The organism is Lentzea waywayandensis (assembly GCF_900115955.1).
GTDB lineage: Bacteria > Actinomycetota > Actinomycetes > Mycobacteriales > Pseudonocardiaceae > Lentzea > Lentzea waywayandensis.
On record NZ_FOYL01000011.1, the window covers coordinates 164,580 to 219,682 of the forward strand.

Below are 55,103 nucleotides of genomic sequence, written 5' to 3' on the forward strand. Positions count from 1 at the left end.
TGTGGAAGCTCGACGGGTTGGCCGAGGCGGATGTGCGGCGGCCGTTGGTGGCGTCGGGGACGAATCTGCTGGGGTTGGTGAAGCATCTGACGTTGTCGGAGTCGCGGTATTTCGGTGAGGTGTTCGGGCGGCCGTTTCCTGAGCCGATGCCTCGGTGGGACGACTTGGCGGCGCGTGGGTTGGACATGCGGGCGGCCGAGTCGGAGTCGCGTGAGGAGATCGTTGCGCGTTATCGGCGTGTGTGGGTGCATTCGGACGCGACGATCTCTGCGCTTGCGGTGGACTCCCCTGGTCATGTGCCGTGGTGGCCGCGTCCGAATGTGATGTTGTTCAACGTGCTGGTGCATGTGCTGACGGAGACCGCGCGGCATGCGGGGCATGCTGACATCTTGCGGGAGCAGCTCGACGGCGCGATCGGTGAGGGGCGTTGAGGCAGACTCCCCCGCATGCGTTTTGCGATTTATGTGCCTTGTTATGGCGAGACCTATGGCGATCCGGCGGTGTTGTGTTCGTTGGCCGTTGAGGCCGAGGCTGCCGGGTGGGACGGGTTCTTCATGTGGGATCACCTGGTGGCGGAGCCGTTGGTGGCTGATCCGTGGGTGACGTTGGGTGCGGTGGCGGCGCGGACGTCGCGGATCGTGTTGGGGCCGATGATCACGCCTGTCCCCCGGCGTCGTCCGTGGAAGCTGGCTGTGGAGGCGTCTACTTTGCAGCGGTTGTCGGGTGGGCGGTTGGTGCTCGGGGTGGGGATGGGTGTGCCTCGGGATTACACGTCGTTCGGTGAGGTGTCGGATGCGCGGTCGCGTGCGGCGCGGTTGACCGAGGGTGTGGAGTTGGTGCAGGAGTTGCTCTCGGGTGAGCCGGTGGAGCATCGGGGTGCTGTGTTCGAGGCGTCCGGGGTGCGGTTCGCGGCGGTGGACGTGCCGGTGTGGACGTCGGGGATCTGGCCGCGGAAGGTGCCGTTCTTGGCGGCGGCGCGGGCGTCGGGGTTGTTTCCGATCATTCTGGACGGGTCTGGTGGGTTCGCGGTGGCGTCGCCCGAGCAGGCGGCGTTGATGAAGGCTGAGTTCGTGGCGGCGGGTGGGCCTGCTGACGGGGATCTGGCGATCTGGGGTGGTGGGGCGCGGCCGTCGGTGGCGCAGGTGTCGGAGTTCGCGGACGCTGGGGCGACGTGGTTGTTGCTGGATGGGTGGAAGGCGTCGCTCGGGGAGCTGCGTTCGTACATTTCTGCTGGTCCGCCGCGTTAGAACGATCTTGTCGGGGGTGCTTGCCACACTGAGGGGCATGCGTTACGCGATCTATGTGCCTTCGTTCGGTTCGTCGCTCGGTGATCCGTCGGTGCTGGTGTCGCTCGCTGTGGCCGCGGAGGAAGCCGGGTGGGACGGCTTCTTTCTGTGGGATCACGTGGTGGTGCCGGGTGAGCCCGTGGTGGCGGATGTCTGGGTGACGTTGGGGGCGGTGGCGGCGCGGACGTCGAGGCTTCGGCTGGGGCCGTTGGTGACGTCGCTGGGGCGTCGGCGGCCGTGGAAGGTGGCGTTGGAGGCGTCGACTCTGCAGCGGTTGTCCGGTGGGCGGCTGGTGCTCGGGGTGGGTGCGGGTGTGCCGCAGGACTACTCCCCCTTCGGCGAGCGTGCGTCGCGTGCTGGGGCGATGTCGGAGGGGGTGGAGTTGTTGCGGGCGTTGTTGTCGGGTGCCGAGGTCGAGCATCGGGGTGCGTTGTTCGAGGTGTCGGGTGTGCGGTTCGCGCCGGTGGAGGTGCCGATCTGGGTCGGCGGGAACTGGCCGAGGTCGGCGCCGTTCCGTGCGGCAGAGCATGCGGCGGGTGTGGTGCCGGCGACGTTCGGTCCGGACGGCTTGGTGGTGCTCTCCCCCGAGGATGCCGCTCGCTTGAAGGCGGATTTCGTGGCGTCGGGCGGGTCGGCTGAGGGGGATGTCGTGCTGTGGGGTGGCGGCGTGTTGCCGGAGGAGGTGAAGGAGTTCGAGGACGCGGGTGTGACGTGGATGCTGACCGACGGCGGCGCGCGGGAACTTGACGAGTTGCGGGCGTTCGTGGCGGCCGGTCCTGTCGGGTCAGGCGTGTAGGCCTCGGAGCAGGGTTTCGAGGTAGCGGCGTGCGGTGGGGAGCCGGTCGGCCGGGTTCGCGCCGTGCACGTAGGTGGCGTAGGAGATGCCGCACATGAGCGGGACGAGGTCGTCGTCGCGCACGTCGGGGCGGACGGTTCCGGCGTCGCGGGCGCGGGCGAGCAGTTTGGCTCCGGTGGCGAGGATCTGCGCTTTGAGTTCGGTGGTGCGCGTCAGGACGTCTTCGGCGGTGGCGGCGACCTTGACGAGTGCGGCGTCGGTGACCTGGCCTTCGACGAGCCTGGTGAGGTAGTCGGCGAAGGCCTGCCACGGGTCGTCGTGGGTGAGGGCTTGTTCGCCGTGGCCGGCGAGGGCTTCGAGGCAGGGCGTGGCGACGGTCTCGAGGAGCGCTTCGGTGGTCGGGAAGTGCCGGTAGACCGTGCCGACGCCCAGTCCCGCGCGGCGGGCGACGTCGTTGAGTTGCAGCGGGGTGCCTTCGTCGACGAGTTCTCTGGCGACGGTGAGGATGTGCTCCCAGTTGCGGGCGGCGTCCTTTCGCTGCGGGGTCATGCCTCCAGCTTAATTGGATACGCCATCCGGAACGTGGATGAGTGGTGCGTGCCTCTCGCTGAGCCTGCGCACGGCCTGTTGGACGCGTGGGTCGGTGGCCGCGCGGTTCGGTGACACGGCGGTGGCGTGCCGTCCGATCACGGTGCCCGAGGTGAGTGTCTCGTCGGTTGCCGCCATGATCGAGGGCCGGGCTGCGACGGACGCGGGCCCGGAGGTGGCCCGTTCGAAGGTGCGCCGGACCAAGGGCCACAGCAGTCGCAGGCCGGGTGACACGATCTTGGGTGTGCGCATGGTGCCGTCGGTCATGTCGGTGGCCGCGCCGCCGGGGTCGGCGGCGAGTACCGCGACCTTCGTCTGTCGCTGGGCGAGGTCGAGGGTGTAGGCGAGGTTCGCGAGCTTGGCGCGTCCGTACCAGTGGAAGCCGTAGTAGCCGCCGGGCGGCTCGACCTCGTCGAAGATCTTCTTGGCGACCGTCACGGAACCGGAGGTCACGTTCACGACCCGGCCGGTCAGCACCGGGAGCAGCAGTTCGGTGAGCAGGTAGGGCGAGAGGTGGTTGACGACGAACGAGGCTTCGACGCCGTCGAGTTCGGTGTGGTCGGCGAACATCGCGCCGACGTTGTTGACCAGTACGTCCAGTTCCCCTTCGGCGGCGATCCGGGTGGCGAGCGCTCGTACCTCGTCGAGTGAGGCGAGGTCGGCCTGCAGGAATCGCGCGGGCTCCCCTCCCCCGGTGTTGATCCTCTCGACGGCTCGTGTCCCGCGTTCGGCGTTGCGCCCGACAACGGTGACGGCGAACCCCGCCCGCGTGAGCCCCAGCGCCGTCTCCAGTCCGATACCGCCGGTCCCCGCGGTGACCAGTGCCCTGCGTGTCATGACACTCCTCAATCCGGATAGCTGATCCGCTTAAGGTCGACGCTAGCACACATACGGATGAGCTATCCGTTTCGCGGTGGGTGAGAATGCGGCCGTGGATCTTGGGGTGATCGGCCAGGCGGCGGGCATGTTCGCGGTGACCAACGTCGACGACCTGGTGCTCCTGGCGCTGTTCTTCGCGCGGGCGAAGTCGGCCTGGCAGGTCGTGACGGCCCAGTACCTGGGCTTCACCGCCATCCTGGCGACAGCCGTGGTCGGCGCCCTGGGTGCTTCCCTGCTCCCCGGCCAGTTCCGCCCGTGGCTGGGCCTGATCCCCCTGGCCCTGGGCCTCAAAGCCGCCTGGTCCCTGTGGCGCGGCTCCGACGACGAGGACGAACCCGACGCCGCTCCCGGCATCCTGGCGATGGCCGGCGTGACCCTGGCGAACGGCGGCGACAACATCGGCGTCTACGTGCCTGTCTTCGCCGTGGCGGACTCGCTGTGGGTCTACGTCGTGGTGTTCCTGCTGCTGGTCGGCGTGTGGTGCCTGGCCGGCAGGTTCCTGGCGTCGCGTCAGGTGGTGGCGCGGGCTCTCGCGAAGTGGGGCCACATCGCCCTGCCGATCGTGCTGATCGCGATTGGTCTTTTGGTGTTGTTCTCGGGCTGACCGTCCCGCCCGTCAGGTAGACATTTCGGGTGCGAAAGACCTACAGCTACAACGAGGCCGTCAAGATCCTCGGCGGCCGCGACCACCCGGTCATCGCCGCCATGGACAAGGTCCTGGGCGGCGCGCTTCTGGTCGGCTCGCTGGGGCTGTGGGAGGTGCTCGACCTCTTCGACGCCAAGCCGGACTTCATCCGCCTGAGCAACGAGCTGATCTCCAAGATCTCCGCGAAGCACCGGGGCGTGAGCCGTTACACCCGCACGCAGCAGCTGCACGCCGCGCACGCCGTCCTGGTGATGACCGCGTTCTTCGAGGCGTTCGAGGAACAGCAGGTCCGCGTGCCGCTGACCCTCGCGGACCGCGACCTGGTGGCGGAGTTCAACCCGTGGACCCGCGATCTTCCGCTGCCGTCCGCCGGCCGCCCGTACGAGGAGAATCTGTGGGGCCTGCGAGCGGTCTACCACGATCTCGGCCGCGTGTTGTCCGATGCGCTGACAGGGCTGGTGGCCTGGGACGCACTCGATGAGACCGGGCGCGATCGACTCCAGCACACGGCCAGGCTCGTTGTCCCGGCCCGGGCGCTCGAGAAGTACCAGGAACTTCTAGGACAGCTCGCCGCCGAGTATCCCGAGATCCGGTTCTGGTGCGCGATCGAGGACGGCCGGTCGGTGCGCAAGGCGCTGGTCCGGCTCGAAGACGTGCTGCGCGAGACCACCGCCGACCTGGTGCCCGAGTTGCGGCTGGCCGAGTTGGCCGGCGCCTATCGCGGCGCGCTGTCGCGGCCGTTGGTGAAAGCGGCCGAGGTGCCTGAGGGGGTGCGCATCCCGAGTTTGGCCGACGCCTACGTCGATCCGCGGTTTCAGGTGGTGATCGGCACGGAGCAGGGTGCGTCACCCTCGCTGCTCGCGTGGTGGGACGACGTGGCGGTCCACGATGATCTCCACGCCTACCTGGTGGGTTACCTGACCTCGCCGGAGGCGTTGTCCGCCCCGCTGCTCGTCCTCGGTGATCCGGGGTCGGGCAAGTCCGTGCTGACCGAGATGCTCGCGGCCAGGCTGCCGGCTTCGGACTTCGCGGTGGTGCGGGTGGAGCTGCGCGGCACTCCGGTGGACGCCGACCTGAAGCGGCAGATCGAGCACGGTCTTCACACGCTGTTGCACGAGCCGGTGAGCTGGGCCGAGTTCTCGCGCAAGGCCGGTGGGGCGCTGCCCGTGGTGGTGCTGGACGGGTTCGACGAGCTGCTGCAGTCGACCGGCGTGAGCCAGTCGCGGTACCTGACCGTGATCGCCGAGTTCCAGCAGACGCTCATCGGGATGGGCAGGCCCGCGGTGTTCGTGGTGACCAGCCGGATCAGTGTGTGCGCCGGGCTCGAGTTACCCCCTGGCACGCATGTCGTGCGGTTGCTGCCGTTCTCCGAGGACCAGGTGCGGGGGTGGCTGGACGTGTGGAACGCGGTCAACACGCCGTTGCCCGCGCAGACCGTGCTGCAGTACCCCGATCTCGCGTCGCAACCCCTTCTGTTGCTGATGCTGGCGCTCTACGACGCGGTGGACAGTTCGTTCCAGCGTGATCACCTGAGCATGAGCCAGGGCCAGTTGTACGAGCGGCTGCTTGCCCGGTTCGCACGACGTGAGGTGACCAAGGACGAGACCGACCGGTCGGATGCCGATCTGGACGATGACGTCGAGTTCGAGCTCGAGCGCCTGTCGGTGGTGGCGCTGGGGATGTTCAACCGCGGCGCGCAGTGGGTCGCCGAGCACCAGGTCACGTCTGATCTGGCTCAGCTGCTCGATCTCGGTTCCCCGGAGCGACGCACGGGTACCCGCACCCCTCTCTCGGCCGGCGAGACGGTGCTGGGGCGGTTCTTCTTCGTGCAGAAGACGGAGGCGGTACGAGAGGACAAGACCAAGCTCCGGACCTACGAGTTCCTGCACGCGACGTTCGGTGAGTACCTGGTGGCGCGTTTCGTCTGGGCCAGGCTGCTGGAGCTGCGCGAGGAAGATCGGGCGCGGTCCAAGCGGAAGTCCGCGGCGGACGACTCCGAGCTCTACTCGGTGCTGTCCTGTGCGGCGTTGACGACGAGCAAGCCGGTGCTGGACTTCCTGCGGGAGTTCGCGCAGACGTCCGACCGGCACGGCCTGGCGGATCTGGTGGTGCGGCTGCTCGGGGCGCGCGACGAGACGCGGAGGTCACGGGGTGGCTATGCGCCGGTGCCGTTGCCGGACTCGGTGCGAGACGCCAAGTACCTGCTGAACCTCGTCGTGCTCGTGCTGGTCCTGCGGGTGTCCTGCCACGCCGACGAGCTGGGGCTGACCCTGGACGACTGGCGGCGGCTGACGCTGTTCTGGAAGTCCCGCCTGTCAGCGGCCGAGTGGGGCAGCGTGGTGACCTGGTTCTGGGTGAAGCGCGATACCGACCGGCATTTCGCGGTGAGCCTGAGCAACCGCAGCCCGGAGAGGCCGGCGGACTGGCTGCTGATGGCGGAACCGTACGTCACCTTGGACGAGGTCAGCGTGACCTTGCGGGACGCGGTCACGCCACTGGCGTCGTCGCAGAACATCGAGGTGACCGCGGCGTTGATCGAACTGGCGGCGACACCGGTCGAGAACTGCGTTCCGGCGCTGCGGCGGCTCGCCGAGGCCGACACGGCCATGGAGCTGATCGTGATCGAGGGTGGCACCCGGCTTGGTCGCGGAGCCGACGATCTGGCGATCTTCGACCTGATGCCGGGGGCGGGGGCCGGGTGGCACGACGTCGCGTGTCTGGAGGCCTGGCTGAGGTTGTCCGAGCAGGGCTTTCGATTCGAGGACGCCCAGGCGGCCGTCTTGGAGGACTATCTCGCCAACCGTGAGCTCCAGGAGGTCTTCCAGCGCAGGCCCGATCTGGTCAAGCGGGCCAGAGCGGCGGCCGCTGAGCAGGGTTTTGAATGGCAGCCGCCAGAGTCTCCGCAATCGCCGCCAGCTCCTTCTCACTGAGGTCGCGCTCCCCCACCCGCCGCAGCAACTCACTGCGCGAACACACCACGATCGCGCCAGGACGTCCCCCGAGATCGGCGGCGGCCACGATCTCCGTCGCCCCGTCCTGCAGGACCAGGATCGGGTCGGGCGTCTCGGTGTAGAGCAGGTGCTCGATGTCCCGTCCGGTGATGGCCATGGTCAGTCTTGTACGGCGCGGGCGTAGCGGGCCGCAAGAGAGCGAACGTGTGCGACCAGCTCCGGTGGTGAGGTGACGTCGAAGTCGAAGCCGAGCATGCCGATCCACACGGCGAGCGTTTCGACGGAGTCGGAGCCGGTCACGAGGACGCACGACTCCGAATCGACCGCTTCGACGGTGCCGATGGCGGCGTTGATGCGGGCGGCGACGGCGTCGGCCGGGGCGTGGACGAGGACGCGGGCCTGGAAGCGCCAGGCGGCTTGGGTGACGCGGGAGGCGACGTAGGTGGTGGCGTCGAGGTCTCGTGGGGTGAAGCGCGGGCCGAAAGGGGGTTGGGGTGGGGTGATGCGGTCGACGCGGAAGCTGCGCCAGTCCTGTTTGTCGGCGTCCCAGGCCACGAGGTACCAGCGGCGGCCCCAGTTGACCAGGCGGTGGGGTTCCACGCGGCGGCGGGTGGGGGTGCCGTCGTGGGCGTTGTAGTCGAAGCGGAGGGTGTCGCTGTCGCGGCAGGCGGCGGCCAGGACCGTCAGCAGTTCCGGGTCCAGGGCGGGGGCCGGTGAGTCGCGGGGAACGGATTCGATCTGTTCCAGGGCGGAGACGCGGTGGCGCAGGCGCGAGGGCAGGACCTGTTCCAGCTTGAGCAACGCGCGCAGGGAGACCTCTTCCAGGCCCGTGACGGCGTTGGTGCGCAGGGCGGCCGCTACGGCCACGGCCTCGTTGTCGTCGAGCAGCAGGGGCGGGAGTTCGGCGCCGGCGCCGAGGCGGTAGCCGCCGAACGAACCCGTGGTGGCGTTGACCGGGTAGCCGAGCTCGCGCAGGCGGTCGACGTCGCGGCGGACGGTGCGGGGGCTGATCCGCAGCTCGTCGGCCAGTTCGCTGCCCTGCCAGTCGCGGCGTGACTGCAACAGGGCCAGCAGGCGCAGCAAGCGCGCCGAGGTTTCCAACATGGACCGACACTTTAGGACAGAGGCTGGCCGCAAGCATCGTTAGCCTCGGGTTATGACGGAGATCAGGGAATTCCACATCGCGATCGACGACGCCGACATCGACGAGTTGCGGCTTCGTCTGACGCGCACGCGGTGGACCGACCAGGTGCCGGGGGCCGGTTCGCTCTACGGGGACGACGTCGCGGACGTCAAGGAGATGGCGCGGTACTGGGCCGGGGAGTTCGACTGGCGGGCCGTGGAGGCCAGGCTCAACTCCTTCCCGCAGTTCGTCACCGAGATCGACGGCACGAACGTTCACTTCCTGCACGTCACGAGCCCGAACCCGGACGCGTTGCCGATCATGCTGATCCACGGCTGGCCCGGCTCGGTCATGGAGTTCGTGGACGTCATCGAGCACCTGCGCGAGGACCACCACCTGGTCATCCCCTCGATCCCCGGCTTCGGGTTCTCCGGGCCGACCACCGAGACCGGCTGGCACTCCGGGCGGATCGCGAAGGCGTTCGCGGAGCTGATGGCACGGCTGGGCTACCAGCGCTACGGGGTGCACGGCAACGACGCGGGGGCGATCATCGCGCCGCAACTGGGGCAGGTCGACCCCGCGCACGTGGTCGGCGTGCACGTGACGCAGATCTTCTCCTTCCCCTCGGGTGACCCGGCCGAGATGGAGGGCCTGACCGAGGACGACTACCGCCGCCTCGGGGTGCTGCAGAACTTCTGGGAGACCATGTCCGGGTACGCGAAGCTTCAGCAGGCGCGGCCGCAGAACGTGGCGTTCGCGCTCGCGGACTCCCCCGTCGGTCAGCTCGCCTGGACGATGCAGCTGATGGGCGAACCGGCGGTCACGAAGGACTTCCTGCTCGCGAACGTGGCGATCTACTGGTTCACCGCCACCGCGGGGTCGAGTGCGCGGCTGTACTTCGAGGACGCGCACCGCGAGGACCAGCCGGCCGAGCCGACGACGGTACCGATGGGCGTCGCGATCTTCCCCGACGACTTCCAGACCATCCGCCGCTTCGCCGAGCGCGATCACCACAACCTGGTGCACTGGTCGGAGTTCGAGCGGGGCGGGCACTACTCCGGACACGACTCGCCGGAACTGCTGGCGGGCGACCTGAAGGTGTTCTTCGCCAAGATGTAGTGGTGCCGCAGTGGGTGGAAGCAGGGATCTGGGGACTGGCAGGCGGCGGTGCGCTCGTGGCGGGCGCGCTCGTCGCCTGGTTCCTGCGCGTGCCCCGCGACGTCGTGGCCGTGGTGATGGCGTTCGGCGCGGGCGTGCTGACCGCGGCGGCGGCGTTCGAGCTGATGGACGAGGCGGAGAAGACCGGCGGCCTGCTCGCCACCTCGGCCGGGTTCCTCGGCGGCGCGGTCGGCTACGTGCTGGCGAACCTGCTGCTCGCCCGGCACGGGGCGCGGCATCGCAAGCGCAGCAGCAACCAGCCGACCGAGACCGACCAGGCCGGTAGCGGCACCGCGATCGCCGTGGGCGCGCTGCTCGACGGCATTCCCGAGTCGGTCGTGCTGGGCGTGTCCCTGCTCAGTGGCGGCGGGGTCGGGGTGGCGATGCTCGCGGCGGTGGTCATCTCCAACGTCCCCGAGGGGCTCTCCAGCGTCGCCGGCATGAGGCAGGCCGGCCGCGGACCCCGCTACGTGTTCGGGGTGTGGGGTGCGATCGCGGTCGCGAGCGGGCTGTCCGCGGCGCTGGGCAACCTGCTGCTCGACGGCGCGTCACCGCAGCTCATCGCCGTGATCACGGCCGTCGCGGCGGGAGCGATCCTGGCGATGATCGCGGACACCATGATCCCCGAGGCCTTTGCACGCGCCCGCCTGTACACCGGACTGTGCACCACCGCCGGGTTCCTCACGGCGTTCGTGGTGGAACGGCTGGGTTAACCGGCTGGCGCGCGGCCAGGGGTGGCGGTAGGAGTGCAGGCATGGGTGTTCCGCTGGTGGACTTGTCCGGATGGTTCGACGGCACGCGCCGTGCCGAGGTGGCGGGCCGCGTCGACGCGGCGCTGCGCGAGTCGGGGTTCCTGCTGATCACCGGGCACGGCGTCCCGGACGAGCTGCGCGCCCGGACCCGATCCCTGACCAGGGAGTTCTTCGCCCTGCCCACCCCCGACAAGCAGCCCTACGCGGTGCGCACGGGCGGACGGGGCTGGTTGCCGCCCGACGTGCAGGCGACCGGACGCGCGGACGGGGCGATGGCGCCGCCGGACCTGAAGGAGACGCTGGCGTTCGGCTCGGACGACCCCGCGGGCGGCGACCCGTTCTTCTTCCGTCCCAACGTCTTCCCCGCCCAGGTGCCGGGTCTCGAGGCGGCCGTGACCGACTACGTGGCGCGGATGCGGGCGCTGTCCGACGAGCTGCTGACGATCTTCGCGGTCGCCCTGGGCGAACCCGGGACCCGGTTCACCCAGTACACCGGCAACGCCTCGTACACGCTCAACGTCAACCACTACCCGCCGCTGCGGCAGGTCGGGCCCGCCGGGCCGGGGCAGTTCCGCATCGGCGAGCACACCGACTTCGGCACCGTCACGATCCTGGACCGCCAGCACGGCGTGGGCGGCCTGCAGGTCCGCACGCTCGACGGGGTGTGGGAGAACGCGCCGTTCGACCCGGCCGCCTTCACCGTCAACATCGGCGACCTGATGGCCCGCTGGACCTCCGACCGGTGGCGCTCCACCCCGCACCGCGTCCTGCCACCCGACGCCTCCGCGCCCGACGAGGACCTGGTGTCGTTGATCTTCTTCTACAACACCGACCACGACGCGCGGATCGTGTCACTCGACGGCCGCCACCCCGAGGTGGTGGGCGGCGAGTACCTGAGGGCCAAGCTCCAGGCCATCTCCGTCGGATAGCCGGCCCGGCCAGGAGCACCCGCGGCAGATGCGCCTCGACGTCATGGTCACCGACCCCGCCGAGTCCGAACCGCACGTGCCGGCACTGGGCGCCGCGCTGCTCGAAGGCGCACCGAAGAGCATCGGGTTCCGCGTCTGCACCGGCCCCGCCGGGCACCCGTTCTGCCTGGTCACCGACTAGGCGCGCCAGACCGTGGCGCTGCGGGTCTCGGTGCTCTCCAGCGTCAACGGCACCGGCACCTCGTAGCGGGCCTGCGCGGTGAACCGGTCGTGTGGCAGGTGCGCGCGGTCCGGGTCCCCGAGCAGCACCAGCGCGCCGCGCGCGGCGGCCCTGGCCAGGAACGGCAGCACCAGCGCGGTGATCTCCGCGTCGTAGAACACGTCACCGGCCAGCACCACGTCGGCGCCGTGGGCGTCGCTGTCGAGCTGGTCACCGCCCAGCGTGCTCACCGTGACGACGTTCGCGACGGCGTTGAGCTCCACGGCCGCCAGCGCCAGGGGGTCGATGTCGTTGGCGGTCACCGAGTCCGCCCCGGCCAGCGCCGCGGCGATCGCGACCAGGCCGGAACCCGAGGCGAGGTCGAACACCTTCTTGTCGCGCACCAGCCCGGAGTTGTCGAGCAGGTGCCGGGCCAGGGCCTGGCCACCCGCCCACGGGAACGCCCAGAACGGCGGCTGGTCGTGGTGGGTGAGCTCCCACAGGTCCATCGCCTCGGCCGCGCTGTGCAGCAGCACCTCGGGCACCAGCGGCACCGGGGCCAGCGTCGTGTTGGCGAGCACGAAGTCGGTGAGCGTGGGCGCGGACATGACGGAGAAGCTTAGGGGCAGCGTGAACACCGCCCGCAGAGGCGAAAGGCCACACCTTCACGGCGGCTCACATGCCGCCGGCCACCCGCAGGATCGTGCCCGTCGTGTACGAGGCCTCGTCCGAGAGCAGCCACGCGATGGCGTTCGCGATCTCCTCGGCCTCGCCGGGGCGGCCCAGCGGGATCCGGGAGGCGACGCGGTCGGGCCGGTCGGGCCGGCCGGAGAGCCGGTGGATGTCCGTGCGGATCGTGCCGGGCTGCACGCAGTTGACCCGGATCCCGCGCGGCGCGAGCTCCTTGCCCAGACCGATCGTGAGCGCGTCGACGGCGGCCTTGGTGGCGGCGTAGTGCACGTACTCCCCCGGACTGCCCAGCGTCGCCGCCCCCGAGGACACGTTCACGATCGAACCGCTGCTCATCCGCCGCGCCGCCTCCCGTGCGACGAAGAACGCGCCGATGACGTTGACGTCGACCACGCGGCGCAGGTCCTCGGTGCGCAGCTCGGCCAGCGGACCGGACGCCGAGGTGATGCCCGCGTTGTTGACCACGCCGGTGACGTCGTCGCCGGCCGCGTCGAACAGGCGCGCCACGTCGTCCTCGTCGGCGGTGTCGGCCCGCACGGCGAGCACGCCGAGTTCCTCCTCCAGCGCCCGTGCCTCGCCGGCGGCCTGGCGGTAGCTGATCACGACCCGGTGCCCGTCGCGCACGAGCTTGCGCGCGGTCGCGGCACCGATACCCCGGCTTCCCCCGGTGATCACCGTTGTCATACCGCCCACCCTAACCCCGTATACTCGGCGCCGGATATACGGGAGCGGATATGACGTTCAAGCGCACGAACCCCCTGGCCCTCGCGGTGCTGGCGCTGCTGTCGGAGCGGCCCATGCACCCCTACGAGATGGCGCAGACCATGCGGGAACGCCACCAGGAGGAGGTCATCAAGCTCAACTACGGCTCGCTCTACACCGTCGTGGAGACGCTGACCCGCCACGAGCTGATCACCGCCTCGGCCGTGCAGAAGGCCGGCAACCGGCCCGAACGCACCGTCTACGCCGTCACCGGCGCGGGCACCGCCGAGCTGCACGACTGGCTGCGCTCACTGATCGCCGAGCCGGCCAGGGAGTACCCGCGCTTCGAGGCCGGGATCTCGATGGTCGGCCTGCTGCCCCCGTCCGACGCGCTGGAGGTCGTGCGGCGACGTGAGGCCGCCGTGACCGAGCAGCTCACCGCACTGGCCGTGCTGCTGGAGAAGCTCGCGGGCATGGGACTGCCGCAGCTCGCGTGGATCGAGCTCGACTACCGGATGGCCATGCTGCGCGCCGAACGCGCCTGGCTGTCCTGGTTCGCCACCGCCACCGGCGAGGGCACCGTCGGCGGGTACGACAGCTGGGAGGACAGACACCGATGAGACTGCTCTTCGAAGTGACCGGCGTGGTGCACGCGCCGTTGGAGGACGTGCGCGCACGGATGTTCGCCGACGTCGGCGAGTCCGGGTCGCATCGGCTCGTGGACCGCGACCAGGGCGTGATCGCCTACTGGGGCGACTGGTGGTACCGCGGCGAGGACTCGCTGCACCCCCATCCGGAGGGCGCGCTGGTGCGGCACCGCGTCTACAACATCGCCAGGCAGGGCAACTGGGCGCCCTACCTGGCGAACAAGCTGTTCCTCGGCTACCGCGCCAGGCTCGAAGCGTCGATGCGCGAGCGAGTGCGGCAGCTCGAGGGCTAAAGCCGGCCAGTATCAGAGTTGGCCGAAGCGCACGACGGCGACGAACACCGCGAGCGCGCACAGCACGAGGTTGACCGGCACCGTGGCGCCTTCGCCGCGCCTGATGTGCGTGATCGCGGCACCCACCTGCACGAGCGCGAGTCCGAGGGCCGCGATCGGGGTGAGGACGGGCGCGATGCCGGTCAGCCAGGGCAGCACCAGCCCGATCGCGCCCGCGATCTCGACCGCGCCGATGCCCTTGACCTGCCCGTCGGTGAAGTCACCGACCCAGGACATGCGCGGCTCGGCCAGCAGGTCCTGTTTGGCCTTGACCAGCTTGGTGAAGCCCGCCAGGAGATAGAGGGCCGCCAGCACTCCCGAGACGATCCACACCGCGAGGTTCATGAACGAAACCTAGACCCCGCTCCGTGGAACAACCACTGATGTTCAAGGTCACACAGTTTAAGTAAGGGTGTCCTTAGTCATCACCCGAACGGCCGTATAGAGTGTGCAGATGAGGTGCTCGATACTCTCCGACTTCGCGGGCGAACCGCTGGCCGGCACGGCCGCGACCGCGACGGCGTGGCTGTGCCTGGAACAGCCGGGCCCCTGGGGCCGCGACGCCCTGCTGGAGAGCCACCTCGACCCCGAACTGGGCGCCGAACTCCAGCGCCGCGCCGCCGGCACGGGCGTGCGCATCCTGCTGATCCGCCGCCCCGGCAGGCACGCCGACACCCACACCCCCGCGACCCGGCGCCTGTACCTGGCCTCGACCAAGCCCGGCGCCTCCTGGCTGGAACAGACCGACCTGACCGCCCCCGAGGAAGCCCTCGAACTCGACTTCGAGGCCCTGGGCGCGGGCCGCTCCACCGCCTTCGGCACCCCGGTGGCCGACCCGTTGCTGCTGATCTGCACGAACAGCAAACGCGACGTCTGCTGCGCCCTGTACGGCCGCCCGATCGCCACCGCGCTGAACCTGTGGGAGTGCACCCACACCGGCGGCCACCGCTTCGCGCCCACCGGCGTGCTGCTGCCCACCGGTCACCTGTACGGACGAATCGACCACCAGCTGGCCCACCGCGTCGTCACCGAGGGCATCGTCGCCGACCGCTGCCGGGGCCGCTCCTGCTTCACCCCGCGGGGTCAGGTGGCCGAGGTCGCCGTCCGCGAGCAGATCGGCGAGACCCGCGACGTGCTCACCGTCGTCGCCGAGACCTCCGGCTCCGCGACCGTGCGGCACGACGACGGCCGGGAGTGGCGGGTCGCGCTGACCGAGCAGCCCGTGCCGCCGCGGCCGGCCAGTTGCGGGAAGTCGCCGGACATCGCGATCGCGCTGGTGGCCACGGCGATCGACGAGCTGGTGAAGGTCTGCCGCTAGGCGGTTTCGCGCTGATCACGCGCCACGGCGGCCGGCGAGCTGGTGCAGGTCTGCCGCTAGCGTTGATCGAGTGCCCCGGCTGATCCACCTCAACGGCCCCACCGGCGTCGGCAAGTCCACGCTCGCCGCCCACCCGAAGACCCTCAACCTCGACGCCGACGAGATCGTCCGGCTCGTCGGCGGCTGGCGCGAGGACTTCCACGGCGCGGTCGGCCTGGTCCGCCCGCTCGCGCTCACCATGGCCGCCACCCACCTCGCCTCGGGCAACGACGTGGTGATGCCGCAGCTGATCATGCGCCACACCGAACGCGACAGGTTCGCCGGCGCGGCCGCCTCCGCGGGCGCGGACTACCTGGAGTTCGTCCTGCTCGCCCCACCCGAGACCGCGATCCGCCGCTACCGCGACCGCGAACACCACATCGACCACGTGGTGGGGGCGCTGGGCGGCGACACCGTCATCCGGCACAGCCACGACCGCGTCACCGCCTACCTCACCCCCGCCACGACGGTCATCGACGCCGCGGGCGAGCCCGGCGAGACCTACGCAAAACTGATCGACGCGCTGGCCGGGCAACTAAATTGATCGAATGAGCACCCTGCGCAGCACGCACCCCGTCGACACCGGCCGAAGACGCGTCCTGGGCCGCGTCACGCTGATCATCGCGCTGGTGAGCGCCGCCCTGCTGACCCTGATGTTCGTGATCGACCTCGGCGGCGCCCAGTACGGGCTGATCTTCGCCGCCTTCCCCTTCCTCATCACCGCACCGGCCTCGGTGGTCCTGCTGCGCAAGGCGCGCAGACCCGAGGTGATCGAGCTGCACGAGGACGGCATCGCGCACGTCCTCGGCGGCGTACGGCGGTCCTGGGCGTGGGACGAGGTGCGGGCGATCGACGTCGCCGAACGCGGCGAGTACTCCTACACCGGCTCCGACGTCGACTGCACCGTCCGGTTCGCCGACGGCACCCTGCTGCACTTCAACGGCCTCACCGAGAACAGCCGCGCGATCATCGGCGCCCTCGGTACCCACTGCCTCGACGCGACCCGTGAGCCGGTGCACAAGAAGCACAAGGCCCGGGCGGCGGCGATTCTGGGGACCATCACGCTGGTGGGTGGCGGGGTCGCCACCTGGGCGGTCCTCACCGTCCCGACGACAGCGGAGGGCGGGGACCAGTTCGGGCTGGCCATGCTCGCCGTGGCGTGCACGGTGCCGGCGGTGATCAGCCTGATTCTGCTGATCTCCGTTCTGGTGACCGGCCGCCGTTAGGCACGGTCGCGGAGAACACGCCGATCCCCAGCGCGTACGGGTCGTTGAGGCCGACGGTCTCGAGGGTCTCGGTCGGCAGGGCGAGCAGGGAGATCGCGACGCCCAGGAAGTAGGCGTCGAGCAGGCCCGTGTCGCGGACCGTGGACGGCAGGCCCGCCGCCTGTTGCAGGGCGGCGCCGGCCTCGGCGTTCGCGAGGACCATGCCCGAGAGCGCCTCCCGCACGCCGGGGCGGCGGACGGCCTCCAGGTAGAGCTCGACCATCGCGAGCATCTGCGTCGGGTCGTCGGCGACCGCGCGGCGCAGCAGGGCCGGGTAGAGCTCGGCGACGTCGGTGGCGGTGATGTCGGCCGGGGTGGTCTCGCGCAGGCGTTGCACGGCGGCGCGGTGCAGTGAGGTCATGCGGGCGGCGCACGCGGTGAGGATGGACTCGCGGGTCGGGAAGTAGTTCTTGGTGGTGCCGATGGGGACGCCGGCCTCGCGGTCGATCGCGCGGTGGGTCAGGCCCCGGCCGCCTTCCACCGCGAGGATCTGGATCGCGGTGTCGCACAGAAGATCACGACGGCTCACGGTCCGGGACACTAGCAAGATCACCACGGCTGTGGTGAATCGGGGCGAACGTGCTGGTCCCGGCGGTCGCGGTGACGACGCCGCGTTCGACGACGAGGAACAGGCCGCAGACGCAGCGGACGTAGGCGACCGCGGCGTGCGAGGACAGGACGGAAGTGCAGGGCCAGTGGCAGGCGGGGCAGGTGGCGATCATGAGCCAAGCCTGATGTCATGGTCTAGTGCATTTCAACCCTTACGGCGGGGCGGCCGCCGAGCTCGCCGCGAAGCTGGTCAACGCCGATCCGGCGGATCGGCTGCTCGACGTGCTGAAAGCCTCCGACTACAAGCCCCTGGGCTCGCTCGACGCGCGGCAGGAACGTGACGTACGAGACTGGGTCGAACGGCTGCGGCAGGTGTTCCGCGAGCCGACCGTGGAGCTGCTCAACGAACTGCTGGCCCGGTCCTCGACCACGCACTACATCTCCACCCACGACGGACGCGCCCCGCACCTGCACTACGCCCGCGAGGACGCGCCGACCGACGTGCGCCTCAAGGCGTACACGGCGGCGGGCATGGCGGCGTTGTTCTGCGAGGACGCGCAGCGCATCGGCTGGTGCGGCCGGGAGGGCTGCGACACGGTGTTCGTCGACACCAGCCGCAACGGCAGGAGGCGGTTCTGCTCGACCAAGTGCGCGAACCGCGTCGCGGTCGCGAACCACAGGAGTCGTCAGTCGGCGTGAGTCGTCAGTTGTCGTGTTTCGGCTGATGCTTGAGACGTTGGCTCCACCTGATGCTTGACACCGCTGGTCAAAGGTTCGATCACCTCGATATCGCCGTGCGAGGTGGAGGGCCTGGGCCTGATGCTGGTGGAGCTCAGTGTGGTCGAACAGCGCTATCACGCGGTGATGGAAGTCCTGGCAGGCGTGCCCGTCACCGAAGTCGCAGGCAGGTACCGGGTCTCGCGGCAATCCGTGCACACCTGGGTCACGCGGTATCGATCTGGAGGTCTCGCGGGCCTGGCGGACCGGTCGCACCGGCCCAAGACCTGCCCGCACCAGGTCGAGAGCGAGATCGAGGCCCTGATCTGCGAGTTCCGGCGCCCCCATCCGTCCTGGGGACCACGGCGGCTCGTGCACGAACTCGAGCACGACGCGCAGCTACTCATCGCTCACGCTTCCGGAAACCACTGTCCGTCGCCATCGTCGATCCGGGTTGTGGTGACGCCGTTTCCGGCGCGGAAGTACCAAATCGGAATCGGTGAGATCAGAAACGTGGAATCGTCAGGACAATCGACCATTTGGACATGGCTCGTACCGAGCTTGCCCGCGGGCCCGCCGGTCAGGTACTGATACTTGTCAGGACCGTTGCCTTGTTATTCGCTTTCGGTGGACTCGCGGTCCTGCGCTGATTCGATGACCAGCGGTGCCGAAGTCTCGGCGGCGGCGATCTGGTTGAACTGGACGATCGTGCGGTCCAGCTGCTTTGCCAGGCCGGGGATCGTGTTGGGCGGGAAGTAGACGTCGGCACCGGCGTTCAGGAGGCGGCGGACCGGACCCTCGTAGACGACCCCGAGCTCCCTGTCCTCGACCTCCGCGATGACCACCCGCGCCTTCGGGAACATCTGCCGGAGGCTTCCGATCAGCTGCGGGCTGAGCGGCGGGATCAGCAGCACTTCGGCGCTCGCGGGGGCCGAGTACATGTCCAGCACGATGTAGTTGGAGCCGAGCTGCGCCGACAGCGTCGATCTCGCGGACGACGACAGCGTCATGGCGGTGGCCACGACGGTCACGTCGTCGTAGGTCCCCGACGGGTTTTCGTCGGAATTCGGAGTTTCGACGCGGAATGTTCCGCTCGCCTCGGAAATCTTCGCGATCGGCACACCGTCCTTGACGACGAAAAGATCCTCACCCGGAGGAAGGGCCTCGATCGCCGCTATGACGGCTTCCGGAAACCGGGTGGAATCGATCCACCGCGGAGTTTGTTCTCCCCACATGACACCCGATTCTTGCAGTACCGGCGCACTGATCGCCGTGCGGCCTCCTTTCCGGGCAGGAGAGGACGTCCGTTCCGCGGGAGAATGGGAGGTCACCGGTCACGGGCGGTTCAGCTGGGCTCCGTCCCGCAGGTACGTGAGGGTGGCGAGCACCCGGCGGTTGCGGTCGTCGCCGGGGGGCGAAGCCCAGCTTGGCGAAGATGTTGCCGACGTGCCTGTTCACGGCGGCCTCGGAGACGACGAGGTTCTCAGCGATGCCGGCCTGATGGCAGCGCTCGACCACGCCGACCGCACCCTGCTCCGGTCGATCCCGAGCCCGCTCACGACCAGGTCCGTCGCCTATCTCCGCAGCGCCCGACCAGCCGGGCCGCCACCCATCCCACCAGCGGCAACACCGGTCACGGTCGAGCGGATCGTCTCCAGCAGCGGCGGCATCATGATCGCCCGCCAACGCGTCCAAGTCGGCCGCAACCACGCCCGCAACGCGCTGGCAGTGACGATCGACGAGACCACCATCCAGGTCCACGACGGACCCCACCTACTGGTCACAGCGCCCCGCACGACCACCCTCGTGATCACGCACAAGCGCGCCCAGCACCACTAGATTGGCTAGGTCCGATGTCAAGGATCACGTGAAGCCGAATCGTCAACCATCACCTGAAGCCCGACAGCGTGAGTCGTCAGTCGGCGTGAATGCGGTGCCCGAACCGGGTCTTGTCGAACGACGACTCGCCCCCGAACGCGGCGTCCACGAAGTCCTCCCTGCCCCGGAACCACGCGCCCGCGAACGACGAGGCACCGGCGAACCAGGCGCGGCGGAACACCGCCCGCCCACCGAACCGCACCCGCGAGCAGTCCAGCTCCGAACCGAACCGCGCGCAGGTGAAGTCCGCACGGCCCGAGAACCGCACCCCGCTGAGCACCGCCGGGCCGGCGACGTGGATGTGCGAGAACTCGCCGTTGCCGCACACCGTCGAGCCGCGCAGGCCCAGGCCGCGGGCGAACACCGACTGCGTGAACAGCACGTGCCGGCCGAAGAACGCGCCGCGCGCCTGGAACGCGCCGAGGAACGTCGACTGGTCGAACCGCGCGTCACCGAGGAACCGGGTGCCGTCGAACCGGGCGTCGCGCAGCCGGCACTGCGACAGGTCGAAGTCGACCAGCGTGGTGTGCCGCAGGTCCACGTCACTGCCCAGCCAGAACCCGGGACCGGGCCGCAGGCGCGCGGCCAGCGAGGCCTGGAGCACCTTGCGCCACCGCTGGTCGGCCTCGGTACCCGGCCACGGCAGCTCCCGCAGCGCCTCGCACAGCACGTCCAGCGCGGGCTGCCGGTTCTGCGGGCTGCTCTCCCCGTGCTCGACCCAGTCCCGCAGCCCGCCCAGGCGCACGTCGGGCTCGGTGGCGAGCAGCCGGGCGCGGATGTCCCGCAGCGGCGTCAGGCTCTCCGGCGCCGGACCCGGCGGCAGCCGACGCCTGCCCCACGTCACCGCCGCGACGGTCAGAACACCGGAGGTCGCTGTGAGCCAGCGCGAGAGAAGGGACATGACTCGATGATGTGACCTGGGTCATCGCCCCGGACAGTGGCGGAGTTCAACCCGCTGTTCAACGCTCAGCCCACCGGCCGTGACAGCCGGTGGGCATCAGGGGCGTCTCAGTCGATCACGTTGAACAGCCGCCGCGGCCAGTAGTTGTCGGTCTGGGAGAGCCCGTAGCGCAGGACGCGGTAGGTCGTGCCGTGGACGCTGCGCTGCTCGTAGGCGTGGTAGGCGGTCCGGTAGGGGTCGGCCCACTTCTCGAAGATGACGACGTGACGGCCGTCGGCGGTGCTGCCGGTGGTGTTGACGATGATGTCGCCCCACCGCAGCTCGGCCAGGGAGATCGGCTTGGAGTGCAGGCGGTCGGCGAGGTCGGTGGTGATCTTGCCGGGCTGGTCGAGCTTCGCGGCCATCGACACGTAGCCGGAGCAGTCCTGGCGGTAGCCCTCGAACCTCGACTGCTGGCTGTAGGGCACCGGGCCGTGATCGGGACCGGCGGTCAGCCACGCCCTGGCCCGGCTGATCAGGTCGGCGCGGGTGACGTCCGGGTAGGCGTGCGCGGGCAACGACGACACCAGGGTCGTGCTCACGGCGACGAGGACCGCGGCGGCCATCGCGAGGACTCTCATGCGTGCTACTCCCATTCCGTAGATCACCTGTGGGCGCTTAGGGTCGGTTCATGGAGCTGACGGAGCTGTGTTTCGCCGGGGCGGCCAGGCAGGCGCACGCCGTGCGCTCCGGCGAGGTGAGCGCGCGTGACCTCATCGCCGAGCACCTGCGGCGCATCGAGCGGATCGATCCGCGGCTCAACGCGTTCCGGCTGGTCTTCGCCGAGCAGGCCCTGGCGGAGGCCGAGAGGGCCGACGAACGCAAGGCAGCGGGTGAGGACCTGCCGCTGCTGGGCGTGCCGATCGCGGTCAAGGAGGACATCGCGCTGCGAGGTCTGCCCACGACCAAGGGCACGAACGCCGCCCGCACCCCGCAGCCGGCCGACTCCGCGATCGTCACGAGGCTGCGCGAGGCCGGGGCGGTGATCATCGGCCGCACCCGCATGCCGGAGCTGGGTCTGTGGCCCTACACCGAGAGCTCCTGGGCGGGGCCGACGCGCAACCCGTGGTCGCTGACGCATTCCCCCGGTGGCTCCAGCGGTGGTTCGGCCGCGGCGGTGGCGGCGGGGCTGGCGGGGGCCGCGATCGGCACCGACGGCGCCGGGTCCATCCGCATCCCCTCCGCGGTGACGGGGTTGTTCGGGCTCAAGCCCCAGCGCGGCCGCGTCTCGCTGTCGCCGGAACCGGAGATGTGGGGTGGTCTCGTCGTGGCGGGGCCGATCACCCGCACGGTGGCGGACTGGGCGTTGGTCGCCGACCAGATCCACGGCGCCATGCCCGGTGACGCGCACGTCGCCCACCCGCCGCGCACGAGCTTCACGCAGGCCGCGCGCACCGATCCGGGCCGGCTGCGGATCGGGGTGTCGCTGCGGCCGTGGGGTCCGGGCATCGGCGTCGCCGACGAGGTCCGCGACGCCGTGCAGGACACCGCCGCGCTGCTCACCGACCTCGGCCACGACGTGGTGCGCCTGGACCCGCCGATGCGTGACGTCACCGCCTCCACCCAGTTCGCCGCCCGCTACCTGCACAACGCCTACCTCGCGCGCACCGGCATGGAGTTCCCCGACCTCGTCGAGGCCCGCACCCGCGCGGTCGGTGAGCTGGGCCGCCGCGTCCCGCGCGCCGCCGTGCGCTGGGCGGCCAAGGACGACGCGACGCTCACGGCGTACGCGAACCGGGTGTTCACCTCGGTGGACGTGCTGCTGACCCCGGCGCTGACCCGGCCGCCGATCCGCGTGGGCGAGTGGGACGGCCGCAACGTCGTCACGGCGCTGCTCGCGGCGTCGCACTACACGACGTTCCTGCCGTTGTGGAACATCGTCGGCAACCCGGCCGCCTCGGTGCCCGCCGGCCGCACGTCGGCGGGCCTGCCGCTCGCGGTGCAGCTCGTGGGCCGCCAGCACGACGAGTGCACGTTGCTGTCGGTGTCCGCCCAGCTGGAGCGTGCCCGGCCGTGGGCGGACCGGATCCCCTCCGGCCTCGATCATGCGAAATAGGATAGTACGAGACCGGACTATCCGAATCGGTATCGGTCAGAATCCGCGCGTGGACAACTCGTCGAGCAGTTCCCGGTCCGCCACATGCCGCGACTTGATGTGGTCCAGGTAGTCGGCGAACGCGTCGGGCTGCAGGCCGCGTAGTTGCTCGAGCCATTCGACGACCAGGTCCTGCTCCTCGATGCCGCGCCGGGCGAGCTCGACCTCGACGACCCGCCGGTAGACCTCGACCGCGAGCCGGCTGCCGTCCTGCACGAGGTGGTGCACCAGCTCCGCGCGCAACGGCGGCCACTCGTCGGTGTGCACGACCAGCGCGCGGATCTTGAGGTAGACGTCGAGGTTCGGGCGGGCGAAGAACGCCTCCTTGCACACCTCCACCGCTCGTTGCGGGGTGCCCCGGCGCAGGTGTTCCTCCACGGCGAGGTCGATCAGCCGCAGTGCCGCGCCTCGCCCGCCCACGGCCCGCAGCCCGCGTTCGACCCATTCCAGGGCATCGCCGGAACGGCCGTTGTCGCGCAGCACGGTCGCGACCTGAAGGTAGTGCCAGCCCGAGGACAGGTCCTTGGACAGCACGAGCAGCTGCAGGTCGACGTCCTCGGTGTACTCGGCGAGCTCTTCCATGACGCGCAGCAACGCCCAGCGGGCGCGGTCGTAGCGGCCGGTCTCACCGAACCCGATCACCGCCAGGGGTTCGAACAACGCCACCGCCCGTTCCCGATAGCGGGCGAGGCCGTCGTCGTCGAGCGCGTCGGCGTAGGCGGCGAGGCTGACGTCCGGCGCGTCGGGGTGCTGCAGCTGCAGGTCGAGCAGCCAGTCGGCCAGGCGCAGCGGGTCGGGCCGCGTCTGGGCGCAGGCAAGCGCGTGGGTGGTCAGGACGCGATGGGCCAGTTCGGCGAGCTCGACGCGGTGCCGTCTGCTGCCGGCGACACCGTCGGCGAGCTGGGTGACGATCCGCTCGATCAACGGGACCAGCTCGGGGCCGGGATCGGTGACCAGCAGCGACTGCAGTTCGACGGACACGGCGGTGAGTGCCTGCCACCGCGCGGGCCAGCCGGTGCCCTCGTCGTCGGCCTCGGAGAGCGCGGAGGCCACGGTGGCGGGCAACGAGTCCATCACAACATCATTCACGCGTCACCCGGTCGAGTGCCACCGATGTCGCCCTAACGGATTTAAGGTTCACCCTGGGTCGCCAAACGCCTACAGCTCGGCCAGCTTCCGGGTCAGCACGGCACGTTCACGCTCGTTTCCGCAGAGACGAATGGCCTGCTCCAGCTCGGTGCGGGCCTCCTCGACCCGCCCGAGTCGACGCAGTAACTCTCCGCGCACGCCCGGTAGCTGGTGCGAGTCCTTGAACGCGTCGGCCAAGGCGAGGGAGTCCACGATCGGCAGGGCGGCGGCGGGTCCCTGGGCCATCGACACGGCGACCGCGCGGTTGAGGTCGACGACCGGGGACGGCGCGAGACTGCCCAGCCCCTCGTACAGGGCGACGATGCGGCCCCAGTTCGTCTCCTCGACCGAGGACGCCAGCGCGTGGCACTCGGCGATCGCGGCCTGAAGCCCGTAGTAGCCGTAGCCGCGACCGGCGTCGGTGGCCTTGGCCAGCGCGGCCCGGCCCCGCGCGATGGCGGAGCGGTCCCAGCGGCGCCGGTCCTGCTCCTCGAGCAGCACGGTCTCGCCGTCGGGACCGCGGCGGGCCGGGAACCGGGCGGCGGTCAGCTCCAGCAGGGCCAGCAGGCTGTGGACCTCGGGCTCCTCGGGCATGAGCCGCGAGAGGATCCGCGCGAGCCGTTGCGCCTCCCCGGCCAGGTCGAAGCGGATGACCTCGTCACCGGAGCTGGCCGAGGAGCCCTCGGTGAAGATCAGGTAGACCACGCTCAGAACTTGGGCCAGGCGCGCGGGACGTTCGTCGACGGGCGGGACCTCGAACGGGACGCCGGCCGCGCCGAGGGTCTTCTTGGCGCGCGTGATGCGGGCCTGCACGGTCGCCGTGGGCACCAGGAACGCCCGCGCGATCTCGTCGCTGGTCAGACCGCCGATCACGCGCAACGTCAGTGCCACCCCGGACTCGCGCGAGAGCACCGGGTGGCACGAGGTGAACATCAGGGCGAGGGTGTCGTCGTCGATCTGGTCCGGGTCCCACAGCACGTCGTCCGGTGCCGGGCCGGGCTCGGCGCCGGTGAGCGCGCCGCCTTCGGGCAGGTGGTGGGCCATCGCGGCGTACTTCTCGTCGCGGGCGCTGCGGCGCCGGAACGCGTCGATCGCGCGCCGCCGTCCGACGGTGAGCAGCCAGCCCGCCGGGTTGTTCGGCACGCCCTCGCGCGGCCAGGTCACCAGCGCTTCGGCCAGTGCCTCCTGCGCGAGGTCCTCGGCCAGCGCGAAGTCGCCGGTGTAGCGGGTGAGCGCACCGATGATCCTCGCGGAGTCGATGCGCCACACCGCGGCCACGGCCTTGCGTCCGGTGGGGTCGCTCATGAGGCCAGATCAAACCAAACGTGCGATCAGAGCTGGCCGGTGGACTCGCGCCACGCCCGTTCCTTCTTGATCCACTCGTTGTCCTGCGGGAACTCGTCGATCGTGGGGACGCGGCGGATCTCGGTCTTGAACCCGGCGGCGGTCATCGGGGTGCGCTTGGCCCACTCGACCGCGTCCGCGATGGTGGGGACGTTGATCAGGTAGAAGCCGTTGAACAGCTCCTTGGTCTCGCCGTACGGGCCGTCGGTGACGACGGGCGGTTCGGAGGAGAAGTCGACGACCACGCCTTCCTCGGCGGGAGCGAGGCCCTCGGCGGCGATCAGCACGCCGGCCTCGATGAGCTCCTCGTTGAACTTGCCGACCGTCTCGAGCATCTGGTCGAAGTCGATCTCGCCGAGGTTGGCCCAGGCCTCGTCGGAGGTCGCTCGCCAGATCAGCATGAACTTCATGATGTGCTCTCCCAGTGGGTTGGTGCGGGTCCGTTGTGGACCCTTTCACGCCAAGGTCGAACGGGCCGGGCGTTCGATCGACACGCTCCCCGGATTTTCTTGAACTTTTCTGTTTGCGCTGGTGAAACGACTGAGCGGCCCACCCCGGTGATCGGGATGGGCCGCTCGGTGTGTCGGTTTCGCTCAGACCTGCTCGTCGGGCTGGTGCAGTGAACGCGGCTGGTCGTTCTCGAAGTCGGACCCGGCCAGTTCCGGCAGCGGCGAGGAACGGGTGACCGGACGCGGCATGCCGCTGAGCGGACCGGGCACCTCCTGACGCGCCACCGCCTCCGCGGCGGCGACGGCCTCGGCGACCTTCGGGTCGGACTTGAGGTCGAACCAGGCGGCGACCGACTCGTCCTCGTCCTCCGGACGCGCCGTCTCACCCTCGTCGGTGGCCGGGGGCTCGTAGCGGAACACGCCGTCGTCACCGGGCGCGCCGAGCATGCGGGCGAACCCTTCGAGTGCCTTGCCGTAGTCGGACGGGATCATCCAGACCTTGTTCGCGTCGCCCTGAGCCATCTGCGGCAACGTCTGCAGGTACTGGTACGCCAGCACCTCCGGCGTGGGCTTGCCCGCCTTGATCGCGGCGAACACCTTCTCGATGGCCTTGGCCTGGCCCTGCGCCTGAAGGTAGCGGGCCGCGCGCTCACCCTGTGCCCGCAGGATCTGCGACTGCCGCTCACCCTCCGCGGACAGGATCGCGGCCTGCTTGCCGCCCTCGGCGGCGAGGATCTGCGACTGCTTCTGGCCCTCGGCCGTCTTGATCGACGACTCCCGCTGGCCCTCGGCGGTGAGGATCATGGCGCGCTTCTCGCGGTCGGCGCGCATCTGCTTCTCCATCGAGTCCTGAATGGACGGAGGAGGGTCGATGGACTTGAGCTCGACGCGGGCCACGCGCAGGCCCCAGCGGCCGGTCGCCTCGTCGAGGACGCCGCGCAGCTGACCGTTGATGTGGTCACGCGAGGTCAGCGTCTCCTCCAGGCTCATGCCACCGACGAGGTTGCGCAGCGTGGTGATGGTGAGCTGCTCGACGCCGACGATGTAGTTGGAGATCTCGTACACCGCGGAGCGCGGTTCGGTGACCTGGAAGTACACGACGGTGTCGATGGACACCGTGAGGTTGTCCTGGGTGATCACCGGCTGCGGGGGGAACGACACGACCTGCTCGCGCAGGTCGATGCGGGCCCGCACCTTGTCGATGAACGGCACGATGATGTTCAGGCCGGGTGCCGCGGTGTTGCGGTAGCGGCCGAGGCGTTCGATGACGGCGGCCTGCGCCTGCGGGATGACCAGCACCGACTTGACGGCGATGGTCAGCACGAAGATCGCGATTACGGCCACGACCACAGCGGTGATCGGGTCCAACTCGGTTCACACCCTCCTGCGGGCGCTCACACCGCGGCTATCACCACGGCGACGGCGCCCGAGATCTCGACAACGGTGACGGCTTCTCCTGCTTCGACCACGGACCCGTCGAGGGTGCGCGCGCTCCAGGTGTCGCCGCCGATCTTCACCTGCCCGCCGTGCTCGTCCACCTTCGACAACGCGATGGCCCTGCCGCCCAGCAGCGCCTCGTGGTGCATCCTGATCCCCGAGCCGAGCTGCAGCCGCTTCTTGAGCAGCGGCCGGGCCCCGACGATCAGGCCCACCGACGAGGCCGCGAAGACGAGCACGCTCACCAGGTCGGCGGCACCCAGTGCGGACACGCCTGCCGCGGCCAGCGCGGCGGCGCCGAGCATGACCAGCACGAAGTCACCGGAGAGAACCTCGGCGACGACGAGCAGTATCCCGACGATCAGCCAGATCAGCGCGGCCATGAGCCCATACATACACCAACGGGGAGCGCCCGGCTCCAAGATTCACCGTGCTGGGCCCCGGACCGTGACGAAATCGATCATCCGGCGGTGTCGAAACCGCGTCCGGCCGTTCGTGCAGGAGGTGACTTCGACTTCCCCAGGGGGCAGTGATGCGTTCGATCTCAGCGACGATGTTCGTGACTCTCGACGGTGTGGTGCAGGGTTTCGGCCGCCCGGACGAGGACACCCGCGGCGGTTTCGGCCACGGCGGGTGGGGTGCGCGCTACAACGACGAGGTGCTGGCCGCCGAGATGGGCAAGGGCATGGCGGCGTCCGGGGCGATGCTGTTCGGGCGCCGCACGTGGCAGGATTTCATCGGCGTGTGGGCGTCGGCGACGGACGGCAACCCGTTCACCGCGCACATGAACGCGGCCCGCAAGTACGTGGTGTCGTCCGGTCTTGCCGATGCGGACGCGTGGGAGAACTCGGTGCTGCTGCGGTCGCTCGACGACGTCGCGGCGCTCGACGCTGACCTGTCGATCATCGGCAGCGCGGCGCTGGTGCGGTCGTTGCACGCGGCCGGTTTGATCGACCGGTACACGCTGGTGATCCACCCGGTGACGCTGGGCGGCGGCGCGCGGCTGTTCGACGGGCCGGCGCCGTTGACGGAGTTCGAGCTGACCGGCAGCGTCGCGACTCCGAAGGGCGTGATCGTCGCGCACTACACGCGGGTCAGTCCTGGGCGACGGTGACGAAGTCGATGAGCCGTTCGACGGCGCCGAGCAGGTCGGACTCGATGTCGCGGTAGCTGCTCACGGAGTTCAGGACCCGCTGCCAGCCTTCCCAGGTCTCGCCCCAGCCCAGCTGTGCGCAGACACCGGTCTTCCAGTCGACGCCGCGCGGGATCTGCGGCCAGGCCTTGATCTTGACGGCCGCCGGTTTCACGGCCTGCCAGATGTCGACGTAGGGGTGGCCGGTGACCAGCACGTTGTCGTCGCGGATCTGGTCGACGACGCGTTGTTCCTTGGAGTTCGCGACGAGGTGGTCGACCAGGACGCCGAGGCGGCGGTGGGGCGCGGTGCCGAACTCGGCGATGCGTTGCGGGAGTTCATCGACGCCGTGCAGGGGTTCCACGACGATGCCTTCGACGCGCAGGTCGTGGCCCCAGACGCGTTCGACGAGCTCGGCGTCGTGCTTGCCCTCGACCCAGATGCGGCTGGCCTTGGCGGTCTGCGCGCGCAGACCTTCGACCTTGACCGAGCCGGACGCGGTGATCTTCGGCTTCTGCGGTTGCGGCATGGGTTTGACGAGGGTGACGGGCTTGCCGTCGACGAGGAAGCCCGCGGGGTGCAGCGGGAACAGCCGGTGCCGGCCGTGGCGGTCCTCCAGGACGACCTGGCCGTACTCGAACTTCACGACGGCTCCGCAGAAGCCGCTGGCGGGGTCCTCGACGACGAGGCCGGGTTCGGCCGCGATCTCGGGGACCTTCTTGCGCTTCGGGGTCGACAGGATGTCGCGGCCGTAGTCGTGGGAACGCACGGGCTCAGACCCTAGCCGTAGAAGGGTTTGAAAGCGGTGAGCCACTCGTGGACGCGGTCGAGGTCGACGTCGGCGCCGTGCAGGTCGTAGCCGCCGTGCACGAAGTCCATCCAGTCGACGGCCGGGTCGCCGACGCAGGCACGCGGGTCGATCGCGACCGGGCCGTGGGGGCCTTGCAGGACGTTGCCGGGGTGCATGTCGCCGTGCAGCAGCACGGGTTTGACGTTGTCCTCGGCGAGTTTGCGGGCGCGGTGGTGCTCGGTGGCGTAGTAGGTGCCGGTGCGGCGGGTGAGCAGGGTTTCGAAGAGGAAGTCGACGCGGGCTTTGAGCGGCGGGAAGCCTGTCGTGCTTGCCTCGTGCAGGTGCGGGACGACCTTGGCCGGGTCGGTCGCCGCGGTGCCGGGCCGGATCGCCTGGAGCAGGAGCGCGCCGCGGGCGAGGTCGGCGTCGAGCAGGTCGACCATGGCGGGCGTGTCGGACCAGGCGGCGAGTGCTCTGGCCTCGTGCGCGGCGATGTCGTGCTCCGGGGTGAGCTTGAGGACCGCGTTGGTGCACAGGAACGTCGTGCCGGTGCCGCCGGGCATGTGGTGCACGAGGGTGAGGCCCCAGCGGGCGGTGAGCGTGGCGACCAGGTCGGGCAGCGCGTCGACCCACCCGGTCACGCCGGTGCCGAAACGTCGGATTAGCCGGGTTCTGGCGGCTTCATCGATCACTCAACTCAGATTAGCGAGTTCGCTCCCGATTGGCGGCGGAACTGGTAGTCGGCCAGCGCCGGGCGCCACAACCCGTTGGCGTCGAAGCACGTCGAGAGCAACCGCAGATCGGCGCCGTCCCCGGCGATGGCGACCTTGCCGTCGACGACCCACCGGTTGACAGGCAGCAGCGGCACGGGCCATCCGGCCACGACGAGCCGGTCGCACACCAGCCGTTGCAGCCGTCCGCCGTCGTTGTCGACGATGACCGCGGGCGTGTCCAGGTCGAGGTCGCGGACCGTGGCGTGCGGGTAGCGCCGGACCCCGACGTCGGCCAGCGTCGCGGCGCCGGGTCCGATCAGGTGAACGGGCCCGAACCGCCGTGCGAGGCACGCGGCCGCCCACGCGCCGAGTTCGGCGGCGCCCACCACGACGATCCGTTCGAAATAGGTCATGTCACCCGAGTCCCGCATTCACAATTCGAATGTTCACGCAGGTCAGAACGCCTTCAGAAGATAGGGGCACGATCATCCGCGCGTCAAACCCCCGCGCTATCTCAATTGGGACATGTCAATGGGCAAGGAATAGATGGCGGATGACCACCACCGTCAGTAGGTGACGGTGATCGTGCGGTCCGGCCCGTTGACCTCGATCGTGCCGCCCACCGGGATGATGACCTGCGGGTCGGTGTGCCCGAGGTCGACGTCGAACACGATCATCGTGTCGGGCGCGTACTGCGCGAAGGCCTTGAGGACCGCCTCCCGCTGCTGCGCGGTGTGGGTGGCGCGGTCGGTGTCCTGATCGGTGAAGAACCAGGCCTTGGCCCGCCCTACCAAGACGGCAGCGAATCGCCGCAGCAGGCCGCGTTCACCCATGTTGCGCAGGATCCGGTAGACCTCGGTCGCGGACGGCATCTCCTCACTGGTTTCGAAGAACAGCACGGTGCCGTCGTAGTGCTCGGGGGCGTTGATCTCGCGGCCGGCCATCATCAGCCACGACAGGATCTCCAGGTTCCCGCCCCACGACCGGCCTTTGACCGTCGTGTGCGGCTGGTGCCAGATCCAGCCGCCGCTGGGTTCGAGCTCCGGTTCCGTGTCGAACGTCGCGGGGTCTTCCCAGGGGCTGTCCTTGTCGCCGTAGGCGGTGGACTCCGTGAGCCGGTACTCCCCCGGCGTGAACAGCGCGGCTTTGAGCGAGTCGGCGGTGGCCGGGTGCATGGCGCCGGGCCGGCCGAACTGGACCATGACGCTGCCGCCGTAGAAGCCGACCAGGCCGCGGTTCGTGAGCCACGTCAGCAGGTTGGTGTTGTCGCTGTGGCCGAAGAACGGCTTGGGGTTGGCCTTGATCAGGTCTTCGTCCAGGTGCGGCAGGACGGTGATCTGGTCGTCGCCGCCGATCGTGGCGATGACCGCCTTGATGGACGGGTCGGCGAACGCGGCGTGCAGGTCGGCGGCACGTTCCTGTGGGGTGGAGCCGAGCTTGCGGGTCGCGGGGTACTCGACCGGGACCAGGCCGAACTCCGTCTTCAGGCGGTGCAGGCCCAGTTCGTGGGGCAGGGGGAACAGGCCCGGCAGGCCCGCGGCCGGGGAGACGATCGCCACTCGGTCGCCGGGCTGGGGCTTGGGCGGGTTGATCAACGACATGGTGGCTGAGCGTAGTAACGCGTGGGGGCGGGGGTGCGACCTTTACCGGTGCCTGGCGCCGATCACCGTGGAGATCACACATGACGCACGCCCGTGGCGACCGTATCGAGGTCGTGCTGCTGACGTCGTCGGAAGCCGCCTACGACGAGTTGCTCGGGTTCCTCTCCGAGACGCGGCGGATCACCGACCCCGACGGTGCTCGCTTCGAGACGGGCATGGTCTTCGGTACCGACGTCCGAGTCGTGATCGGCCTCAGTGGTCTGGGAAAACAGAGGTTCAAGGAACTCGTCACGCGTGCGCGCTCCCTGTTCCGGCCGACGGCGGTGCTCTTCGTGGCCTCCGCCGCGTCGGTGGAGGGGCCTGTGGACGGGGTGGTCGTTGCCCTGAGCGTCTACGACGGGGATCGCCACGTCTTCGTGTCCCCGCTCCTTGTGCGGGCGCATGAACTGGCCCGAACCTCGTGGTGGGAACAGCTGCCTGGCAATCCTCTGTCCCAGCGACCGACCGAGCTCTACTTCGGGGAGACGTTCAGCGACTACGCCGGCCCACGGCCGACGTCAGCGGACTCGTCAGACCCTGCACGCCCGGTCGTCAGTGATCGCGGCGAGGCCGCCGCGCTCATTCTGGCCGAGCCGCAGGGTGTGGTGATCTACGGCATCGGCGGCGCGGAGGTCTCCGCTGTCCGGTTCGCGATGACCTTGGCCGTCAGCCTTGACCGCTCAGAGGTTGTGGTGCGGCAGCTCAAGACGATGGGGCACGGTGACCGAGTCGCTCGCACCGACCTTCTGGCTCGGCGGGCGTTCGTCGAGTCGCTGGCCGAGCTTCTGGCGCACTCGGCTCCGCCTGACGATGACCAGGACCTGGCCGGGCCGACGGTGATCGCCATCGAAGGCGCCTGGGGCTCCGGCAAGAGCACACTCATGACCATGACCCGCGGACAGCTCGATTCCGCGGGACTGATCAAAGCCCAGCAGAATGCATGGAAGAGGTTCGTGGGGCGGTGGCGGCAGCGCAAGGTGCGCGCGTGGGACGCCGATTTCACGTTGAGCGGCTGGTTCACGCAGTCGAAGCGCGAGGACGTCGCCGCTCCTCGGGTGCTGACGGCCATGTTCAACCCGTGGAGCTATCAGACCGGGGAACACGTCTGGGCCGGGTTGAACGACTGCATCGTCAGCACGGGCGCGCCGGTGATCGCGACCAACTCGAGTTCGTCGTTGCAGCGGTTCTGGTTCGCGCACAACGTGGAGCAACTGGACCGCAGCCATGTTCAGCGGACGCTGCGCAAGCGGATCGTCTCGCCGCTGTTGCGGCTGGGTGTGTTCGCGTTGCCGGTGCCGTTGCTGGCTCAGCTGGTGCGCGCTCCGGATCCGTTTCGGGTGTTCGGGTTCGACGTGGCGCCGGTGGATCTGGCGCTGTGGGTCGTCGGACTGTTGCTGGGCATCGGTCTGCTGCACTCCGCGACGCGCTATGTGTGCCGTGCGGCCGACACGTTGTTGCCGGCGGAGTTGTTCGGGCCGTCGGGGGCGATGGGTTCCTACTCGACGTCGGTCGGAACGGACGATCCGTTGCGCGATCCGCAGCGGCGTGCCCGCAAGGGCCAGTTGCACAGTGCGCAGGAGGACGTGCACCGGCTGATCCGTGAACTCGGTGAGCAAGGCACGCAGCTGGTGGTGTTCATCGACGACCTGGACCGGTGCTCGCCCAGGACGACCGCCGACGTGTTCGAGGCGATCAACGGGTTCCTGAGCGGGTCGTTCCCGACGATCCGGTTCGTGCTGGGCATCGACGCGGCGGCGACGGCGGCTCACCTGGACGCCGCCTACTCGGCGCTGGTGGTGGCGGACGCCGGGCGGGACTCGGCTGATCCCAGTCCGGGGTGGACGTTCCTGCGCAAGCTCATCCAGCTGCCGTTGCCGTTGCCGCGGGTGGCGCAGACGCAGGTGGAGCCTCTGCTCACGGGGCTGCTCGGTACGCCGGGTGAGCAGCCGGTCATCTTGCCGGAGGAGCTGGAACGGCTGGAGCCGTTCGTGCCCGCCCAGGCTGAGGCCGAGGTCGCCGAGAAGGTCGAGGTCGTTCCCACGGCACCGGCGGTCCTGGTGCTGGAGCACGACGAGCAGGTGAAGGAACGGTTCGCGGAACGGCTTCGGGCCCAGCCGGATCTGTCGGTGCGGGAGGCGAAGCGGATCGTCACCGTGTGGATGTTCTACGTCCGCGTCCTGGACCGGATCAGCCCGGAGGAGGGACCGGCCGCGGTGCGCAGGGCGTGCCATCTGGTGTTGCTGGCGGAGATCGTCGCGCGCTGGCCTGCCTCGCAGCGGTCATTGCACCGGCGGATCGAGGGCGTGCACGGGCTCAGAGCACTGGCCGAGGCCGTGGACGACAACGTGCGGTGGGAGATCGAGGTCCAGAAGTACGAGCTGACCGGCGACAGGCACAAGTCATTTCGTAAGGGTGTGCAGAAGATCCTCGAAGACTACGACGGCGCGGAGATCGCGACGCTGGCCGAGCAGCTGACCTAGAACGCGGGCCAGGGGATGGCGGGCCAGTCGCCGGACGGTTCGGGGTAGACGCCGGCGGCGAGGAGCTTGTCGACGCGCTCCCCCACGGCGCGGACCTCGGCGCGGGTCAGGTGGTCGTGCAGTGTCTCGCCCAGCGTGCCGTCCAGTTCGGATCTCAGGCGGCGCAACGTGTCCAGGACGTGGTCCGGGAGGGGTTCGCGGGCCCAGCCCCACAGGACGGTGCGGAGTTTGGGTTCGGTGTGCAGGCAGATGCCGTGGTCCACGCCGTAGACGGCGCCGTCGTGGGCGTGCAGGACGTGGCCGCCTTTGCGGTCGGCGTTGTTGACGACCACGTCGAAGGCGGCCATCTCGGCGATGCGCGGGTGGTCGGCGTGGACCAGCACCGCCGGGTCGCCGAAGCGGTCGTGGGCGTGGAAGACGGGGATCCAGCCGGGTTTGACGTCGTCGACGCTGATGATGTCGACGAGTTCGTCTTCCTCGCGGGTCTCGATCCAGAGCTGGACCATGCCGCTGCCGAACGGGCCTGGGCGCAGCACGGTGGGCGGTACGACGCCGAAGGACGCGGCGGAGATGAGGTAGGTGGCCACCTCGCGGCCGGCGAGTGTGCCGTCGGGGAAGTCCCAGAGCGGCCGTTCGCCTCGCACGGGTTTGTAGACGCATTGGGCGTCGACGCCGTCCAACGAGATCTTGCAGAACAAGGTGGCGTTGGAGGCGTCGACGAGGCGTCCTTCTACCTCGATGCGGCCGTGTTCGAGCAACCGCAGGGCCGCGGAGGTGTCCACGTCAGTCTTCTTCGGTGCGGCGGTACCCGTTTTGCCGCGGGCAGATGTGGCCGTCCGCGTCGAGCGGTTCGGCGCACAGGGGGCAGGGTTTGCGGCCGGCGTTGATGACGCGGTCGGCGCGTTCGGCGAAGGCGCGGGCGGCGGACGGTGACAGGAAGACCCGCACGGCGTCGGGGCCTTCCTCGGTGTCGTCGAGCACGACGGCCTCGTCGACCTCCTCCTCGGAGATCGCGAGGAGCTCGATGACGACCGCCTTGGACTCGGCGTCCCAGCCGAGGCCCATGGTGCCGACCCGGAACTCCTCCTCGACGGGCACGTCGAGGGGCTGGGTGTCGAGGTCGTCGGGCGGCGCTTCGTCGGGGACGTCGGCGCCGAAGCGGCGGTGCACCTCCTCGAGCAACGAGCCGATGCGTTCGGCGAGGACCTGGACCTGCTGCTTTTCCAGGGCGACGCTGATCAACCTGCTCTGCTCTGAGGCCTGCAGGTAGAAGGTGCGGTCGCCGGGCTGCCCGACGGTTCCTGCGATGAAACGGTCGGGTGCGCGGAATACGTGAATGACACGAGCCATGGCAGATACGACCCTAGGCCACGCGGAGATCGTCGGCAGGTCCTCCCCCACCAAACACTCCGCGTATAGGGTCGGGCTGTGGTGAAGATCGCTTCGTACGGGACCTGGACCTCGCCGATCACGGCCGGCGACACCTCCAAACCGGGGGGTGGGTTCCAGTGGGCCGACCTGCACGGTGAGCAGGTGTGGTGGGCGGAGAGCCGAGCGGCTCAGGGCGGCAGAGTGGCGTTGGTGCGGGACGGCGTCGAGGTGCTGCCCGCGCCGTGGAACGCCCGCAACCGGGTGCACGAGTACGGCGGCCGGCCGTTCGTGGTGCTCGAGCAGGACAGGGTGGCGTTCACGCACTGGAACGACCAGCGCGTGTACGTGTTCAACCCCGACGCTCCCGAGCCCACGCCGTTGACGCCCGCGCCGGAACGGCATCACGGGGTGCGGTACTCCGATCTGTCTGCGGGCCCGGACGGCGAGGTGTGGTGCGTGCGGGAGACCGTCACGGGCGAGGCGCGCACCGACGTGCGCCGCGACCTGGTGGCGATCACCCGCTCAGGTGAGATCCGGGTTCTCGGTGCCTCGCACCACTTCATGACCGGCCCGAAGATCAGCCCCGACGGCACCAGGTTCGCGTGGATCGGCTGGGACCACCCGCAGATGCCGTGGGACGGCACCGAACTGTGCGTCGCCGAGGTCGGCTCCTCCGAGCACCAGGTCGTGGCGGGCTCGCGGACCGAGGCGGTGTGCCAGTTCGAGTGGGAGGGCGACTCCCTGCTGGCGCTGACCGACCCGGACGGCTGGTGGAACCTGTTCCGCGTCTCCCCCGACGGCACGCGCAAGAACCTGGCGCCGTGCGAGGAGGAGCTGGGCGGTCCAATGTGGAGGCTGGGCAACCGCTGGTTCGCGACGCTGTCGCCGGGCCGGTACCTGGTGGTGCGGTCGGGGCAGCTGGCGGTGCTCGACGAGCGTTCCGCGACGGTCACGGACGTGCAGACCGATCTGCCGACGTGGGTGCCGGACCTGTCGGTGCGCGACGGTGTGGTGATCTGCGCGGCGGCCGGGCCGACGTCGGACTTCGCCGTGGTGCGCCTGGATCTGTCCAACGGCGAGCTCACCTATCTGACGGGCGCGGAGACTGTGCCGTCCTCGGAGTCGGCGTATCTGCCGGTGCCAGTGGAGCGGATGTTCGGCGAGATCCCCGCGTACGTGTACGCGCCGTCGAACCCGGACTTCGCGGGGCCTGAGGGTGAACTGCCGCCGTACGTGGTGCACGTGCACGGCGGGCCCACGGGGCGTGCGTTGCCGAAGCTCGACACGGACATCGCGTACTTCACCAGCCGTGGCATCGGTGTGGTGGCGGTGAACTACGGCGGTTCCACCGGCTACGGGCGGGCGTTCCGGGAACGGCTGCGGGAGCAGTGGGGTGTCGTGGACGTGGAGGACTGCGCGTTCGTGGCCCAGCAGCTCGCGAAGGAGGGCACGGCGGACCCGCAGCGTCTCGGGATCCGGGGTGGTTCGGCGGGCGGCTGGACGTCGGCGGCGTCGCTGACCTCCACCGACGTCTACCGGTGCGGCATGGTGGCGTTCCCGATCCTGGACCTGGCGGGGTGGACGTCGGAGGGCGGCGAGACGCACGACTTCGAGTCGCGCTACGTCGAGGGCCTGGTCGGCACGCTGCCGGAGGCCGCGGACCGCTATCGGGACCGCTCACCGTCGACGAAGGCCCGGTCGGTGTCGGGGCCGGTGCTGTTGTTGCAGGGCCTGGAGGACGAGATCTGCCCGCCGGAGCAGGCGGACCGGTTCGCCGCGGATCTGGCCGGGTCGGGGATCCCGCACGCGTACATCACGTTCGAGGGTGAGCAGCACGGCTTCCGGATGGCGCAGAACATCAAGACGGCGCTGGAGGCGGAGCTGTCGTTCTACGGACAGGCGTTCGGGTTCGTCCCGCCCGGTGTGCCGGTGCTGGAACTGTCCGAGTGAGTCTGCTGTCCGCCGGGGATCGGGTCGCGCTGGTGTCACCGGCCGGCCCGGCCCTGGCTTCGAAGATCGACGCGGGCGCCGCGGTGCTGCGGTCGTGGGGCCTGCAGGTCACGACGCCGGTCGTGCAGCCGTGGACGTTGCCGTATCTGGCCGGGTCGGACGAGGCGCGGGCAGCCGAGTTCGTGGCGGCATGGCGGTCGGACGTGGCGGCGGTGTTCTGCGTGCGCGGCGGGTACGGGTGTCTGCGCATGACCGACCTCGTGCCGTGGAAGGACTTGCCTGCTCGGGTGTTCGTGGGCTCGTCGGACGTGACGGTGCTGCACGCCGAGCTGAACGCGGTCGGTCAGCCGACGGTGTTCGGGCCGATGCCGGGCACCGCTGATTTCGTCGGCGATCCGCTGGCCCAGCAACGGCTGCGTGAGCTGCTCTTCGAGGGCACGCGGTCGTGGACGACGGGAACGCCCGTGGTGCCGGGTACGGCACGGGGGGTGCTCACGGGCGGCAACGCGGCGTTGCTGGCGGCGTCGGTGGGCGGGCCCCGCTGGGAGCCGCCTGCCGCGGGGGCGATCGCGTTGCTGGAGGACATCGGCGAGGAGGCGTATCGGCTGGACCGGATCCTGACGCAGCTGCTGCGGGCGGGCTGGTTCGAGCCGGTGTCGGGGATCGTGCTGGGGTCGTGGACGGACTGCGGTGACGTGTCGGCGGTGCTGGCCGATCGCCTGTCGGGGCTGGGTGTGCCGATCTTGGGTGACGCCGGGTTCGGGCACTGCGCGGGGTCGTGGTCGTTGCCGCTGGGTGTGCGGGCGGAGCTGGACGCGGGCGCGGGGACGTTGACGCTGGTGTGAGCGGGAGTCACCCGGTGGGCCGCGGCCGTCCGGGTGACGCCAGGTAGGCTTCCGGCCGCCATGAGACCCCAGCCTCAGTGGGCGGCGTTAGACGTCTACGCGTCCAACTCCGACCTCTACGCCGATCCCCGACTGGTGGAACGGGTGGATTACCGGCGTCGCTTCAAGCGGCACCGGCCCCGTACGCAGTCGGTCGTCCTCGCCCCGCACGGCGGCGGTATCGAGGTCGGAACGTCCGAGTTGTGCCTCGCGATCGCGGGTTTCCACCCCGGAACACGCGTGCCGATCGGCCAGACGCACGACTACTGGATGTTCGAGGGCCTGCGCACGGCCTCCAACGACGAGTTGCACGTGACGTCGTCGAACTGCGACGACCGCGTGGCGCGCACGCTGGTGTCGGGCGCGTCGCACGCGCTGGGCCTGCACGGCTGCACGGCGGCCGCGGCGGGGCTGGAGGACCACGACCGGGCGGTGCTCGTCGGCGGGCGGGACGCGTTGCTGCGCCTGGAGCTGCTGACGCGGCTGCGGCGGGCCGGCTTCCACACGATCGACGCGGTGGACCACCCGATCCTGGGCGGCTTCGACCGGGCGAACATCGCGAACCGGACCCGCTCGCGGCAGGGCGCGCAGCTGGAGCTGACGACTCCGCTGCGCACGGCGATGTTCGAGGAGAACTCGCGGTCGGACCGGCGGCACACGACGACCGAGGTGTTCTGGGACTTCGTGCACGCCTGCCGTGCGGCCGTGACGGCGCGTGAGGCCCTCAACAACTAGCGTCGAACGCGTGCGCCTCACGTCGGTCACCGTCGGTACGTCACAGCCTCGCGAGCTCGCCGGGTTCTACGCCCGGCTGCTCGGCGCGTCCGTGGGGCGGTGCAGGACGACTGGGCCCAGGTGCGGGTGCTGATCGATCTGGACGGGCACCCGTTCTGCCTGTTCCTGGGCTAGACGCGCTGGGCGAGCAGCCGGCCGGGCCACGTGCCGTTGCGGGCGGTGAAGGTGGCGATCGGGGTGAAGCCCTGCTTCTCGTAGTAGGCGACGAGGCGGTGGTCGTCGCCGTCGTAGCAGTCGACGCGCAGCAGGCCGAGTCCGGCGGCACGGGCTTCGGCTCGGGCGTGGGCCAGCAGGGTGGCGCCGACCCCGCGGCCGGCGTAGGCGCGTGCGATGACCAGCAGCGACACGTAGTGCTCGGGTTCGGGGGCGGGCGGCACGTAGTCGGGCGGCGTGGTGGAGGTGATGATCACCCCGGCCACCACGCCCCCGCTGGCTGTCTCGGCGCGGTCTGCCCCGTCGACCCCGTATGCCCCGTCGACCCCGTATGCCTCGTCGACCTCGTCGACCTCGTCGGCGACGGCCAGCCACACGGTGCCGGTGGTGGCGAGGCGGGTGAATCGTTCGACGGCGGCCGGGGCACCGGACCAGTGGTCGGTTCCCCACTGTCCGGTGCGGCCCTGCGAGGCGAGCCAGTCCTGCGCGTCATCGAGCATCGCCATGATCGCCGGCACGTCGGCCGGTCCGCCTCGCGTGACATCCATGCGTCTACAGGTACTTCTTGAGCTCCCGCTTGGCCAGCGACATGCGGTGGACCTCGTCGGGGCCGTCCGCGAGGCGCAGGGTGCGGGTGGCGGCCCAGAGTTCGGCGAGCGGGAAGTCCTGGCTGACGCCGGCGCCGCCGTGGGCCTGGATGGCCTTGTCGAGGACCCATTCGGTCATCGACGGGGTGCCGATCTTGATGGCCTGGATCTCGGTGTGGGCGCCCTTGTTGCCGACGGTGTCCATCAGCCACGCGGTCTTGAGGACCAGGAGCCGGGCCTGTTCGATGCGCACGCGGGACTCGGCGATCCATTCGTGCACGACGCCCTGGGTGGCGATGGGCTTGCCGAACGCGATGCGCGAGGAGGCGCGGCGGCACATGAGTTCGAGGGCGCGTTCGGCCATGCCGATCAGGCGCATGCAGTGGTGGATGCGGCCGGGGCCCAGGCGGGCCTGGGCGATGGCGAAGCCTTCTCCCTCGCCGGAGATGAGGTTCGAGGCGGGGACGCGGACGTCGACGAACTCGATCTCGGCGTGGCCGCCGTGGGCGTGGTCGCCGTAGCCGAAGACGTGCATGGCGCGTTTGACGGTGACGCCGGCGGCGTCGCGCGGGACGAGGATCATGGCCTGCTGGCGGTGACGTTCGGCGCCGGGGTCGGTCTTGCCCATGACGATGAAGATCGCGCAGTTCGGGTTCATCGCGCCCGAGGACCACCACTTGCGGCCGTTGATGACGTAGTCGTCGCCGTCGCGTTCGATGCGGGTGGCGATGTTGGTGGCGTCGGAGGAGGCGACCTCGGGTTCGGTCATGCAGAACGCGGAGCGGATCTCGCCGTCGAGCAGGGGCTGAAGCCACTGCTTCTTCTGCTCGTCGGTGCCGAACATGGCCAGTACTTCCATGTTGCCGGTGTCCGGGGCGGCGCAGTTGAGCGCTTCGGGGGCGAGGTGGGGGCTGCGGCCGGTGATCTCGGCGAGCGGCGCGTACTGGAGGTTCGTCAGGCCCGCGCCGTGTTCGGGGTCGGGCAGGAAGAGGTTCCACAGGCCCTGGCGGCGGGCTTCTGCTTTGAGCTCTTCGAGGATGGGCTGGCGTTCCCACGGGTCGGCGGCGTCGTGCAGCTGCTGTTCGAGGACCGCTTCGGCCGGGTAGACGTGTTCGTCCATGAACGCGAGGAGCTTGGTGCGCAGTTCCTCGGTCTTGGCGTCGTAGGCGAAGTCCATTAGAGCTCCTTGTGGGCGGCGGCGAGTCCCTGCCGCACGAGGGGAACGGTGAACGCGCCGAGCTTTTCGAAGCCGGCGCCGACGGTCTTGCCACTGGCGAAGCGGAAGTGGATGCCTTCGACGATGACGGCGAGCTTGAAGTAGCCGAAGGCGATGTACCAGCCCAGGCCGGAGGTGTCGGTGCCGGTGCGGGCGGTGTAGCGGGCGACGAGCTCGTCGGCGCTCAGGAACCCGGGCAGGGAGGGGACGCTGCCGGTGATCGGGTCGTTGTCCACGCCGAGGCCGGCCCAGTAGACGTAGAGCAGGCCGAGGTCGGCGAGGGGGTCGCCGAGGGTGGCCATCTCCCAGTCCAGGACGGCGCTGATCGCCAGGGGGTCCTGGGTGACCAGCGCGTTGTCGAGGCGGTAGTCGCCGTGGATGATCGCGGCGCGCGGGGAGTCGGGGACGGTGTCGGCGAGTTTGTCGCGCAGTTCCTCGATGCCGGGCAGGTCGCGGCTGCGGGAGGCGTCGAGTTGCTTGCCCCATCGCTTGACCTGCCGTGCGAGGAACCCCTCGGGGCGGCCGAAGTCCTCCAGTCCCACGGAGGCGGGGTCGACGGAGTGCAGGTCGGCGAGCACGTCGACGAGGCGTTCCGACAGGGTGCGGGCCATGTCCGGGGTGATCCACGGGCACTGTGAGCGTTCGCGCAGGGCGGCGCCGGGCATCTCTTCCATGAGGTAGAACGGCGCGCCGATGACGGAGGTGTCCTCGACGAGCCTGTGCGCGCCGGGCACGGGAACGTTCGTATCAGCGAGTGCGGAGATGACGCGGAACTCGCGGGCCATGTCGTGGGCCGTGGCGAGCACGTGCCCGAGCGGCGGGCGGCGCAGCACCCAGGTCTGCGTGCCGTCGCTGACGCGGTAGGTGAGGTTGGAGCGGCCGCCGCGGAACAGCTCGCCGGTCAGCGGGCCCGTGCCCAGGTGTGCGGCCAGTGCCCGTAGGTCGAGGCCGGGAAGGTCGGTCACAGGTTCACTCCGAGGGTGGCGAGGTGGGCGCGGGTGCTCTCAGCGCTCGTGTGGCGGAACGCGTGCATGCCGACGGACTGGGCGGATTCGACGTTGATCGGCGCGTCGTCGAAGAACACCGCGCGCCCGGCGTGGACACCGACCCGCTGCAGGGTGTGGTGGTAGATGCGCTCGTCGGGTTTGCGCAGGCCGATGCGGCCGCTGATCACGACGGTGTCGAACAGCTCGATCAGCAGGTCCTTCGGGTAGCCCTCGCCCCAGCTGTTGGACAGCAGCGCGGTGTGCAGGCCGGCGGCGCGGGCCTTGCGGACGAGCTCGACCATCGCGGGGTCGGGCGTCGCGCCGCCGAACATGCGCCCCAGCAGCCCGTTCTCGTCGATCTTGGCGCCGGTGGTGGTGATCAGCTCGGCGGCCAGCAGCCGTTCGAACTCGGGCACCGTCAGCTCGCCGGTCTCCAGGCGGAACACGGGGTTGTCCGGGAGCGCCTCGCGGCTGAGCCATTCGCGCATGATGCGGCCGTAGACGTCGCGGTCGATGGCCTCGGCGTGCAGCCAGGCGCCGACGAACTCGGGCACGGAGACCGTCAGGACGCCGCCCCAGTCGAAGATCAGCGCGTCGACCAGTGGCTGTTGCGGAAGCGTTGTGTCACCCACGACTCGGAGGGTACCGACCGGTCGGTATGTCGGCAACCGGTGATCGGGGACAGCGACTTTCGGCGGATGGGACAAGTCCTCTTTATGCGGTTCCCGGGCCCCTCGGACCTCGATACGTTCGAGTCCGAAGGGGGTCGGACAACTCATGGCACGAACACTGACGGTGGCCCTGGCCACCGCGATGACGCTCGCCCTCACCCAGGTCCCCGCCGCCCAGGCGGACAGCGGACCGGTCGTGAGGACCGACAAGGGTGCTGTGCGGGGCAAGGTGACCGAGACGGTGCGGACGTTCGGGAGCATCCCGTTCGCCGCCGCCCCGACCGGTGAGAACCGGTGGCGCGATCCGCGGCCGGTGACACCGTGGCCCGGGGTGCGGGACGCGACGACACCCGCGCCGGTGTGCGCACAGACGCCGCAACTGGGCGAACCCGGCTCGGACGTCGAGGACTGCCTGTACCTGAACGTCACGACACCGGCGAGGAACTCGCCGAGGCCGCGGCCGGTGATGGTGTGGATCCACGGTGGTGGGTTCATCAGCGGCAGCGCTTCGGGATATGACGCGCGGTGGCTCGCGACGAGCAACGACGCCGTGGTCGTGACGGTGAACTACCGGCTGGGGGTGTTCGGATACTTCGGATACCCCGGACTCACCGGGTCGGGTGCGTTCGGGCTGGCGGATCAGCAGGCGGCGCTGCGGTGGGTGCAGCGCAACATCCGCGCCTTCGGCGGCAACGCCCGTGACGTCACGGTGCTCGGTGAGTCGGCGGGTGGGCTGAGTGTGTGCGCTCAGCTGGCCTCGCCGGGCGCGGCGGGGTTGTTCGGCAAGGCGGTCATCCAGTCGGGGCCGTGCGGGCTGAGCGTGCCGGATCCGGCGGTACCGGGCGGGCTGCAGACGTTCTGGAAACCGCGCGAGGAGGTCGAGAAGCAGGGCGCCGGCCTGCGGCTGGGCTGCTCGGACCTGGCCTGCCTGCGCGCGTTGCCGGTGTCGAGGCTGCTGCAGGTGCACGGCGAGTTCGCGCAGCCGGCGTTCCACACGCGAGTGCTGCCGATCGATCCGCACAGCGCCCAGGACACCGGCCGCATGCATCGGGTGCCGACGCTGGTGGGGTCGACGCACGACGAGATGACCCTGTACGCGGGGCTGCTCTATCCCGAGCGGATTCCGGACGACGGGTTCGCGGCCAAGGCCGCGCAGGTGTTCGGCGAGCAGCTGGGCGCCCAGGTCGTGGCCCGGTACCCGGTCAACGGCAACGCAGACGCGCGGGACGAGCTGGCGGCGGCGCTGACGGACCGGTCGTGGTCGTGCCCGACGCACGAGACGCGACAGCGGCTGAGCCGGCGGATGCCGGTGGCGGGGTACGAGTTCGCGGATCGGAACGTGCCGATGTTCTTTCCCGGCATGCCGCCGTTTCCTGGCGGCTACCAGGCGTTTCACGCCTCCGAGTTGCCGTTGCTGTTCGACTTCGGGGTGCCGTTGACGGCGGGTCAGCGGGAGCTGTCGGACTACATGGTCTCGGCGTGGGGCCGGTTCGCGCGCACCGGTGATCCGGGCTGGCGGGCCGAGGTGCAGTCGCTGGCCGCCGGCGCGGTCGGGCCGGCGGACTTCTCGAAGGACCACAAGTGCGAGTTCTGGGAGGCGTTGTGAGAACGATGCTGTCGGCGGTCGTGGCCGCCGTGATGACGTGTGCGGTGCTGGTGAGTCCTGCCGTCGCGGACGGTGGCGCGGTGGTGCGCACGGACAAGGGTGCCGTGCGGGGCAAGGTGACCGAGGCCGTGCGGACGTTCGGGAACATTCCGTTCGCCGCCGCCCCGGTGGGTGCGAACCGGTGGCGGGATCCGCAGCCCGCCGCGCCGTGGCAGGGCGTGCGGGACGCGACTACGCCCGCGCCGTTGTGCGCGCAGAACTCCCAGCTGGGGCAGCCGTCGTCGCAGACAGAGGACTGCCTGTATCTGAACGTCACGACGCCGGCGAAGGGTGCGGCGCGGCCGCGGCAGGTGATGGTGTGGATCCACGGTGGCGGGTTCACGTCCGGGGCGGCGTCGATGTACGACGCGACGTGGCTGGCGAGCAAGAACGACGCCGTCGTGGTCACCGTGAACTACCGGCTCGGGGTGTTCGGGTTCTTCGGCCATCCGGGCCTGGCCGGGTCGGGTGCGTTCGGGCTGGCCGATCAGCAGGCGGCGCTGCGGTGGGTGCAGCGCAACGCGCGTGCGTTCGGTGGTGATGCGCGCAACGTGACGGTGTTCGGGGAGTCCGCGGGTGGCCTGAGCGTGTGTGCGCAGCTGGCGTCACCGCGGGCGGCCGGGTTGTTCGCCAAGGCGATCATCCAGTCCGGGCCGTGCGGGCTGAGCCTGCCGGCGTTCACCGGGACGGGCGAGTTCGCCGGCGTGTGGCGCTCCCGCGCCGACACGGAGAAGGCGGGCGTCGGGGTGCTCGGCTGCGCGGACGTGGCGTGCCTGCGGGCGCAGCCGGTCGAGAAGCTGCTCACGGTGCACGAGCAGTTCGCCTCTCCGTCCTACGACACGGCGGTGCTGCCGATCGATCCGATCGTGGCGCAACGCACGGGCCGGATGCACCGCGTTCCGACGCTGGTGGGGTCGACGCACGACGAGATGACGTTGTTCGCGCCGTTGTTCTGGCCGCAGCCGCTGCCCGAGACGTCCTACCGAAAACTGCTGGCCGGGCTGTTCGGTGCGAACGCGGACAAGGTCGCGGCCCGGTATCCGGTCAACGGCAACGGTGACGCGCGGGACGAGATCGCGCGGCTGCTGACCGACCAGGGATGGGCGTGCCCGTCGCAGACGGCGCGCAACGAGCTGGGACGGCGTGCCCGCGTGTCGGGGTACGAGTTCTCCGACCCGGACGTGCCGATGATCTTCCCGGACCTGCCGCCGTTCCCCGAGTACGGGGCCTATCACGGCTCTGAGCTGCTGATGCTGTTCGACATGGGCCAGACGCTGACGCCAGGGCAGCGCAAAGTCTCGGACTACATGATCTCGGCGTGGGGCCGGTTCGCGCGCACCGGTGATCCGGGCTGGCGGGCCGAGGTGCAGTCGCTGGCTCCGGGAGCGATCGGCGGCACCGATTTCGCCCGGGATCACCAGTGCGGGTTCTGGTCGTCCATTCTGTAGCTCATGCCCGGCTACCGCGGACTCGCCCGCGATCGCGAGTTCCGTGCCCTGTTCGGGGCGCACGTGGTGTCGGTGGCCGGGGACCAGTTCGCCAGGGTCGCGCTGACGGTGCACGTCTACGACCGCACCGCCAGCGCGGGCCTCACCGCGCTGACCTACGCGTTGACGTTCCTGCCGGACCTGCTCGGCGGGCCTCTGCTCTCGGGGCTCGCCGACCGGTTCGCCCGCAAGAAGGTCATGGTGGCCGCGGATCTCGTGCGCGCGGCCCTGTTGGTGCTGATGGCGGTGCCGGGACTGCCGCTGTGGGCGCTGGCGGCGCTGCTGGTGACGGTGCAGCTCGCGGGCGCGCCACACGGGGCGGCACGGGCGGCGTTGCTGCCCAACATCCTGCCCGACGAACGGTATCCGCTGGCCCAGGCCGTGCTGAACACCGTCACCCAGGCCGCGCAGGTCGCCGGGTTCCTCGGCGGCGGTGTGCTCGTGGCATCGCTCGGGCCGGGGCCGGTGCTGCTGGCGGACGGGGTGACGTTCGCGGTGTCGGCACTGCTGGTGGGCGTGTTCCTGCTCGACCGGCCACCGCCGGGCCACCCGCACGTACGGGCCTGGCCCGCGGACCTGCTCGGCGGAGCACGCCTGGTCTGGGGTGACCGGCGGCTGCGGGCACTGGTCGCGCTCGCCTGCGTGTCCGGGTTCTACATCCCCGCCGAGGCACTCGCCGCGCCACTGGCCTCCCAGCTCGGCGCCGGTCCGGCGGCAGTGGGGGCGATCTTCGGCGTCGTGTCGGCCGGGACCGCGCTGGGCATGGTGGTGCTCGCGCGCATGCCGGCCGGGCGTGGGCTGCGGTGGATGCCGTTGCTGTCGGTCGCCTCGTGCGCGCTGCTGCTGCCGATGGCGTTGTCTCCGGGACTGGCGTGGACGTTGGTGCTGCTCGGGCTGTCGGGGGCGGCGAGCGGGTATCAGCTGCTCGCCAACGCGACGTTCGTGCGGTCCGTGCCCGACGCGACGCGCGGGCAGGCGTTCGGACTGGCCGTCACCGCGCTGCGGGTCTCGCAGGGGCTGGGCATCGCCGCGGCCGGGGCGGCGGCGCACTGGTGGCGGACACCGCACGTCATCGCGGTCATCGCCGGTGTGGGGGTGCTGGCCGCGGCGGGTGCGGCGTGGGAGTGGACCCAGGCAGTCGGACAGGCCGAACGAAGCCCCAGGACCGAAACGTCACGGTGACGATGGAGGGTGCGGGCGGGGCACCCTCCTGCGCCACCGCGGTTCACACAAGGCTCAGACGGTCCAGTCGGTCGACGCGAACGTCCAGTCCGTGGACGAGACGAACGTCCAGTCGGTCGAACCGGAGCTGAAGGTCCAGTCCGTCGACTTCGCGAAGGTCCAGTCAGTGGAGGTGAAGGTCCAGTCGGTGGACAGCGCGCGGTTCATCATGACCGTCTCCTTGTGGGAATGCGGGGTGTGCAATGAGGGGTGAAAACACGAGGGCTACTCGGGGTGAGGTCCCCCACATGGAGCCACGACTTCGCGTGACCCGGTAGCTACAGTGGTTTGTTCCTGATGGTTTTCGGTGGGGGTGGCAGCGTGCCTAGGCTCGACCCGCGCCGGTGGAAGTTATGGTCCCTTCCTCCTGTCGTGCTGACCTACGTCGTGACGATTGCCGTGCTCGCGGCACTCGTCACGCTCGCGACCGCACGGCTTACCCCTGTCGAGGTGCGCCACTGGGCCTGGTTCGCGGCACTCACCGCGGCAGCGCTCATTCATCTGGAAGCGGCGCGCGGAATCGAACGCATCCGCGAAATCTCCTCTGAGGGTGTCCCTCACGCGCAGATGCAATCGGTGTGGCAATTCGCGGGCGTGCTCGTTCTCCCGATGCCACTCGTCGTCCTGATGGTCGTGACCATCTACCTGCACGCGTGGCTGCGGGTGTACGAGCGCCGGGCCGTTCTCTACCGGAAACTGTTCTCCGCGGCCACTGTCGTACTTGGCTGTGCCGCAGCGCAATGGGTCCTGGCCATGTTCTCCGCCTCAAACCCGTCCGACCTGGACGGACCACGCGGCCTCATAGCACTCGTGATCGCGGGATTCCTCTACTGGTTCGTCAACTACGCCCTGGTCGTGGGCGCCATCATCATGACCAACCCCGCGAACCCGCTGAAGACCGCACTCGGCCACGCCTCCGACGTCCTCATCGTGACCGCCTCGGTCGGCCTCGGCTCCGGCATCGCCATCATCGCCACCGCCCGCCCGTGGCTCTCGCCGATCCTGCTGCTCACCGTCCTGGCCCTGCACATGGGCCTGCTGCTGCCGCAGTTCCGCGTCGCCGCCCGCACCGACAGCAAGACCGGCCTGGTCGACGCCACCTTCTGGCACGACGTCGCCGAACGCGAGATCACCCGCGCCCGCCGCCTCGTCTCCACCGTCGGCGTGCTGATACTGGACCTCGACCACTTCAAACAGATCAACGACACCTACGGCCACCTCGCCGGCGACCGGGTCCTGCGCGCCGTCGCCGACGCCCTCAAACACGCCGTCCGCTCCTACGACCTCGTCGGCCGCTTCGGCGGCGAGGAGTTCGCGGTCCTGCTCCCCGGCGTCGGCACCACCGAGGTCCGCGCCACCGCCGAACGCATCCGCTTCGACATCGCCCGCCTCGAGGTCGAGGTCATCGACCGCCTCGGCAACCCCCGCGTCATCACCGGCCTCACCGGCTCCGTCGGCGCCGCGGTGTTCCCCGACACCGCCACCGACCTCAGCCCACTGCTGCTCGCCGCCGACGAGGCCCTCTACCAGGCCAAGAACAACGGCCGCGACCGCGTCGCCACCGCCGCCGCCCGCTAGTGGCGGCACCACGAGGCACTCGTCTACCCGCGAATTCACCCGGCAACGTTCCGGGCCACTAGACCCGCAGGAACGCCTCGATCCGCGCCGACACCGTGTCCGGGTCCTCCACCCACGGGTAGTGCCCCACACCCTCGTGCACGAACAGCGTCGCGGCCGGGAACAACGCCGCCAGCTCCACGCACCGCCGCACCGGCGAGATCGGATCCACCTCGCACGCGTACACCAGCACCGGATGCTCGAAGTCCGCGATGGCCCGGCGCAGCACACCCGGCACGAACGCGCCCTCGGCGTTGTAGCCCAGCGCCACCTCGAACTTCCACTGCCCCAACTCGGCGTCCGCGTGCGCCCGGCTCCGCTCGTCCCACCGCGCGTACAGCAACGGCGACGCCGCCACCCGGTTGCGCACCGAGTCGTCCCCGGCCGCGTTGCGCTCCAAAGCCGCCGTCGCCACCTCGAACCACGGCTGATCAGCACGCGAGGCCAGGAACGTGTCCCAGTCGCTCTGCTCCGGCGACAACCCGACACTGCGCAACGCCGGAGTGAGCAGCACCAGCTTCCCGACACGATCCGGATAGTCCGCCGCAAACCCCATCGCGATCCCGGCACCCGCCGAGTGACCCAGCACGTCCACCACGTCCAAGCCCAGGTGACGGCGCAGCATCTCCACGTCCCGCACCAGCATGTCGCGCCGGTAGGTGAACGGATCCGCCGGCTCGTCCGACTCCCCCGTACCCCGGTTGTCCAGCACGACCAACCGCCGCGACGCGTCCAGCCCGCCCAGCGTCTCCAGGTACTCCGAGGCCCGCCCGGGACCACCCGCCAGCACCACCAGCGGGACGCCGTCCCCTGCTTCTCGATAGGCGAGTTCGGTGCCGTCGAACGAGGTGAAGCGTGCCATGCTGCACATCATGCCGAAGATCGCCACGGCCGACCTCGTCGACCGGCCGCAGCTGCTCGAGTTCCTCTCCACCCGCCACCACGGCGTCCTCATCACCCGCCGCAGCAGCACCGGCGGAGTACAGGTCTCCCCCGTCTCCTGCGGCGTCGACACCCAGGGCCGCATCGTCGTCGCGACCTACCCGCAACGCGCCAAGGTCCGCAACGCCCGCCGCAACCCCAGCGTCACCATCTGCGTGCTCTCCGACGACTGGGACGACGCCTACGTCCAGATCGACGGCACCGCCGAAGTCCTCGACCTGCCCGAAGCACTGGAGGACTTCGTCGAGTACTACCGCTGCATCGCGGGCGAGCACCCCGACTGGGACGAGTACCGCGCCGCCATGCTCCGCCAGGGCAAGTCCCTCATCCGCATCACCATCGACAGCTGGGGCCCCATCGCCACCGGCGGCTTCCCACCCGAACTGGACGCGTGAGCACGCCGGCCGTCACCTAGCCGGACCACGCACCGCCCCAGCCCGCCGGCTTCTCCAACAGCACACACGAACCGCCGTGCGGGCCCTCGACAGACGCGATCACCCCAGTCGGCACGGTCGTGGGCTCCAGCAGCACACGACCGTCCAACTCGGACACCTTCGCGCACGCCGCCGCGAGATCGTCCACGGCGAAGTACGTCTGCCAGCCCTGCCCACGCGTGGTCGTGAGCCGACCCGCCACCGAACGCGGATCGCCATGACGCGCCGACGTGAACAGCACGAAGTCCTCCGTCGCCGGCCTGGTCTCCCAGCCCAGCGCCCCGGTCCAGAACTCGTCGTCCGGCGCCTCGACCATCAGCTCGACCCAGCACGGCTCACCGTGCCGAGGCGGCGGCGCCCACGGACCGTGCAACACCCTGCCGGAGTCCACAGAGGAGTTCCCAGCCAGCTCACGCGCCTCGTCACCACCGAAGACGACACGCCAACCCTGTTCCCCCGCAACGACCTGAGCAGCGAGTCTGTCCCCCACCCAGCCCGAGAACGACCCACCCGGCTCCGCTATCACCGTCCAACCGAGAACACCGGCGAAGAAATCCACCGACAACTCAGGCTCGGCAACGCTCAACTCAAGACGACGAAGACCACAAGACGACACGGGCATCCCATCGGGCGCGGATCAGGAGCGCGCCCCATCCTCTGCTCCGACCACCTGAGACGACAATGCGCCATTCGGCGGCATGCGCTCCGCACTCACCACGTCACGCAACGGGATCGGCTTGCCGAGGTGGAAACCCTGCCCCACCCGCACCCCGAGCCGCTTCAGCGCGTCCACCTGTGACGGACGCTCCACCCACTCCGCGACGGCCGACAGTCCCAGCCCGTTCGCGATCTGCACGATCCCCGACACCAGCACCGCGTCGGCGTCGTTGGTCTCGATGCCCTTCACGAACTCGCCGTCGATCTTGATGCCCGTGATCGGCAGATGCTTCAAATGCACGAACGACCCGAACCCCGAACCGAAGTCATCGAGCGTGATCCGGCACCCGAAGCTGCGCAGCTGCGTCGCCAGCGTCACCGCGGCGTCCAGGTTGGTCACCGCCGCCGTCTCCGTGATCTCCAGACCCAACCGGCCCGGCGCCACCCCCGCCGAACCCAGCTTGTCCAGCACGAAGTTCCCGAAGTCCGGATCCTCCAGAGTCCGCCCCGAGACGTTCACGTTGAACCTCAACCGCGGATCCGGCTGCGCCACCAGCGCGTCGATCGCCGTCGTCAGCACCCACCGATCCACCTCGAGAATCAGGTTCGACCGCTCCGCCACCGGCAGGAAGTCCGCCGGACCCAGATACGGCTCCTGCTGATCCTCCAGACGCAACAACAACTCGTGACCGAGCACCTGACCCGTCGTCAGCTCCACCATCGGCATGCCGTACAGCGCCAGACCGTTGCCCGCCAGCGCCGCCCGCAACCGGTCCAGCACACTGACCCGCTTCACCGTGTCCGCGTAGTGGTTCGGCTCGTACACCGTCACCCGGTCCCGGCCCGCCGCCTTCGACGCGTACAACGCCAGATCCGCGTTCGCCAGCACCAGCTCCCACGAGTCACCCGGACCGAACTCCGCCAGCCCCGTGCTCACCGTGATCCGCGCCGGCGTCCCGATCCCCGCCAGCGGAAAACCCGCCACCGCGTCCCGCAACCCGTCCGCCACCTCGGACGCGTCCTTCGGCGACGCACCCGGCAACACCACCGCGAACTCGTCACCACCCAGACGAGCGATCAACCTGTCACCCAAACGGGACTGCAACGCCGACGCCAGCATCCGCATCACCCGGTCACCCACCGCGTGCCCACGCAGATCGTTGACGTCCTTGAAGTTGTCCAAATCCAGCACCAGCAACGCACCCGAACCGTTGTTCGCCAGCTCCTGCTCCAGAGCACGCGTCAACGCCCTGCGGTTCGGCAGACCCGTCAGCGGATCCTGCTCGGCCATCCTCACGAGCTCGTCATGCACCCGCGACGACTGCGTCACGTCGTGCGCCGTACCCAAAGCGCGCAGCGGAGTGCCGTCATCACCGACGACGACCTCACCGAAGCACTCGAACACCCGCTCCTTGCCGTCCGGCCGCAACATCCGATGCGTGTACGTGAACACCGAACCCGTCTTGAGCGCCGCGTCGAGCGTCTCCTCGATCATCGGCAGATCGTCCGGATGCACCAGCTGCGAATAAAGCTCGAAGTCGAACGCCGTCCCCGCCGAGAACCCGAACATCTCCAGCAACGTGTCCGACCAGATCACCCGATCCTCACGGATCGACCACTCCCACGTCCCCATGCGACCGAGAGCCTGAGCCCGGCGCAACGCGTCCGCCTCCTGCGTCACCGTCAACTCACGATCACGCCACGCCGACACGTCCACGACCTCGTACATCAGATCGTCACCCAGCCGCGAGCACCGCACCTCGAGCCACTTCGGACCCGGCACCAGCACCTCACGAACAGGGGCGGGCACCTCGGGCACCCCGGGAAGCAACGCCGGCAACGACCTGCCGTACGCCTGCTCGACCGGAACCCCCAGCACAGCACCCAACGCGCGGTTGCACCACAACAGGTTCCCGCGCGAGTCCGTCACGGCATAGCCGACACCCGCTCGGTCCAGCACCGTGCGGCAGTAGGAGGTCACGCGCGTCATGATCGTCCGATCACCGGACGTAAGCAACCCGCTACGCCGGTCAGTTCGCTGTTGTGCGAACGGCTATCGCAGCCGCTCCAAACCCTTCGCCGACTCCACCAGCTCCGCGGCCAGCTTCCTCAGCTCCTCGTTCTCGGCCCCGTCCTGCGCGGCCGTCACCACATCCTCCGCGGCGCACCGCAGCTGGAACAACCTGTCCTGCAGATCCGCCAGCTCGGCGGTGCTCAGCACCACCGCGTCCTCCGGCAGACCACCCCGCTGCAACGCCGCCCTGCGCTCGTACGCACGCTGACGACACGGCTGCGCGCAGTACCTCCGCGGCCGGCCGATCCTCCCACTCCCCGGCAACCGCCTCCCGCACCACGCACAGTGCCTGGGCTCATCCGCCTCCATGGAGCGCTCCATGGCGCGCGACGGTAGCGAATAGCGGTGTGCGGTCTCCAGCGACGCGCCAGAAAGCCAGACCTTCGTAGGGAACCGGACACTACCCGCCGGTCCGTTGGTGCTTGTTTTTGGAGGGGTTTGATCAACTTCTGTCGCTTTGGCCGCCGAGAAACCTCGTTTCAGACCACACTGAAGCAATAGAGTTGAAGAAGAAAGTGTGTCGCCACCCACCGTCCACCCCGGAGCCACCGCGGGAAGGCACACTCTCGACACGTGACACATCCCTACCTCGCAGGCCACCGCCCCCGAGCCTTCGCCCACCGCGGCTGGCACGTCGACGACCTCACCGGCATGGAGAACTCGCTGAGCTCCTTCCGCCGGGCCGTGCAGGAGGGCTACCGCTACATCGAGACCGACGTCCACGCCACGTCCGACGGTGTCGTCGTCGTCCACCACGACCACACCCTCGACCGCACCACCGACGCCCAGGGCGTCGTCACCGACCTGCCCTGGACCGAAGTACGACGAGCCCGCGTCGGCGGCCGCGAACCCATCGCCCGCCTCGCCGACGTCCTCGAAGAACTCCCCGACACGTTCTTCAACATCGACGTCAAGTCCGAGAACGCCGTCGAACCGATCATCGCCCTGCTGCGCAAAGCCAAGTCACTGCACCGCGTCTGCCTCGCGAGCTTCTCCGACAACCGCCTCGCCCGCCTGCGCAGGATCGCCGGACCCGAACTGCTCACCTCCATGGGACCCCGCTCCGCCGGCGCCCTCTGGGCCGCCGGACGCATCCCACTGGCCGGACTCGCCGTCCGCGGCCAGGTCGCCCAGGTCCCCGTCAGCCAGGGACGCCTCCACATCGTCGACCGCCGCTTCGTCCAGGCCGCCCACCGCAGGGCACTCGAAGTACACGTCTGGACCATCGACGACGAAGCCGACATGCGCGCCCTGCTCGACCTCGGCGTCGACGGACTCGTCACCGACAGGCCGGACGTCCTGCGCGAAGTTCTCCAGTCCCGCAACAGCTGGTAACAGCTTGGACAGTCGATCATCGGGCGTGTCGGCGGACAAGTACAGTCCGCCGACATGAAGGTCAAGGGCGACGACGCCGCCGACGCCAACAACGCCGGGCGCCGCAAGAAGGAACAACGCGGCTGGGTCTGGTACGACGTGGCGAACTCCGTGTTCCCCACGTCGGTGATCACCGTCTTCCTCTCGCTGTACCTCACGAGCATCGCGACCAACGCGGCCAAGGCCGACAGCGCGCTCAACGGGGCCAACCCGTGCGCCGGCGACAACGCCTTCGACCACTGCGACGTCACGATCCTCGGCCTGCAGTTCCCCTCCGGCTCGCTGTGGGGCTACCTGCTCTCCATCGCAACCGTGGTCCAGGTCCTCGTGCTGCCCGTCATGGGCGCCATCGCCGACCGCACCCAGAACAAGAAGAAGATGCTCGGCTTCTTCGCCTTCACCGGCTCCGCGGCCACCATCGCGCTCGCCACCGTCGAAGGCACCAACTGGAAGCTCGGCGTCGTCTTCTTCATCATCGCCAACATCTGCTACGGCGCCAGCGTCGTCGTCTACTACGCCTTCCTGCCCGAGATCGCGACCCCCGACGAACGCGACGCCGTCTCCAGCCGCGGCTGGGCCTTCGGCTACCTCGGCGGCGGCGTCGCCCTCGCGATCCAGCTCGGCATCACGCTGTCCGCCGACTCCCTCGGCATCACCTCCGGCGACGCCGCGCGCATCGCGTTCGTCATCTCCGGCATCTGGTGGGCCGCCTTCACGATCATCCCGCTGCGCGCCCTCACCGAGCACCAGCGGCCGCACGGCGGCGAACACGGCGCCTCGGTGATCTCCGCCGGCTTCAAGGAACTCGGCACGACCTTGAGGCAGGCCAAGGCGTTCCCGCTGACGCTGGCGTTCCTCGGCACCTACCTGATCTACACCGACGGCATCGCCACCGTCGCCAACGTCTCCGCCCAGTACGGCAGCGTCGAGCTCAAGTTCGAACAGCAGACGCTGATCACGGTGATCCTCATCGTCCAGTTCGTCGCGTTCGTCGGCGGCGTGCTGCACGGCTTCGTCGCCAAACGCATCGGCGCCAAGAAGACGATCCTCGGCTCCCTGGTCGTGTGGATCGTCGTGATCACCGCCGCGTTCTTCGTCAAGGCAGGCGACGAGACGTCGTTCTACCTCGTCGCCGCGGGCATCGGCATCGTGCTCGGCGGCACGAACGCCCTGTCCCGCAGCCTGTTCAGCCAGATGGTGCCGCCCGGCCGCGAGGCCCAGTACTTCTCGCTCTACGAGGTCGGCGAGCGCTCCACCAGCTGGCTGGGCCCGCTGGTCTTCGCCGGCGTCGGCCAGGCCACCGGCAGCCTCCGGCCCGCCATCCTGGCCCTGATCATCTTCTTCGTCGCCGGCTTCGTCCTGCTGATCTTCGTGCCCGTCCGCCGCGCCATCAAGGCCGTGGGCAACAACGAACCCGCACTCGTCTGACATCCACTTCGGTTCAGGG

The 55,103-nt window shown here is 69.8% G+C and carries 60 protein-coding genes and 1 pseudogene (1 of these 61 only partly in view); 30 read left to right on the forward strand and 31 right to left on the reverse strand.

Features of this window, described 5'->3' with window-relative positions:
• The 3 genes in view from BM417_RS34295 to BM417_RS34305 are tightly spaced (at most 37 nt apart) and all read left to right on the forward strand, a layout consistent with a single transcriptional unit that may run on beyond the window.
• A protein-coding gene (locus BM417_RS34295; RefSeq protein ID WP_093603110.1) for a DinB family protein crosses the window boundary here: on the forward strand, positions 1-431 show its 3' portion. Its footprint begins 64 nt before the window's first position; 431 of the gene's 495 nt are visible here — the last part of the coding sequence; its start codon lies beyond the left edge, outside the window; it ends in the stop codon at positions 429-431.
• A 15-nt stretch (positions 432-446) separates the two neighbouring features.
• Positions 447-1,247 (forward strand): LLM class flavin-dependent oxidoreductase, encoded by an 801-nt coding sequence (locus BM417_RS34300; RefSeq protein WP_093603112.1) that lies wholly within the window; start codon positions 447-449, stop codon positions 1,245-1,247.
• 37 nt (positions 1,248-1,284) lie between these two features.
• Positions 1,285-2,082, forward strand: coding sequence for an LLM class flavin-dependent oxidoreductase (locus BM417_RS34305; RefSeq protein ID WP_177320745.1), 798 nt, complete (start codon positions 1,285-1,287; stop codon positions 2,080-2,082).
• Here the strand turns inward: BM417_RS34305 and BM417_RS34310 are convergent.
• Together BM417_RS34310 and BM417_RS34315 are read right to left on the reverse strand one after the other, a co-directional pair.
• A complete protein-coding gene (locus BM417_RS34310; protein ID WP_093603116.1) occupies positions 2,071-2,631 on the reverse strand; it encodes a TetR/AcrR family transcriptional regulator in 561 nt (186 codons plus the stop codon). The genes BM417_RS34305 and BM417_RS34310 overlap by 12 nt on opposite strands.
• Positions 2,632-2,640: 9 nt before the next feature.
• Positions 2,641-3,507, reverse strand: coding sequence for an SDR family NAD(P)-dependent oxidoreductase (locus BM417_RS34315; protein ID WP_093603118.1), 867 nt, complete (start codon positions 3,505-3,507; stop codon positions 2,641-2,643).
• A gap of 94 nt (positions 3,508-3,601) precedes the next feature.
• Here BM417_RS34315 and BM417_RS34320 point away from each other — a divergent pair, with 94 nt between their 5' ends.
• Both BM417_RS34320 and BM417_RS34325 read left to right on the forward strand, forming a co-directional pair.
• The gene (locus tag BM417_RS34320) at positions 3,602-4,153 is read left to right on the forward strand and encodes a cadmium resistance transporter (protein WP_093603120.1); all 552 of its coding nucleotides are present in this window, start codon (positions 3,602-3,604) and stop codon (positions 4,151-4,153) included.
• Between the two features lie 29 nt (positions 4,154-4,182).
• Positions 4,183-7,125 carry an NACHT domain-containing protein gene (locus BM417_RS34325; RefSeq protein WP_093603122.1) on the forward strand — a complete coding sequence of 981 codons (2,943 nt, stop codon included), beginning with the start codon at positions 4,183-4,185 and terminating at the stop codon, positions 7,123-7,125.
• Between the two features lie 180 nt (positions 7,126-7,305).
• Here BM417_RS34325 and BM417_RS34330 read toward each other — a convergent pair whose 3' ends face one another.
• Positions 7,306-8,250, reverse strand: a complete 945-nt coding sequence (locus BM417_RS34330; protein ID WP_093603124.1) for a helix-turn-helix transcriptional regulator — start codon at positions 8,248-8,250, stop codon at positions 7,306-7,308.
• Between the two features lie 52 nt (positions 8,251-8,302).
• Between BM417_RS34330 and BM417_RS34335 the strand changes: the two genes are divergently transcribed.
• The 4 genes and pseudogenes from BM417_RS34335 to BM417_RS48140 form a co-directional block, all read left to right on the forward strand.
• Positions 8,303-9,388 carry an epoxide hydrolase family protein gene (locus BM417_RS34335; RefSeq protein ID WP_093603126.1) on the forward strand — a complete coding sequence of 362 codons (1,086 nt, stop codon included), beginning with the start codon at positions 8,303-8,305 and terminating at the stop codon, positions 9,386-9,388.
• 2 nt (positions 9,389-9,390) lie between these two features.
• On the forward strand, positions 9,391-10,140 hold the full coding sequence (locus tag BM417_RS34340) for a ZIP family metal transporter (protein ID WP_093603413.1): 750 nt from the start codon (positions 9,391-9,393) through the stop codon (positions 10,138-10,140).
• A gap of 41 nt (positions 10,141-10,181) precedes the next feature.
• Complete coding sequence (locus tag BM417_RS34345; RefSeq protein WP_093603128.1) at positions 10,182-11,108, forward strand: isopenicillin N synthase family dioxygenase; 927 nt, start codon at positions 10,182-10,184, stop codon at positions 11,106-11,108.
• Between the two features lie 22 nt (positions 11,109-11,130).
• Positions 11,131-11,289, forward strand: a pseudogene (locus BM417_RS48140) (VOC family protein); the annotation flags it as partial.
• Here BM417_RS48140 and BM417_RS34350 read toward each other — a convergent pair.
• Both BM417_RS34350 and BM417_RS34355 read right to left on the reverse strand, forming a co-directional pair.
• Positions 11,286-11,915, reverse strand: coding sequence for a class I SAM-dependent methyltransferase (locus tag BM417_RS34350; protein WP_093603130.1), 630 nt, complete (start codon positions 11,913-11,915; stop codon positions 11,286-11,288). The pseudogene BM417_RS48140 and the gene BM417_RS34350 overlap by 4 nt on opposite strands.
• A gap of 67 nt (positions 11,916-11,982) precedes the next feature.
• Positions 11,983-12,681 carry an SDR family NAD(P)-dependent oxidoreductase gene (locus BM417_RS34355; RefSeq protein WP_093603132.1) on the reverse strand — a complete coding sequence of 233 codons (699 nt, stop codon included), beginning with the start codon at positions 12,679-12,681 and terminating at the stop codon, positions 11,983-11,985.
• A gap of 50 nt (positions 12,682-12,731) precedes the next feature.
• Here BM417_RS34355 and BM417_RS34360 point away from each other — a divergent pair, with 50 nt between their 5' ends.
• Together BM417_RS34360 and BM417_RS34365 are read left to right on the forward strand one after the other, a co-directional pair.
• On the forward strand, positions 12,732-13,319 hold the full coding sequence (locus tag BM417_RS34360) for a PadR family transcriptional regulator (protein ID WP_093603134.1): 588 nt from the start codon (positions 12,732-12,734) through the stop codon (positions 13,317-13,319).
• Positions 13,316-13,639: a hypothetical protein gene (locus BM417_RS34365; RefSeq protein ID WP_093603136.1), complete on the forward strand. Its 324-nt coding sequence runs from the start codon at positions 13,316-13,318 to the stop codon at positions 13,637-13,639. The genes BM417_RS34360 and BM417_RS34365 overlap by 4 nt, the downstream gene beginning before the upstream one ends.
• A 12-nt stretch (positions 13,640-13,651) precedes the next feature.
• Here BM417_RS34365 and BM417_RS34370 read toward each other — a convergent pair whose 3' ends face one another.
• Entirely contained in the window at positions 13,652-14,023 is a 372-nt protein-coding gene (locus BM417_RS34370) for a DoxX family protein (protein ID WP_093603138.1), read from the reverse strand.
• Positions 14,024-14,132: 109 nt separating this feature from the next.
• Between BM417_RS34370 and BM417_RS34375 the strand changes: the two genes are divergently transcribed.
• From BM417_RS34375 to BM417_RS34385, 3 genes are all read left to right on the forward strand, one after another.
• Positions 14,133-14,996, forward strand: a complete 864-nt coding sequence (locus BM417_RS34375) for a sucrase ferredoxin (RefSeq protein ID WP_093603140.1) — start codon at positions 14,133-14,135, stop codon at positions 14,994-14,996.
• Between the two features lie 70 nt (positions 14,997-15,066).
• Positions 15,067-15,579 (forward strand): AAA family ATPase, encoded by a 513-nt coding sequence (locus tag BM417_RS34380; protein ID WP_093603142.1) that lies wholly within the window; start codon positions 15,067-15,069, stop codon positions 15,577-15,579.
• A 4-nt stretch (positions 15,580-15,583) separates the two neighbouring features.
• Positions 15,584-16,261, forward strand: coding sequence for a hypothetical protein (locus BM417_RS34385; RefSeq protein WP_093603144.1), 678 nt, complete (start codon positions 15,584-15,586; stop codon positions 16,259-16,261).
• Here the strand turns inward: BM417_RS34385 and BM417_RS34390 are convergent.
• Both BM417_RS34390 and BM417_RS34395 read right to left on the reverse strand, forming a co-directional pair.
• Positions 16,215-16,829 carry a TetR/AcrR family transcriptional regulator gene (locus BM417_RS34390; RefSeq protein ID WP_245822347.1) on the reverse strand — a complete coding sequence of 205 codons (615 nt, stop codon included), beginning with the start codon at positions 16,827-16,829 and terminating at the stop codon, positions 16,215-16,217. The two genes, BM417_RS34385 and BM417_RS34390, sit on opposite strands and share 47 nt — an antisense overlap.
• Entirely contained in the window at positions 16,816-17,022 is a 207-nt protein-coding gene (locus tag BM417_RS34395; RefSeq protein WP_093603146.1) for a hypothetical protein, read from the reverse strand. The genes BM417_RS34390 and BM417_RS34395 overlap by 14 nt, the downstream gene beginning before the upstream one ends.
• Positions 17,023-17,047: 25 nt before the next feature.
• Here BM417_RS34395 and BM417_RS34400 point away from each other — a divergent pair, with 25 nt between their 5' ends.
• Positions 17,048-17,548, forward strand: a complete 501-nt coding sequence (locus tag BM417_RS34400) for a CGNR zinc finger domain-containing protein (RefSeq protein WP_093603148.1) — start codon at positions 17,048-17,050, stop codon at positions 17,546-17,548.
• Between the two features lie 120 nt (positions 17,549-17,668).
• A complete protein-coding gene (locus BM417_RS49440) occupies positions 17,669-18,157 on the forward strand; it encodes a helix-turn-helix domain-containing protein (RefSeq protein ID WP_407656192.1) in 489 nt (162 codons plus the stop codon).
• A gap of 23 nt (positions 18,158-18,180) precedes the next feature.
• On the opposite strand, the gene BM417_RS34410 is transcribed toward BM417_RS49440, so the two are convergent.
• A complete protein-coding gene (locus BM417_RS34410; protein WP_245822348.1) occupies positions 18,181-18,597 on the reverse strand; it encodes a hypothetical protein in 417 nt (138 codons plus the stop codon).
• A 415-nt stretch (positions 18,598-19,012) separates the two neighbouring features.
• Between BM417_RS34410 and BM417_RS34415 the strand changes: the two genes are divergently transcribed.
• The gene (locus BM417_RS34415; RefSeq protein WP_093603152.1) at positions 19,013-19,405 is read left to right on the forward strand and encodes a hypothetical protein; all 393 of its coding nucleotides are present in this window, start codon (positions 19,013-19,015) and stop codon (positions 19,403-19,405) included.
• A gap of 76 nt (positions 19,406-19,481) precedes the next feature.
• Here BM417_RS34415 and BM417_RS34420 read toward each other — a convergent pair whose 3' ends face one another.
• Entirely contained in the window at positions 19,482-20,345 is an 864-nt protein-coding gene (locus BM417_RS34420; protein WP_093603154.1) for a pentapeptide repeat-containing protein, read from the reverse strand.
• A 107-nt stretch (positions 20,346-20,452) separates the two neighbouring features.
• The gene (locus tag BM417_RS34425; protein WP_143138914.1) at positions 20,453-20,965 is read right to left on the reverse strand and encodes a C40 family peptidase; all 513 of its coding nucleotides are present in this window, start codon (positions 20,963-20,965) and stop codon (positions 20,453-20,455) included.
• A gap of 50 nt (positions 20,966-21,015) precedes the next feature.
• On the opposite strand from BM417_RS34425, the gene BM417_RS34430 reads away from it, so the two are divergent.
• On the forward strand, positions 21,016-22,440 hold the full coding sequence (locus BM417_RS34430) for an amidase (RefSeq protein ID WP_093603158.1): 1,425 nt from the start codon (positions 21,016-21,018) through the stop codon (positions 22,438-22,440).
• 36 nt (positions 22,441-22,476) lie between these two features.
• On the opposite strand, the gene BM417_RS34435 is transcribed toward BM417_RS34430, so the two are convergent.
• The 5 genes from BM417_RS34435 to BM417_RS34455 all read right to left on the reverse strand — a co-directional run bounded on the left by BM417_RS34435 (position 22,477) and on the right by BM417_RS34455 (position 27,220).
• Positions 22,477-23,568, reverse strand: coding sequence for a hypothetical protein (locus BM417_RS34435; RefSeq protein WP_177320747.1), 1,092 nt, complete (start codon positions 23,566-23,568; stop codon positions 22,477-22,479).
• Positions 23,569-23,637: 69 nt separating this feature from the next.
• On the reverse strand, positions 23,638-24,912 hold the full coding sequence (locus BM417_RS34440) for an RNA polymerase sigma factor (RefSeq protein WP_093603162.1): 1,275 nt from the start codon (positions 24,910-24,912) through the stop codon (positions 23,638-23,640).
• Between the two features lie 26 nt (positions 24,913-24,938).
• On the reverse strand, positions 24,939-25,361 hold the full coding sequence (locus BM417_RS34445) for a YciI family protein (RefSeq protein ID WP_093603164.1): 423 nt from the start codon (positions 25,359-25,361) through the stop codon (positions 24,939-24,941).
• Positions 25,362-25,544: 183 nt separating this feature from the next.
• Entirely contained in the window at positions 25,545-26,768 is a 1,224-nt protein-coding gene (locus tag BM417_RS34450; protein ID WP_093603166.1) for an SPFH domain-containing protein, read from the reverse strand.
• A gap of 26 nt (positions 26,769-26,794) precedes the next feature.
• The gene (locus BM417_RS34455) at positions 26,795-27,220 is read right to left on the reverse strand and encodes an NfeD family protein (protein WP_093603168.1); all 426 of its coding nucleotides are present in this window, start codon (positions 27,218-27,220) and stop codon (positions 26,795-26,797) included.
• A 149-nt stretch (positions 27,221-27,369) separates the two neighbouring features.
• On the opposite strand from BM417_RS34455, the gene BM417_RS34460 reads away from it, so the two are divergent.
• On the forward strand, positions 27,370-27,951 hold the full coding sequence (locus BM417_RS34460; RefSeq protein ID WP_093603170.1) for a dihydrofolate reductase family protein: 582 nt from the start codon (positions 27,370-27,372) through the stop codon (positions 27,949-27,951).
• On the opposite strand, the gene BM417_RS34465 is transcribed toward BM417_RS34460, so the two are convergent.
• The 4 genes from BM417_RS34465 to BM417_RS34480 form a co-directional block, all read right to left on the reverse strand.
• A complete protein-coding gene (locus BM417_RS34465; RefSeq protein WP_093603172.1) occupies positions 27,932-28,738 on the reverse strand; it encodes a DUF3097 domain-containing protein in 807 nt (268 codons plus the stop codon). The two genes, BM417_RS34460 and BM417_RS34465, sit on opposite strands and share 20 nt — an antisense overlap.
• Before the next feature lie 11 nt (positions 28,739-28,749).
• Positions 28,750-29,451: an aminoglycoside phosphotransferase family protein gene (locus BM417_RS34470; protein ID WP_143138915.1), complete on the reverse strand. Its 702-nt coding sequence runs from the start codon at positions 29,449-29,451 to the stop codon at positions 28,750-28,752.
• Between the two features lie 5 nt (positions 29,452-29,456).
• Positions 29,457-29,885, reverse strand: coding sequence for a hypothetical protein (locus tag BM417_RS34475; RefSeq protein ID WP_143138916.1), 429 nt, complete (start codon positions 29,883-29,885; stop codon positions 29,457-29,459).
• A gap of 153 nt (positions 29,886-30,038) precedes the next feature.
• Positions 30,039-31,073, reverse strand: a complete 1,035-nt coding sequence (locus BM417_RS34480; protein ID WP_093603178.1) for a S66 family peptidase — start codon at positions 31,071-31,073, stop codon at positions 30,039-30,041.
• An 80-nt stretch (positions 31,074-31,153) separates the two neighbouring features.
• Between BM417_RS34480 and BM417_RS34485 the strand changes: the two genes are divergently transcribed.
• Entirely contained in the window at positions 31,154-33,592 is a 2,439-nt protein-coding gene (locus BM417_RS34485) for a P-loop NTPase fold protein (RefSeq protein ID WP_093603180.1), read from the forward strand.
• Here BM417_RS34485 and BM417_RS34490 read toward each other — a convergent pair.
• The gene (locus BM417_RS34490; protein ID WP_093603182.1) at positions 33,589-34,374 is read right to left on the reverse strand and encodes an SCO1664 family protein; all 786 of its coding nucleotides are present in this window, start codon (positions 34,372-34,374) and stop codon (positions 33,589-33,591) included. The two genes, BM417_RS34485 and BM417_RS34490, sit on opposite strands and share 4 nt — an antisense overlap.
• A gap of 1 nt (position 34,375) precedes the next feature.
• Complete coding sequence (locus tag BM417_RS34495) at positions 34,376-34,942, reverse strand: DUF3090 domain-containing protein (RefSeq protein WP_093603184.1); 567 nt, start codon at positions 34,940-34,942, stop codon at positions 34,376-34,378.
• 78 nt (positions 34,943-35,020) lie between these two features.
• On the opposite strand from BM417_RS34495, the gene BM417_RS34500 reads away from it, so the two are divergent.
• From BM417_RS34500 to BM417_RS34510, 3 genes are read left to right on the forward strand one after another with little or no spacing between them, the layout of a single operon-like run.
• A complete protein-coding gene (locus BM417_RS34500) occupies positions 35,021-36,913 on the forward strand; it encodes a prolyl oligopeptidase family serine peptidase (RefSeq protein WP_093603186.1) in 1,893 nt (630 codons plus the stop codon).
• Positions 36,910-37,758 carry a S66 peptidase family protein gene (locus BM417_RS34505; RefSeq protein ID WP_093603188.1) on the forward strand — a complete coding sequence of 283 codons (849 nt, stop codon included), beginning with the start codon at positions 36,910-36,912 and terminating at the stop codon, positions 37,756-37,758. Before BM417_RS34500 ends, BM417_RS34505 begins: the two co-directional genes overlap by 4 nt.
• A 60-nt stretch (positions 37,759-37,818) precedes the next feature.
• Positions 37,819-38,532 (forward strand): poly-gamma-glutamate hydrolase family protein, encoded by a 714-nt coding sequence (locus BM417_RS34510; RefSeq protein WP_093603190.1) that lies wholly within the window; start codon positions 37,819-37,821, stop codon positions 38,530-38,532.
• 170 nt (positions 38,533-38,702) lie between these two features.
• On the opposite strand, the gene BM417_RS34515 is transcribed toward BM417_RS34510, so the two are convergent.
• From BM417_RS34515 to BM417_RS34530, 4 genes are read right to left on the reverse strand one after another with little or no spacing between them, the layout of a single operon-like run.
• The gene (locus BM417_RS34515; RefSeq protein WP_093603192.1) at positions 38,703-39,293 is read right to left on the reverse strand and encodes a GNAT family N-acetyltransferase; all 591 of its coding nucleotides are present in this window, start codon (positions 39,291-39,293) and stop codon (positions 38,703-38,705) included.
• Positions 39,294-39,297: 4 nt separating this feature from the next.
• Positions 39,298-40,509, reverse strand: a complete 1,212-nt coding sequence (locus BM417_RS34520; protein ID WP_093603194.1) for an acyl-CoA dehydrogenase family protein — start codon at positions 40,507-40,509, stop codon at positions 39,298-39,300.
• Entirely contained in the window at positions 40,509-41,513 is a 1,005-nt protein-coding gene (locus tag BM417_RS34525) for a phosphotransferase family protein (protein ID WP_093603196.1), read from the reverse strand. The genes BM417_RS34520 and BM417_RS34525 overlap by 1 nt, the downstream gene beginning before the upstream one ends.
• Entirely contained in the window at positions 41,510-42,166 is a 657-nt protein-coding gene (locus tag BM417_RS34530) for an HAD family hydrolase (RefSeq protein ID WP_245822349.1), read from the reverse strand. Before BM417_RS34530 ends, BM417_RS34525 begins: the two co-directional genes overlap by 4 nt.
• 145 nt (positions 42,167-42,311) lie before the next feature.
• Between BM417_RS34530 and BM417_RS34535 the strand changes: the two genes are divergently transcribed.
• The 3 genes from BM417_RS34535 to BM417_RS34545 are packed head-to-tail and all read left to right on the forward strand — an operon-like array spanning position 42,312 to position 46,519.
• Positions 42,312-43,811, forward strand: coding sequence for a carboxylesterase/lipase family protein (locus BM417_RS34535; RefSeq protein WP_245822350.1), 1,500 nt, complete (start codon positions 42,312-42,314; stop codon positions 43,809-43,811).
• Between the two features lie 5 nt (positions 43,812-43,816).
• The gene (locus BM417_RS34540; RefSeq protein ID WP_093603200.1) at positions 43,817-45,298 is read left to right on the forward strand and encodes a carboxylesterase/lipase family protein; all 1,482 of its coding nucleotides are present in this window, start codon (positions 43,817-43,819) and stop codon (positions 45,296-45,298) included.
• 3 nt (positions 45,299-45,301) lie between these two features.
• Positions 45,302-46,519, forward strand: coding sequence for an MFS transporter (locus BM417_RS34545; protein WP_093603202.1), 1,218 nt, complete (start codon positions 45,302-45,304; stop codon positions 46,517-46,519).
• A 54-nt stretch (positions 46,520-46,573) separates the two neighbouring features.
• On the opposite strand, the gene BM417_RS48145 is transcribed toward BM417_RS34545, so the two are convergent.
• The gene (locus tag BM417_RS48145) at positions 46,574-46,729 is read right to left on the reverse strand and encodes a hypothetical protein (protein WP_177320748.1); all 156 of its coding nucleotides are present in this window, start codon (positions 46,727-46,729) and stop codon (positions 46,574-46,576) included.
• Positions 46,730-46,930: 201 nt separating this feature from the next.
• Here BM417_RS48145 and BM417_RS34550 point away from each other — a divergent pair, with 201 nt between their 5' ends.
• Positions 46,931-48,136 carry a GGDEF domain-containing protein gene (locus BM417_RS34550; protein ID WP_245822351.1) on the forward strand — a complete coding sequence of 402 codons (1,206 nt, stop codon included), beginning with the start codon at positions 46,931-46,933 and terminating at the stop codon, positions 48,134-48,136.
• Between the two features lie 58 nt (positions 48,137-48,194).
• Here BM417_RS34550 and BM417_RS34555 read toward each other — a convergent pair whose 3' ends face one another.
• Complete coding sequence (locus tag BM417_RS34555) at positions 48,195-49,037, reverse strand: alpha/beta fold hydrolase (RefSeq protein WP_093603204.1); 843 nt, start codon at positions 49,035-49,037, stop codon at positions 48,195-48,197.
• Positions 49,038-49,047: 10 nt separating this feature from the next.
• On the opposite strand from BM417_RS34555, the gene BM417_RS34560 reads away from it, so the two are divergent.
• Positions 49,048-49,512, forward strand: coding sequence for a PPOX class F420-dependent oxidoreductase (locus BM417_RS34560; protein WP_093603421.1), 465 nt, complete (start codon positions 49,048-49,050; stop codon positions 49,510-49,512).
• A 16-nt stretch (positions 49,513-49,528) separates the two neighbouring features.
• On the opposite strand, the gene BM417_RS34565 is transcribed toward BM417_RS34560, so the two are convergent.
• From BM417_RS34565 to BM417_RS34575, 3 genes are all read right to left on the reverse strand, one after another.
• Entirely contained in the window at positions 49,529-50,173 is a 645-nt protein-coding gene (locus BM417_RS34565) for a VOC family protein (RefSeq protein ID WP_093603206.1), read from the reverse strand.
• 15 nt (positions 50,174-50,188) lie between these two features.
• A complete protein-coding gene (locus BM417_RS34570; RefSeq protein ID WP_245822352.1) occupies positions 50,189-52,189 on the reverse strand; it encodes a putative bifunctional diguanylate cyclase/phosphodiesterase in 2,001 nt (666 codons plus the stop codon).
• Between the two features lie 72 nt (positions 52,190-52,261).
• A complete protein-coding gene (locus tag BM417_RS34575; protein ID WP_030475304.1) occupies positions 52,262-52,603 on the reverse strand; it encodes a hypothetical protein in 342 nt (113 codons plus the stop codon).
• A 252-nt stretch (positions 52,604-52,855) separates the two neighbouring features.
• Between BM417_RS34575 and BM417_RS34580 the strand changes: the two genes are divergently transcribed.
• Positions 52,856-53,617 (forward strand): glycerophosphodiester phosphodiesterase, encoded by a 762-nt coding sequence (locus BM417_RS34580; RefSeq protein WP_245822353.1) that lies wholly within the window; start codon positions 52,856-52,858, stop codon positions 53,615-53,617.
• A 54-nt stretch (positions 53,618-53,671) separates the two neighbouring features.
• On the forward strand, positions 53,672-55,084 hold the full coding sequence (locus BM417_RS34585) for an MFS transporter (RefSeq protein WP_093603210.1): 1,413 nt from the start codon (positions 53,672-53,674) through the stop codon (positions 55,082-55,084).
• Positions 55,085-55,103 lie beyond the last annotated feature (19 nt).

Coding starts and splice junctions, on each gene's coding strand:
- BM417_RS34300 (WP_093603112.1), top strand. CDS start 447: ATGCGTTTTGCGATTTATGTGCCTTGTTATGGCGAGACCTATGGCGAT.
- BM417_RS34305 (WP_177320745.1), top strand. CDS start 1,285: ATGCGTTACGCGATCTATGTGCCTTCGTTCGGTTCGTCGCTCGGTGAT.
- BM417_RS34310 (WP_093603116.1), bottom strand. CDS start 2,631: ATGACCCCGCAGCGAAAGGACGCCGCCCGCAACTGGGAGCACATCCTC.
- BM417_RS34315 (WP_093603118.1), bottom strand. CDS start 3,507: ATGACACGCAGGGCACTGGTCACCGCGGGGACCGGCGGTATCGGACTG.
- BM417_RS34330 (WP_093603124.1), bottom strand. CDS start 8,250: ATGTTGGAAACCTCGGCGCGCTTGCTGCGCCTGCTGGCCCTGTTGCAG.
- BM417_RS34335 (WP_093603126.1), top strand. CDS start 8,303: ATGACGGAGATCAGGGAATTCCACATCGCGATCGACGACGCCGACATC.
- BM417_RS34345 (WP_093603128.1), top strand. CDS start 10,182: ATGGGTGTTCCGCTGGTGGACTTGTCCGGATGGTTCGACGGCACGCGC.
- BM417_RS34350 (WP_093603130.1), bottom strand. CDS start 11,915: ATGTCCGCGCCCACGCTCACCGACTTCGTGCTCGCCAACACGACGCTG.
- BM417_RS34355 (WP_093603132.1), bottom strand. CDS start 12,681: ATGACAACGGTGATCACCGGGGGAAGCCGGGGTATCGGTGCCGCGACC.
- BM417_RS34360 (WP_093603134.1), top strand. CDS start 12,732: ATGACGTTCAAGCGCACGAACCCCCTGGCCCTCGCGGTGCTGGCGCTG.
- BM417_RS34365 (WP_093603136.1), top strand. CDS start 13,316: ATGAGACTGCTCTTCGAAGTGACCGGCGTGGTGCACGCGCCGTTGGAG.
- BM417_RS34370 (WP_093603138.1), bottom strand. CDS start 14,023: ATGAACCTCGCGGTGTGGATCGTCTCGGGAGTGCTGGCGGCCCTCTAT.
- BM417_RS34375 (WP_093603140.1), top strand. CDS start 14,133: ATGAGGTGCTCGATACTCTCCGACTTCGCGGGCGAACCGCTGGCCGGC.
- BM417_RS34385 (WP_093603144.1), top strand. CDS start 15,584: ATGAGCACCCTGCGCAGCACGCACCCCGTCGACACCGGCCGAAGACGC.
- BM417_RS34395 (WP_093603146.1), bottom strand. CDS start 17,022: ATGATCGCCACCTGCCCCGCCTGCCACTGGCCCTGCACTTCCGTCCTG.
- BM417_RS49440 (WP_407656192.1), top strand. CDS start 17,669: ATGCTGGTGGAGCTCAGTGTGGTCGAACAGCGCTATCACGCGGTGATG.
- BM417_RS34420 (WP_093603154.1), bottom strand. CDS start 20,345: ATGTCCCTTCTCTCGCGCTGGCTCACAGCGACCTCCGGTGTTCTGACC.
- BM417_RS34425 (WP_143138914.1), bottom strand. CDS start 20,965: ATGAGAGTCCTCGCGATGGCCGCCGCGGTCCTCGTCGCCGTGAGCACG.
- BM417_RS34430 (WP_093603158.1), top strand. CDS start 21,016: ATGGAGCTGACGGAGCTGTGTTTCGCCGGGGCGGCCAGGCAGGCGCAC.
- BM417_RS34440 (WP_093603162.1), bottom strand. CDS start 24,912: ATGAGCGACCCCACCGGACGCAAGGCCGTGGCCGCGGTGTGGCGCATC.
- BM417_RS34445 (WP_093603164.1), bottom strand. CDS start 25,361: ATGAAGTTCATGCTGATCTGGCGAGCGACCTCCGACGAGGCCTGGGCC.
- BM417_RS34455 (WP_093603168.1), bottom strand. CDS start 27,220: ATGGCCGCGCTGATCTGGCTGATCGTCGGGATACTGCTCGTCGTCGCC.
- BM417_RS34460 (WP_093603170.1), top strand. CDS start 27,370: ATGCGTTCGATCTCAGCGACGATGTTCGTGACTCTCGACGGTGTGGTG.
- BM417_RS34475 (WP_143138916.1), bottom strand. CDS start 29,885: ATGACCTATTTCGAACGGATCGTCGTGGTGGGCGCCGCCGAACTCGGC.
- BM417_RS34480 (WP_093603178.1), bottom strand. CDS start 31,073: ATGTCGTTGATCAACCCGCCCAAGCCCCAGCCCGGCGACCGAGTGGCG.
- BM417_RS34485 (WP_093603180.1), top strand. CDS start 31,154: ATGACGCACGCCCGTGGCGACCGTATCGAGGTCGTGCTGCTGACGTCG.
- BM417_RS34495 (WP_093603184.1), bottom strand. CDS start 34,942: ATGGCTCGTGTCATTCACGTATTCCGCGCACCCGACCGTTTCATCGCA.
- BM417_RS34510 (WP_093603190.1), top strand. CDS start 37,819: ATGAGACCCCAGCCTCAGTGGGCGGCGTTAGACGTCTACGCGTCCAAC.
- BM417_RS34515 (WP_093603192.1), bottom strand. CDS start 39,293: ATGGATGTCACGCGAGGCGGACCGGCCGACGTGCCGGCGATCATGGCG.
- BM417_RS34520 (WP_093603194.1), bottom strand. CDS start 40,509: ATGGACTTCGCCTACGACGCCAAGACCGAGGAACTGCGCACCAAGCTC.
- BM417_RS34535 (WP_245822350.1), top strand. CDS start 42,312: ATGGCACGAACACTGACGGTGGCCCTGGCCACCGCGATGACGCTCGCC.
- BM417_RS34540 (WP_093603200.1), top strand. CDS start 43,817: ATGCTGTCGGCGGTCGTGGCCGCCGTGATGACGTGTGCGGTGCTGGTG.
- BM417_RS34545 (WP_093603202.1), top strand. CDS start 45,302: ATGCCCGGCTACCGCGGACTCGCCCGCGATCGCGAGTTCCGTGCCCTG.
- BM417_RS48145 (WP_177320748.1), bottom strand. CDS start 46,729: ATGATGAACCGCGCGCTGTCCACCGACTGGACCTTCACCTCCACTGAC.
- BM417_RS34555 (WP_093603204.1), bottom strand. CDS start 49,037: ATGGCACGCTTCACCTCGTTCGACGGCACCGAACTCGCCTATCGAGAA.
- BM417_RS34560 (WP_093603421.1), top strand. CDS start 49,048: ATGCCGAAGATCGCCACGGCCGACCTCGTCGACCGGCCGCAGCTGCTC.
- BM417_RS34565 (WP_093603206.1), bottom strand. CDS start 50,173: ATGCCCGTGTCGTCTTGTGGTCTTCGTCGTCTTGAGTTGAGCGTTGCC.
- BM417_RS34575 (WP_030475304.1), bottom strand. CDS start 52,603: ATGGAGCGCTCCATGGAGGCGGATGAGCCCAGGCACTGTGCGTGGTGC.
- BM417_RS34585 (WP_093603210.1), top strand. CDS start 53,672: ATGAAGGTCAAGGGCGACGACGCCGCCGACGCCAACAACGCCGGGCGC.